Origin of the sequence: Thiomonas sp. OC7, assembly GCF_900634595.1 — a bacterium.
Classification (GTDB): Bacteria; Pseudomonadota; Gammaproteobacteria; order Burkholderiales; family Burkholderiaceae_C; genus Thiomonas; species Thiomonas arsenitoxydans.
Window position 1 is genome coordinate 3,192,089 of record NZ_LR131953.1, and the last position, 55,868, is coordinate 3,247,956.

The window sequence follows — 55,868 nt, forward strand, 5'->3', positions numbered from 1 at the left end:
GCAATGTCGGCGATGATGCTGTCTTCGGTTTCGCCGGAGCGGTGCGACACCACGGCGGTCCAGCCTGCGCGCTTGGCCATTTCGATGGCGGCGAAGGTCTCGGTCAGGGTACCGATTTGGTTCACCTTGATCAGAATGGAGTTGGCCAGCTTGTCGGCAATGCCGTTTTTCAGGATGGAGGTGTTGGTGACAAAAATGTCATCGCCCACCAACTGCACCTTCTTGCCCAGACGGGAGTTGAGCAGCTTCCATCCGTCCCAGTCTTGTTCGGCCAGGCCGTCTTCGATGGACACGATGGGATATTTGCCCAGCCAGTTGTCGTAGAAATCGACCATTTCCTCGGTGGATAGCACCAGGCCTTCGCCTTCGAGGTGGTACTTGCCGTCCTTGTAGAACTCGCTCGAAGCCGGGTCGAGGGCGATGGCGATCTGCTCGCCCGGGCGGTAGCCCGCCTTCTCGATGGCTTCGACGATGAGTTGCAGCGCCGCCTCATGGTTGGCCACGTTGGGCGCAAAGCCGCCTTCGTCGCCCACGGTGGTCGGCAGGCTGCGATCATTCAGGATGCCCTTGAGCGCGTGGAACACTTCGGCGCCGTAGCGCAGCGCCTCGTGGAAGTTGGGCGCGCCCACCGGCATGATCATGAACTCTTGCATGTCCAGGCTGTTGTTGGCGTGGGCACCGCCGTTAATGACGTTCATCATCGGCACCGGCAGCTCGCGCGCCGAAAAGCCGCCGAGATACTGGTAGATCGGCATGCCGGCTTCTTCGGCGGCCGCCTTGGCCACGGCCATGCTGACGGCCAGGATGGCATTGGCGCCCAGGCGTGACTTGTTGTGCGTGCCGTCGAGGTCGATCAGAGTCTGGTCGAGGAAGGTTTGCTCGGTGGCGTCCAGGCCCATCACCGCTTCGGTGATTTCGGTGTTGATGTGCTCGACTGCGCGCAGCACGCCTTTGCCGCCGAAGCGCGACTTGTCGCCGTCGCGCAGCTCCATGGCTTCGCGCGTGCCGGTGGATGCGCCCGACGGCACGGCGGCGCGGCCGATAAACCCAGTTTCCAGCACCACGTCGCATTCGACTGTGGGATTGCCGCGGCTATCGAGGATTTCGCGGGCGGTGAGGTCAACGATGGCACTCATGGAGACTCCTGTCAGGGAATGTGAGAAAAGATAGGAACAAAGATAGGTTTTAGACGCCTTGCACGGCGATCATGCGCATAGTGGCGGCGCCGGCGCGCGCCTGCCGCGCCAGCAGATACTCGGCGCTGTCGTAGAAACTGCGCGCCGCTGCAAGGTCTGGAAACTTCAGCAGCACGATGCGAGTAGGCGACCAGTCGCCTTCGAGCACCTCGACCGCGCCGCCACGGATGCAGACCTCTGCGCCGTGCGCCGCGATGGCCTGGGACGACAACACCTTGTATTGCTCGTATTGCTGGGGGTCGGTCACATCGACGTCGGCGATGATGTAGGCGCTCATGGGGATTAGTTGAAGTGGGTTTCGAGGAAGCCGCGGCGCTTGACTGCGGCGTCGATGTCTTTGAGGCTTTCGAGCAGGGCACGCATGTGGTGCAGCGGCACCGCGTTGGGGCCGTCGCTCAGCGCATGGGCCGGATCGGGGTGGGTCTCCATGAAAACGCCCGCGACACCCGCGGCAATGGCCGCGCGGGCGAGCACCGGCACGAATTCGCGCTGTCCGCCGGAACTCGTGCCTTGGCCGCCGGGCAGTTGCACCGAATGGGTGGCGTCGAAGACGACGGGGCTCTGCGTTTCGCGCATGATGGCCAGCGAGCGCATGTCGGAGACCAGATTGTTGTAGCCAAAGCTCACACCACGTTCACAGGCCATGAACAAGGTGTCAGGATGCCCCGCCTGTGCGGCGGCGGCGCGCGCCTTGGCGATGACGTTTTTCATGTCGCCCGGCGCGAGAAACTGGCCTTTTTTGATGTTCACCGGCTTGCCCAGGCTGCTGACCGCATGAATGAAATCGGTCTGGCGGCAGAGGAAGGCCGGGGTCTGCAGCACATCGACGATCTCGGCCACACGCGGGGCCTCTTCGGCGGTATGCACGTCGGTGAGAACGGGCACGCCGATGTCGCGCCGCACCTTGGACAGAATTTCCAGACCCTGCTCCATGCCGGGGCCGCGAAACGACGCTCCGCTCGAACGATTGGCCTTGTCGTAGCTCGATTTGAAAATCAGCGGGATGTCGAGGGAACGGCAGATGTCGCGCAACTGCCCGGCCACATCCATTTGCAACTGCTCGGACTCGACTACGCAGGGGCCGCTGATGAGAAAGAACGGCTGATCGAGGCCGACGGGAAATCCGCAAAGAGTTTGTGGAGTGGGCATGGCGAGGCGTGCGGATCAGGCGTTTGCGGCGTGGCGTTGCAGGGCGGCCTGAATGAAGGCCGTGAACAGCGGGTGGCCGCCCCAGGGCGTCGATTTGAATTCCGGGTGGAACTGCACGCCGACGAACCACGGATGAACGGTTTGCGGCAACTCGATGATTTCGGTGAGGTGCTCGCGCTGCGTGATGGCCGAGATGACCAGCCCGGCTTTTTGCAGGGTGGCCAGATAGTGCTCGTTGGCCTCGTAGCGATGGCGATGACGTTCGGTCACCACATTGCCGTAGATGCTGTGAGCGAGGGTGCCCGGTTTCACATCGGAGCTTTGGGCGCCCAGCCGCATGGTGCCGCCGAGATCAGACCCGGCGTGACGCTTCTGCACGCTGCCGTCGCGGTCGAGCCACTCGTCGATCAGCGCGATCACGGGCTGCGGGGTGTCGGGCTCGAACTCGGTGCTGTTGGCTTGCGGCAGACCGGCGACGTGGCGGGCGAATTCGATGGTGGCCACCTGCATGCCCAGACAGATGCCCAGGTAGGGAATGCGGTGTTCGCGCGCATATTGCGCGGCAAGAATCTTGCCCTCGACGCCGCGCTTGCCGAATCCGCCGGGCACGAGCACGGCGTCATAGCCGTCGAGCTGGGCGATGTTGGTCGGCTCTAGGGTTTCCGAGTCGAGATAGCTGATCTCGACGCGCGAACTGGTCTTGATGCCGGCGTGGCGCAAGGCTTCGTTGAGCGACTTGTACGAGTCCGACAGATCGACGTACTTGCCCACCATGGCGATGCGCACGGTGTGCTGCGGATGTTCGAGCGCCTGCACCAGATCGTTCCAGACCTTGAGATTGGCAGGAGGCGCCGTGATGCCCAACTTTTCACAAATGATGTCGTCGAGATGCTGCTGGTGCAACATTTGCGGAATCTTGTAGATCGTGTCCACGTCCCACACCGAAATCACCGCGTCTTCGCGCACGTTCGAGAACATGGAAATCTTGGCACGCTCATCGTCGGGAATCGGGCGGTCGGCGCGGCACAGCAAGGCGTCGGGCGAGATGCCGATCTCGCGCAGTTTTTGCACGCTGTGCTGCGTGGGCTTGGTCTTGAGTTCGCCAGCGGCCGGAATGTAGGGCACAAGGGTGAGGTGAACAAAGGCACAGTCGCCCCGCTTCATGCGCAGACTCATCTGCCGCGCGGCTTCGAGAAAAGGCAGGGATTCGATGTCGCCCACCGTGCCGCCGATTTCCACTAAGGCGACATCCACCGCGTCAGCGGTGCCCTCGCCGGCGCCGCGGCGAACGAAATCCTGAATCTCGTTGGTGATGTGCGGAATCACCTGCACCGTCTTGCCAAGGTATTCGCCGCGACGTTCCTTGCGCAGCACGCTGTCGTAAATCTGGCCGGTGGTGAAATTGTTCACCCGCCGCATGCGGGTGGTGATGAAGCGCTCGTAATGCCCCAGATCGAGATCGGTCTCGGCGCCGTCTTCAGTGACGAAGACTTCGCCGTGCTGGAAGGGGCTCATGGTCCCTGGATCGACGTTGATGTAGGGATCGAGTTTGATGAGGGTGACTTTGAGGCCGCGCGATTCGAGAATCGCGGCGAGAGATGCAGATGAGATGCCCTTGCCTAAGCTGGACACCACTCCGCCGGTGACGAACACATATTTGGTCATAGCCGCGACGAATGCCGGTAAAAGTGCATTATAGGGAGCAGGTTTTGAGACCTGGATGACAGGCGTTGCTGGCGAGGTCGAAAGCCCGCTCGATTAGGCGTGCAGTCTGCTGCGGCGCCTCGAATGGGAACAGGTGCGAGCCATCGATCCACTGCAGGCGGTCTTGCGCCAGGCGCATCGTGGTCTGCATTCCGGCCATGCGGATTTCGCGCGATGATCGTCCACCGATGAAACTCACAGGCACGGGAAAGGGCTTGCGCGCCAGGGCGCCGAGCTGGTGCGGCAGGGTTTTGTAGATACGGTATTCGATGTCGCGCTCGAAGGCCAACGCCCGGCCCTGCGGATCGGCCCGGGTGCCGAACGCGCAGTAGTCGCCCAGCATTTCCGGGTCCCATTGCGCAAAGGCGGTTTTCGAGGAGAAATGGGTGCGCACGGCGTCAACGTCGGGCCAGCGCGTGCGCCGTCGTTTGGCCGCCGCAGCGGGCGAGAATCGCTCGCCCAGCCCGGTGCGTTTGGACAGCCAGAGTAGCCGCGCGCGCCAGCCAGACACCACGGGCGAGTCGAGCAGAATGACCTGCTGCGCCAGTTCGGGGCGGGCATGTGCGGCCATCAGACTCAAATAGCCCCCCAGCGAGTGCCCGACCAGTACCGCAGGCTCGCCGTGGCAATCGTGCTGCAGGTAATCGATCAGTTGCTGCGCCAGCGGCTTCCAGCCATCGCGCACGGGATACCGGGCGTCGTGACCGTAAATGGGCACGGCGCGCACCCGAAATGCCGGTTCGAGCGCCTGAAACAGCTTGCGATACACCGGAGCGGGAAAGCCGTTGGCGTGGGAGAACACCAACAAAGGGCGCGAACTGGCGTCGGAGCTTGGGTTCACGGCGCCGTACCCGGAATCAGGCGCCGCTGAGCAGGGCTTTGGCGCGGGCTGCAGCCAGGGCCATGTCGGCCCGACCGGCAAGCTGCGCCTTGAGCGGGCCCATGAGCTTGCCCAAGTCCTGCGGGCCGCTGGCACCGGTTTGTGCCATCAGCGCGCGGATCTCGGTGTCAATGGCGGCGGCATCCAGGCGCTGCGGGAGATAGCGCTCGAGAACGACGATCTCGGCGGCCTCTTTGTCCACCAGATCCTGGCGCCCGGCCGGGGTGAATTGCGCAATGGCGTCGCGGCGTTGCTTGATCATTTTGTCGATGATCGCCACGATGGCCGCGTCGTCCAACTCGATGCGTTCGTCGACTTCTTTCTGTTTCATCGCGGCCATCAGCAGGCGAATGGCGCCAAGCAGCGGCGCGTCTTTGGCGCGCATGGCGGCCTTCATGTCATCCTGAATACGGTCTTTGATTGTCATGGTGAGTCCAATGCAAAAAGCCCGCATCGATGGGCGGGCTATGAGGCGAGCTGCAGATGCGCGTTGCTGCCTTGCGCATTCCGTTGCGGGCGCCAGACAAAACAAAAGTCAGCGCGCGGAAACGAAAAAAATCAGCGGAAAATCAGGCGGGTGGAATCAGTATTTGCGCTCGGGCAGCGTTTGGCTGCGGATACGCTTGTAGTGGCGCTTGACCGCTGCGGCCTTCTTGCGCTTGCGCTCTGCGGTCGGCTTTTCATAGAACTCGCGAGCGCGCAGTTCGGTGAGCAGGCCGAGTTTTTCGATGGTGCGCTTGAAGCGACGCAGTGCGACGTCGAACGGCTCGTTTTCTTTAACGCGAATGGTGGTCATTGATGAGCTTCAATCCAATGTAGGCAGGCCAGGTGGGTTTGTCGTGCTGCCGCCGTCGTTGTCGTATTAGACGTTTCAACGACGCGGTTCAACTGCTTGGGTACTGGGCTGCGTGGGCCAAACTCGCAGCAGCCAAGCCTAGTGTGGCCTGCCGTGTCGAGGAGTAAAAACCTAAAGATTATATGCCCTAATTTTGAAGGCAACAAATACCCGGCCACAAGACGTTATCAGAGCGCCTGCGCGCAGGCGGCGGCGGAACTCCAGGCCCACTGGAAGTTGTAGCCGCCAAGCCAACCGGTGACGTCGACGACTTCGCCGATGAAATGCAGCCCCGGGACATCCATCGCCATGAGAGTCGATGACGAGAGTGCGCGGGTATCGATGCCTCCGGCGGTGACCTCGGCTTTGCGCCAGCCCAGCGTGCCGCTGGGCAGCACGGGCCAGGCGTGCCAGTGTTGCCAGAGGGTTCGCAGCGCTTTGTCGCTGAAATCAGCCATGCGACGGTCAGCGTCGCCAGTCTGTGCGCACAGGGCGTGGGCCAGGCGTTGCGGCAGGTGTTGGCTGAGTTCGCCTGCGAGGGTGCGCCGATTGCCCTGCTTGGATTGAATCCACGCCGCTTCGGCGACCTCGCCCATCAGGTTGATCCGCAGGGGTTTGCCCGCTTGCCAGTAACTCGAAGACTGCAGGATCGCCGGGCCGCTGAGTCCGCGGTGGGTAAACAACAGATCTTCGCGGAAACCGACGGTGCGATGCTCGTAGTCCGTCTGAATGTCCACCTCGAGCGAGACGCCGCTGAGGTCGGCAAACGGGGCCCACAATGCCGGATCGAATGCCAGGGGCACCAGGGCAGGGCGGGGCGGCACGATCGGCAGGCCGAATTGCTCGGCGAGTTGATAGCCAAACGGACTGGCGCCAATCTGCGGAATCGACAACCCTCCGGTGGCGACAACCAGGGCGCCAGTGCTCACCCAGCCTTTTGCGGTGCGCACGCGAAAGCCGGGGGCGGCGGCTTCGACCGCTTCCACCGCGCACGGTTGCCAGTGTGTTACCTGGCCTGCTGCGCATTCTTCAAGCAGTGCGGTGATGAGTTGCTCCGCCGAGTCATCGCAAAACAGCTGTCCCTTGTGCTTTTCGTGAAAGCCGATGCGGTGCTTGCGCAGCAACGCGATGATGTCTTGCGGCCCGTATCGGGAGAGCGCCGATTTGCAGAAATGCGGGTTGCCTGACAGGAAGTTTTCAGGACGCGTGTGCAGATTGGTGAAGTTGCAACGCCCGCCGCCGGAGATGCGGATTTTCTCGGCGACCTTGGGCCAATGGTCGAGCAACAGCACGCGCCGCCCACGTTGTCCGGCCAGTGCGGCGCAGAGCAGCCCAGCTGCACCCGCACCGATGATGACGGCGTCGAAGCGGGGCTGATGAGGTGCGGGGGAGCGGAAGGTGGTTGGGAAGGCTAGACTGCCGGGCATGCTGGTTCTTGGAATTGAAACGTCGTGCGATGAAACCGCCGCCGCACTGTACGACACCGATGCGGGTCTGCGCGGTCACGCGCTGCATTCGCAGGTCGATATGCATCAGGCCTATGGCGGGGTGGTGCCAGAGCTGGCCTCGCGCGACCATATTCGTCGCCTTCTGCCTTTGACCGACTTGGCTCTCAAGCAGGCCGGGGTGCGGCTGGATCAGGTGGACGCCATCGCCTACACCCGCGGGCCGGGGCTGGCGGGGGCGCTGCTGGTCGGCGCGGGCGTGGCCTCGGCTTTGGGCATGGCATTGGGCAAGCCGCTGATCGGGGTTCATCACCTCGAAGGACATCTGTTGTCTCCCCTGCTTTCGAAGCAGCCGCCCAGCTTCCCCTTCCTTGCGCTGCTGGTGTCTGGCGGGCACACCATGCTGCTCGACGTGCAGGCCTTCGGTCAGTACACCCTGCTGGGCGAGACGGTCGATGATGCGGCTGGCGAGGCTTTCGACAAATCGGCGAAATTGCTCGGGCTGGGTTATCCCGGCGGGCCGGAACTGGCCCGGCTCGCAGCCTTCGGCAATCCGGCCGCGTTCGATCTTCCGAGGCCGAAGATGCACAGCCCGGATCTCGACTTTTCGTTTGCTGGTTTGAAAACCGCCGTGCTCACGCGGGTGCGCGGCCTGGGCTCTAATCTGTGCGAACAGGCCCGGGCCGATCTGGCCGCGGCCGCGCAAGAAGCTATCACCGATGTGCTGGTGCACAAAACCGCGCGCGCGCAGCAAGCGACAAAAAGAAGGTCGGTGGTCGTCGCGGGCGGCGTGGGCGCGAACCGGCAATTGCGGGAGAAACTGGCTGCGACGCTATCGGCGCGCGGTGTGGCGTTATTTTTTCCCGAGTTGGAATGGTGCACCGACAACGGCGCGATGATTGCCCTGGCCGGCGCCCTGCGCTTGCAGGCGCACCCGGAAGCGGCCCGTGCGGCCGGGCCGTTCGATGTGCTGCCGCGCTGGGATTTGACGCAGATCGGGGCGGCCTAAGAGCCGTTTCGGGCTAGATTTCCCACACGCCTTGCGGCTGAAAGTCGCTGTCCTCGCCCTTGCTCGCCAGACCGCGGGCGTTGCACACCACTCGCGAAGCGCCCACCCGGTAGTCGTGCCGACAGTGCAGATGGCCGTGCAGCCACAGTGTGCTGTGTGGAATCAGATCGTCATAGGCGTTGCAGAAACTCGCCGTCGAGGCGTTGACGGGATAGCGCGCGTCGTTGCTGCGCAGGCTGGGCGCGAAATGGGTGATGACCAGAGTGGCATCGTCTGCGTCTGAGAGATGGGCGGGATTGGTCAGTTGATCGCGCAACCAGTCACGGCAAACCAGCCCTTCTTCGCGTAGCTCGGCCACGCCCATGGGTTTGCCGTGGCGTGTGGCGCATTGCACCTGTTCGGCAAAGTAGCGAGCTGCGCGCATGCAGCGCTCGATGCCCTCGGCGCCGAACAGCTCGAAATCATTCCACAGCGTGGTACCTAGCACCCGGATGGTGCGTCCCTGGTGTTCGATTCGAGTCTGCTCGCGGTGCAGCATAGTGAAGCCCAGACGGTCGCAGCGCTCGCGCAACGCGTCCAGGGCTTGATCAAAATCCTTGTGGTCATGCTCGTGGTTGCCAGGCACGTAAATGACCGGTACCGGCCAGTCGCGGAACAGGTCGATCTGGGTGTGATGGGCGTCGATATCGCCCGCAAGAACCAACAGATCGGCATCGGGCGCGGGTTGCGGCGCGAAGGTCTCGGTTTCCAGATGCAGATCGGACAGAAGTTGAATGCGCATGGCGCGGTGATCGGTGCGTTGTTGGGTTTGTTAATGCACTGTAAACCCGTTCGCGCCGTTTGCCCGCGCCGAAGCGCCACGAAAATACGCAGGCTGTGAACAAATCCACAGCCTGCGTGCTGGCGCTGCAAGCGCTTGACCGTTGGGAGCTGCGGTGCGCTGCCGTTCCCAACGGGTGACTTACTTCACCGCAATTTGCTGAATTACGGCTTGTGCTTTGCGCGGCAGCGTGAGGGTGAGCACGCCGTTTTCCAGCTTCGCTTCTGCAGCGGCGGCGTCTAGCTCGGCGGGCAGTTCAAAAGAGCGATAAAACTGGCTTGCGCTGCGTTCGCGGTAGATCACCTTGCCGCCCTCAGTCTTCTCGTCTTCCTTCTTCGACTCGGCCGAGATGGTGACGCGCGGGCCATCGATCTGGATTTTGACCGCGTCTTTTTCGATACCCGGAAGATCGGCGTGGACCGTATAGCCCTTGTCGGTCTCGGTCACATCCATGCTGAGTTTTTTCAAGGCCTGATCAGGACTGTCGCTCGCGGCGAAAAAGTCGCGGAATGCCTGATCGAACAGCCGACCAAAAACAGGCTCCAAACCGCTGCTATAGAGAGAAGAACGGCTGGATGGGGTAGTAATGGAATAAGCCATGAGGATTCTCCTTAAGAAATAGGGGATCGAAGCCCCGATAACCAGGATATGCCGCCAGTGTGACAGTTTTCAAGTTCTCCAATCGCGCCCCAGACCTGCCGCGTTCGCGTCAGGTCCCCCGAGGGGGATGAGACCTGCAGCTCCAAGCCGCCCTGTGGCAGCTTGGAGCCGAATCCGAGCGGTTTGCAAGCCGCGAGGTGGACAAGAAAACTTGGGGGCGGCCCTGCGTGTTCTCGTGAGTGCTGCGAGGTTGTGGGTCAGGCTGTGCGTCGATTCAAGTCGTGGCGATTTCAGTTCAGGTTAGAATCAGCGGCTTTTCATCTTCACGGCGCGGAATGGTTTCTTCTGCGTTCGCGTGTTCTCTACTAGGAAACTGACATGTCTGTTGCAGAAATCAACAAGGCGCAAATCGTCGCCGACAATGCCCGCGGTACGGGTGATACCGGATCTCCGGAAGTGCAGGTCGCTTTGCTGACCGCGCGCATCAATCATTTGACCGATCACTTCAAAACGCACGCCAAAGACCATCATGGTCGTCGTGGCCTGCTCAAGATGGTGAGCCGCCGTCGCAAGTTGCTCGACTACCTGAAAGACAAGGACGCTGATCGTTATCGCGCCCTGATCGCCAAGCTCAGTCTGCGTAAGTAAGTGCCTGCTTTGCAAGAACGCCTGTGTGAGTTTGTCGGCACAGGCGTTTTTTTGTATGGGCGTTGTGGTTTGCAAAGTTTGAAGCGTCGCGCCTCTGATGGGGTGCGGCGTGGGTTTCAAGGGGGCGGTGTGACCCGTGTCATTCCACCGACGCGCCGGATAGCCGGGCGTCGCTGGAATGGCATCACTCCGCCAGGTTTTTAACGGGCGCTGCTCGTGGCGATCTCAGTCCCTCAGGACGAAGATCGCAGTTGCGCCTTGATCAAGGAGTTAGCCATGTTCAACAAAGTCGTCAAAACCTTCCAGTGGGGACGCCATCAAGTCACGATGGAAACGGGCGAGATTGCGCGCCAGGCCAGCGGTGCGGTGCTGCTCAATATGGACGATACCGTGGTGCTCGCCACGGTGGTGGGCGCGCGTACGGCCAAGGCGGGGCAGGATTTTTTCCCCCTGACCGTCGATTACATCGAGAAGACCTATGCGGCGGGCCGCATTCCCGGTGGCTTTTTCAAGCGGGAGGGCCGCCCCAGCGAGAATGAAACGCTGACCTCGCGTTTGATCGATCGCCCGATCCGCCCCTTGTTTCCTGAGGGGTTTTTCAACGAGGTTCAGGTGGTGGTGCATGTGCTGTCCATCAACTCGGAGGTCGAAGCCGATATTCCGGCCCTGCTGGCTTCGAGCGCCGCGCTGGCGGTGTCGGGCTTGCCGTTCAATGGCCCGGTGGGCGCTGCCCGCGTGGGTTACGTCAACGGCAACTATGTGCTCAACCCCAGCCGCGCCGAACTGGCCGACAGTCGCCTCGAACTGGTGGTGGCGGGTACGGAATCGGCCGTGCTGATGGTCGAGAGCGAGGCCGATCAGTTGTCTGAAGAGGTCATGCTCGAAGCCGTGATGTTCGGCCACGCGCAGTTCCAGACGGCGATCAACGCCATCCACGAGCTGGTGCGCGATGGCGGCAAACCCGCCTGGGACTGGGCCGCGCCCGAGAAGGATCAGGCGCTGATCGACCGCATTCAGGCGCTGGCTGGTGACGATATCCGCGCCGCCTACAAAATCACCCAGAAGCAGGCGCGCACGCAGGCCTTGCGCGAAGCGACGGCCAAGGTGCATACCGGCTTGGCCGAGGCGGGCATCGCCGCTGATGCGGCCAAGGTCGACGGCATCCTGTTCGACATGGAAGCGCGCATCGTGCGTGACCAGATTCTCGCAGGCGAGCCGCGCATCGATGGTCGCGACACCCGCACCGTGCGTCCTTTGAGCATCCGTACTTCGGTGTTGCCGCGCACGCATGGCAGCGCGCTGTTTACCCGCGGTGAAACCCAGGCTTTGGCCGTGGCCACGCTGGGCACCGACCAGGATGCGCAGATCATCGATGCGCTGGGCGGCGAATACCGCGATCGCTTCCTGCTGCACTACAACATGCCGCCTTTCGCCACGGGCGAGACGGGCCGCGTGGGCACGCCCAAGCGCCGCGAAATCGGCCATGGTCGCCTGGCCAAGCGCGCGTTGCTGGCGGTGCTGCCGAAAAAAGAAGACTTCGCCTACACCATGCGCGTGGTGTCGGAAGTGACCGAGTCCAACGGCTCTTCGTCCATGGCCTCGGTCTGCGGCGGCTGCCTGGCACTGCTCGACGCCGGTGTGCCGCTGAAGGCGCATGTGGCCGGTATCGCCATGGGTCTGATCAAGGAAGGCAATCGCTTTGCGGTGCTGACCGACATTCTGGGCGATGAAGATCACCTCGGCGACATGGACTTCAAGGTGGCGGGTTCGGCTTCGGGCGTGACCGCGCTGCAGATGGACATCAAGATTCAGGGCATCACCCGCGAGATCATGCAGGTGGCGCTGGCACAAGCGCGCGAGGCCCGCATGCACATCCTGGGCGTCATGCAGCAGGCAGTCGGCGGTGCGCGTGAAGAGGTTTCGCAGTTCGCGCCGCGTCTCTACACCCTGAAGATCAATCCCGAGCGCATCCGCGATGTCATCGGCAAGGGCGGCGCCACCATCCGTGCGCTCACCGAAGAAACCGGCACGCAGATCAACATCGGCGAGGACGGCACCATCACCATCGCCTCAACCGACGCCGACAAGGCCACAATCGCCAAGCAGCGCATCATCGACCTCACTGCCGAAGTGGAAGTCGGTCAGGTGTATGACGGCGCCGTGGTCAAGATTCTCGATTTCGGCGCCCTGGTGAACGTGCTGCCGGGCAAGGACGGTCTGCTGCACATCTCGCAGATCGCCAACGAGCGCATCAACAAGGTGAGCGATTTCCTGCAGGAAGGCCAGAAGGTTCGCGTCAAGGTCATCGAAACCGATGACAAGGGCCGCTTCCGTCTGTCGATCAAGGCACTGCTGGGTGAGGATTCCTCCTCAGCGCCTGCGCAGCCGGTCGTGGCGCCCGCTGCCGCCGATGCCGACCTTGAGCCGGGCGTCTGATCGCTACGGGTTTCATGCGCGCCATCGAAATCTCCCAGCCCGGCGGACCTGAAGTCCTGCGTCTTTGCGAGCGGCCCATGCCGCAAGCCGGTGCAGGCGAGGTGTTGCTGCGCGTGCGAGCGTTCGGCGTCAACCGACCCGATGCCTTGCAGCGGCGCGGTCTGTACCCGCCGCCTGCGGGTGCACCCGACCTTCCGGGGCTGGAAGTCTGCGGCGAAATCGTCTCGGGCGATCTGGCGGGAACCGATTTGCACCAGGGCGATCTCGTCTGCGCGCTCGTCGCCGGGGGGGGCTACGCCGAATATTGCGTGGCGCCCACTGGCCAGTGCCTGCCCTTGCCGGACGGGCTGAGTGCGGAGGAGGGCGCTGCCCTGCCGGAAACCGCGTTCACCGTCTGGCACAACGTGTTCGAGCGTGGGCGCTTGCAAGCCGGTGAGATGCTGCTGGTGCAGGGGGGTAGCAGCGGGATTGGCACGATGGCCATTCAATTGGCTGTGGCCAGTGGCGCACGCGTCGTCGCCACGGCCGGCTCTGACGAAAAATGTGCCGCCTGCCTCCAACTCGGCGCCGAACTGGCCATCAACTATCGCACGCAGGATTTTGTCGAGGCCGTACAGGCGCACACAGCAGAGCGTGGCGCCGACGTCATTCTGGACATGGTGGCGGGCAGCTATCTCGCCCGTGAGCAGCGTTGCCTTGCAGAAGAGGGACGGCTCGTGGTCATCGCCGTGCAGGGGGGCGTGAAGGCCGAAATCGATGCCGGTCTGCTGATGCGCAGGCGTCAGACCCTCACCGGCTCGACTTTGCGCGCGCGCAGCGTGGCCTTCAAGAGCGCCGTTGCGCAGGCCTTGCACAAAACAGTTTGGCCCTGGATCGAGCAAGGTCGTGTGCGACCTGTGATCGACGCGGTATTCCCCGCCGAGGACATCGTGCAGGCGCACCAGCGCATGGAGCAAGGGCAACACATTGGCAAACTCGTGCTGCGCTGGTCTTGAACCGCGCGCCGTAAAACGACATCAGACAGGAGCAAAGCATGCGTCAGCAATTCGTCGCAGGAAACTGGAAAATGCATGGCAGCCTGGCGAGCAATGCCGCGCTGCTGGCCGAGGTTCTTGCCGGCGTAGGAACCGCGCGTTGTGAAGTGGCGATCTGCGTGCCCTATCCCTATCTCTCTCAAGTGCAACAACTGCTGCAGACCAGCCAGGTTGCGCTCGGGGCGCAGGATTGTTCGGTGCATCAAAGTGGCGCACACACGGGCGAAGTGTCCGTGAGCATGCTGCAGGATTTTGGCTGCCGCTATGTCATCGTCGGCCACTCCGAGCGCCGTGCCGATCATCATGAATCCGATGTGCTCGTCGCGGCCAAGGCCGAGCGTGCGCTCGAAGCGGGCATGACGCCCATCGTCTGCGTGGGAGAAACACTGGCTGAGCGGGAGTCGGGGCTGACCCGTGCCGTGGTGCTGCGTCAGTTGCTAGCGGTCACCCATCTTCTGCGAGAGCAGACATCGCGCATCGTCGTGGCTTACGAACCCGTCTGGGCGATCGGCACGGGCCGCACGGCGACCCCGGAGCAGGCGCAAGAAGTGCACGCTGTGCTGCGGGAGCATTTGCGCACGGTGAGCGAAGCCGCTGCGGGTGTGCGGATTCTGTACGGCGGCAGTGTGAAGCCCGACAATGCGGCGGTGTTGTTTTCGCAGGCCGACATCGATGGCGGCCTGATCGGTGGGGCGTCGCTCAAGGCGGCTGATTTTCTGGCGATCACCGCGGCAACGCGCCAAGACTGATTGATTCGCAGGTTCGTCCTGCTTTGTGAAGTGAAGTTGTAAATCGCGCCTGGCGCGGATGAGTGCACAAATGCAAATTCTTTTGACCTTGACTCTGGTGGTGCAGATACTGTCTGCGCTGGTGATGATCGTTCTGGTGTTGATGCAGCACGGCAAAGGCGCCGATATGGGCGCCTCTTTCGGCTCTGGTGCGTCGGGCAGCCTGTTCGGGGCAACGGGTTCGGCGAATTTTTTGAGCCGCAGCACAGCGGTTGCCGCCACACTGTTTTTCGTTACCACGCTGATGATGGCGTATTTCGGCAACCGCGCCAATTCCGGCGATGGCGGACTGATGGAAAAACTCGCTGCGCCCGTACCCGTGGCCTCGGTTGCGGCGCCCGCGAAACCAGCGGGTCCGATCAGCGAAATTCCTGGGGTGCCGAGCGCGGTGAGCAAGGCTTCGCAAGCCACCACGCAGCCCAAGACGGCCGCGTCTGCGGCGTCCGCGAGCCGGTAAATTCGCTTGTCATGCACCATCGCTCATCATTGATGGTGCATTGCAGCAAACACAGGCTCTGCGACTTGTCAATCTGATCTGTAGTTGAGCATTGCGCTAGAGCAATATCCGACTGTTGCGTGTTGCTTCGCTGTATTGGAAGCATGTAAGATTCTTTTGTTTTGCAAATCCGGTAACAAACAAGGTACGGGGCGGCAAGGGTAAGGTAAGCGCGCTTTACGAAGCGCTTTAAGCTGCCGCGCAGAAGATAGGCCACACAACGGCGATGATCCTCATGATCGCTGTGGACTGTCCTTAAAAAGTTTTGTTGCGCTGGGCCACTTTCGCCGTGCAGGTCAAGCGGTGGTGTTCAGGTGGTATCCGGTTTTGAGCCGACGTGGTGGAATTGGTAGACACGCTATCTTGAGGGGGTAGTGGCGAAAGCTGTGCGAGTTCGAGTCTCGCCGTCGGCACCAAAAGATTGAAGGGCGGGGTTTCAACCCGAGCCCCATAACAACAGGAGATGGAGTGCGATGAACCTTGAGCAGTATCTGCCGGTGTTGTTGTTCATCCTGGTGGGCATTGGTGTGGGCGTGGTGCCCCAACTGCTCGGTTACCTGATCGCTCCGCGTCATCCCGACGCCGAGAAAAACTCCCCCTATGAGTGCGGCTTCGAAGCGTTCGAAGACGCGCGGATGAAGTTCGACGTGCGCTACTACCTCGTCGCCATTCTCTTCATCCTGTTCGACCTTGAAATCGCCTTCCTGTTTCCCTGGGCCGTCGCCCTGAAAGACATTGGCCAGATTGGTTTCTGGGCGATGATGATTTTTCTCGCCATCCTCACGATAGGCTTCATTTACGAATGGAAAAAGGGAGCGCTCGATTGGGAATGAGTCCCTGCGACATAGACTCGTGGTTGGGCTTGCCCTGCAGCGCTAATCTGAATCGATGAGGAGTAAAGCATCATGAGCATTGAAGGCGTTCTGCAGGAAGGTTTCATCACGACTTCCGCAGACAAGCTGATCAACTGGACGCGCACCGGCTCGCTCTGGCCCATGACCTTCGGTCTGGCCTGCTGCGCGGTGGAAATGATGCATGCAGGTGCTGCGCGCTATGACCTGGACCGCTTTGGCATTGTGTTTCGCCCCAGCCCGCGTCAGTCCGACTTGATGATCGTGGCCGGTACGCTGTGCAACAAAATGGCGCCCGCGCTGCGCAAGGTCTACGACCAGATGGCCGAGCCGCGCTGGGTGCTCTCCATGGGCTCTTGTGCCAACGGCGGCGGCTATTACCACTACTCTTACTCGGTGGTGCGTGGGTGTGACCGCATCGTGCCGGTGGATGTGTATGTGCCGGGCTGCCCGCCGACTGCCGAAGCGCTTCTTTACGGACTGATCCAGTTGCAGAACAAGATCCGCAGAACCGAAACGATCGCGCGCTGAACTGCCTTCAAAAACGCGCCCTCATTCACTTCGCAAATCGATGCCATGACCAGCAAGCTCGAACAACTCGACACCGCGCTGCGCGCCGCATTGGGCGAGCGCATTGTGGCCTTGCAGGCCAGCGTGGGCGAACTCACCCTGGACGTTGCTCCGGCACATTACCGCGACGTTTGTCTGGCTCTGCGCGATGACGCCGAACTGCATTTCGAGCAACTCATCGATCTTTGCGGCGTCGATTACGCGCAATATGGCAATGCCGTGCGCGACGAGGCTGGCCGTTTCATGGTGGTCGTGCACCTGTTGTCGCTCAAGCACAACTGGCGATTGCGTGTGCGCGTGCGCTGTGCCGACGATGATCTGCCGCTGGTAGCCTCGATCAACGACATCTGGAACTCGGCCAACTGGTTCGAGCGCGAGGCCTTCGATCTCTACGGCATCATTTTTGAAGGCCACCCGGATTTGCGCCGCATCCTTACCGATTACGGCTTCATCGGTCATCCCTTCCGTAAAGACTTCCCGCTTTCCGGCACGGTGGAAATGCGCTACGACCCCGACAGCAAGCGCGTGATCTACCAGCCTGTCACCATTGAACCCCGCGAGATCACTCCGCGTGTCATTCGCGAGACGGGCTATGGGGGTCTGGGCGGTGTCAGTCGCGCAGGTCTGGGGCGCTGAGCTTGGGGCACTGCTTAGGGCACTGATATGGCTGACATCAAAAACTACACCCTTAACTTCGGCCCGCAGCATCCGGCTGCGCACGGCGTGCTGCGTCTGGTGCTTGAGCTCGACGGCGAGGTGGTGCAGCGGGCAGATCCGCACATTGGCCTGTTGCACCGGGCGACCGAAAAACTGGCGGAGCACAAGACCTACATCCAGGCGCTGCCGTATATGGATCGTCTGGACTATGTGTCCATGATGTGCAACGAGCATGCCTACTGCCTGGCGATTGAAAAGCTGCTGGGTGTCGAGGTTCCGCTGCGTGGGCAATACATCCGGGTGATGTTTGCCGAGATCACCCGCTTGCTCAACCACCTCATGTGGCTGGGCGCGCATGGGCTGGATTGCGGCGCGATGACCGTGTTCCTCTACGCCTTCCGCGAGCGCGAAGATTTGTTTGATATGTACGAGGCGGTGTCAGGTGCGCGGATGCATGCGGCCTATTTTCGCCCGGGCGGCGTTTACCGCGATCTGCCCGACCGCATGGCGCAATACGGTGAGTCGAAGATTCGCAATGCCCGAGCCGTCGAGGCCCGCAACGCCGGGCGCCAGGGCTCGCTGCTCGATTTCATCGACGACTTTACCCAGCGTTTCCCGGCCTATGTCGATGAATACGAAACCCTGCTGACTGACAACCGCATCTGGAAGCAGCGCACGGTGGGAATCGGCGTGGTCTCTCCGGAGCGGGCGATGAATCTGGGGATGACCGGCCCGATGCTGCGCGGCTCCGGAGTGGTGTGGGACCTGCGCAAGACTCAGCCCTACGACGTCTATGACCGCATGGATTTCGATATTCCTGTGGGCAAGAACGGCGACTGTTACGACCGCTATCTGGTGCGCATGGAAGAAATGCGCCAGTCCAATCGCATCATCAAGCAATGCGTGGACTGGCTGCGGGCCAACCCCGGCCCGGTGATTACCGACAACCATAAAGTTGCGGCCCCCGCGCGCGAGGAAATGAAGACTAGCATGGAAGCGCTGATCCATCATTTCAAACTGTTCAGCGAAGGCATGCGAGTGCCTGAAGGTCAGGCCTATGCCGCCGTCGAGCATCCCAAGGGCGAGTTTGGCATCTATCTCGTATCCGATGGGGCGAACAAGCCATATCGTCTCAAGATCCGCGCGCCGGGCTTCGCCCATCTGGCTGCGCTCGATGAAATGTCGCGCGGCCACATGATCGCCGACGTCGTCGCCATCATCGGCACGCTCGATATCGTTTTCGGGGAGATCGACCGCTGATGGACCGCTCGCCTATCACTTGTGAAATGCAACGCATGATGTTGTCCGAATCCACCCGCCAGCGCATCGACCTGGAAGTGGCCAAATATCCGCCCGAGCAGAAGCAGTCGGCGGTCATCGCGGCGCTGTCCATCGTCCAGCAGGAGCAGGGCTGGGTGTCGCCCGAGGCCGAGAAGGCGGTGGCCGACTACCTTGGCATGCCGCCGATCGCCGTCCATGAGGTGGTGACCTTCTACAACATGTTCAACACCCGGCCGGTCGGACGCTTCAAGCTCAACGTCTGCACCAATCTGCCGTGCGCCCTGAGCGGCGGCGGAGCGGCGGCTCAGTATTTGAGCGAGAAGTTGGGTGTGGCGCTGGGCGAAACCACGCCCGACGGAGTTTTCACCCTGCAAGAGTCCGAATGCCTGGGCGCCTGCGGCGATGCCCCGGCCATGCTGGTCAACGATCGTCGGCTGTGCAGCTTCATGCGCCCCGAGCGTCTGGATGCGCTGGTGGAAGAACTGCGTGCAGAGGCGGCCAAGGGAGAGTCGAAATGAGTCGGCCATTCGGACAAAGCACTGGGCAGGAAAGCTGTTTTCACGGCCGTCATCTGCAGCCGCAGATCCTCGCAGGGCTGAACGGCGAGAATTGGGATCTGCAGGGCTACCTGGCGCGCGATGGCTACCAGGCGCTGCGCAAAATCCTCACCGAGGGCTGGACGCCCGAACAAGTTATTGCGGAAGTCAAGGCCTCGGCCTTGCGTGGCAGAGGTGGCGCTGGTTTTCCCACCGGGCTGAAGTGGAGCTTCATGCCGCGTCAGTTTCCGGGGCAGAAGTATCTGGTGTGCAACTCCGACGAGGGCGAGCCGGGCACCTTCAAAGACCGTGACATCCTGCGCTTCAACCCGCATGCAGTGATCGAAGGCATGACCATTGCCGCCTTCGCCATGGGCATCACCGTGGGCTACAACTACATCCACGGCGAGATTTTCGAGGATTACGACCGGTTCGAAGAAGCGCTGCGACAAGCGCGCGATGCAGGCTATCTGGGCGACAACATCCTGGGCAGCAACTTCAGCTTCCAGTTGCATGCCGCGCATGGTTTTGGCGCCTACATTTGCGGCGAGGAAACCGCGCTGCTCGAATCGCTCGAAGGCAAGAAGGGCCAGCCACGCTTCAAGCCGCCTTTTCCCGCGAGCTTTGGCCTGTATGGCAAACCCACCACGATCAACAACACCGAGACCTTTGCCGCGGTGCCGTGGATCATCCGCCACGGCGGCCAGGCTTATCTCGAAGTGGGCAAACCCAACAACGGCGGCACCAAGATTTATTCGGTGTCGGGTGACGTCGCCAAACCGGGCAACTACGAAGTGCCCATGGGCACGCCGTTTGCCAAATTGCTCGAACTCGCCGGGGGCATGCGCGAAGGGCGCGAGCTCAAGGCTGTGATTCCCGGCGGATCATCGGCTCCGGTGCTGCCCGCCAGCATCATGATGGACTGCACCATGGATTACGACTCCATCGCCAAGGCAGGCTCCATGCTGGGTTCGGGCGCGGTGATTGTGCTCAACGATACCCGCTGCATGGTGAAGTCGCTGATGCGTCTGTCCTACTTCTACCAGCATGAGTCCTGCGGGCAGTGCACTCCGTGTCGCGAAGGCACGGGCTGGCTGTACCGCGTGGTGCACCGCATCGAAAACGGCCAGGGACGGATGGAAGACCTCGGCCTGCTCAACTCGGTGTCCGACAACATCGCCGGGCGCACCATTTGCGCGCTGGGCGATGCGGCGGCCATGCCGGTGAAGTCGTTCGTCAAGCACTTCCGGCCGGAGTTCGAGCATCACATCACCCACAAGACCTGCCTCGTGCCAGCCTATGTTTGAGCCGCTCTTTGTCCCGATTCTGCACAGGACGCACCATCATGGTTGAACTCGAAATCGACGGTCAAAAAGTCCAGGTGCCCGAGGGCGCTATGGTCATGGATGCGGCCACGCAACTCGGCATCTATGTGCCGCATTTTTGCTATCACCACAAGTTGACCATCGCAGCCAACTGCCGCATGTGTCTGGTCGATGTGGAAAAGGCGCCCAAGCCGCTGCCGGCCTGCGCCACCCCGGCCGCGCAGGGCATGGTCGTGCGCACCCATTCCGAGCGTGCGCTTCAGGCGCAGAAAGGGGTGATGGAGTTTCTGCTCATCAACCATCCGCTCGATTGCCCGATCTGCGACCAGGGCGGTGAGTGCCAATTGCAGGATCTGGCCGTGGGCTATGGCGGCTCGGCCTCGCGCTACACCGAGGAAAAGCGCGTCATCTTCCACAAGGACGCGGGCCCGCTCATCGCCATGGAAGAGATGAGCCGCTGCATCCAGTGCACGCGCTGCGTGCGCTTCGGCCAAGAAATTGCCGGCATCATGGAACTCGGCATGGCCAACCGCGGCGAGCATTCCGAGATCATGACCTTCGTCGGCAGCACGGTCGATTCCGAGCTGTCGGGAAATATGATCGACATCTGCCCGGTCGGCGCGCTCACCAGCAAGCCGTTCCGCTACAGCGCCCGCACCTGGGAACTGTCGCGCCGCGCTTCCATCAGCCCGCACGACAGCGTGGGCGCCAACCTCATCGTGCAGGTCAAGGGCGACCGCGTGATGCGCGTGGTGCCGCAAGAGAACGAAGCCGTCAACGAATGCTGGATCTCCGACCGCGATCGTTTCGCCTACGAAGGGCTCAACAGCGAAGAACGATTGACTGCGCCGCAGATCCGCGAAAACGGGCAGTGGAAGTCAGTCGACTGGCAAACCGCGCTCGAATTTACCGTGCAAGGTCTGCGTCGCGCCATGGGGCAAGAGGGCGGCGCCGCGCTGGCGGCCCTGGCCGTGCCCACCAGCACGGTGGAAGAGCTGTATTTGCTGAAAAAACTGCTGACCGCGCTGGGCAGCAACAGCCTGGACACCCGCCTGCGTCAGAGCGATTTTTCCGGTGACGCCAACGCAGCGGCCATTCCCTGGCTGGGCATGCCGATTGCTGAAATGGGACAGTTGCAGGCCGCTCTGTTCATCGGCAGCACCTTGCGCAAGGAGCAGCCGCTGCTGTCGGCTCGCGTGCGGCAAGCGGCCAAGGCCGGGGCCAAAATTTCCACCCTGCACGCGGCAAACGACGATTGGCTCATGCCCCTGCACGCACGCATTGCCGCTGCGCCCAGTCTATGGGTTGCCGAGTTGGCTGGGGTGGCGCGTGCCGTGGCTCAGGTCAAAGGCATCGAGGCGCCGGCCGGTCTACAGACCGTGGCGATGCCGAGTGCTCAGGCTCAGGCGATCGCGGCCAGCCTGCTCGGCGGCGAACACAAGGCCGTGTTCCTCGGCGACTCAGCCGTGCAACATCCGCAGGCTGCGACGCTGCGCGCCCTCGCGCAGTGGATCGCACGTGAGGTCGGCGGCATCTGCGGCGATCTGACTGAGGCGGGCAACACGGTGGGCGCCGCGCTGCTGGGGGTATCGCCCCTGGCTCCTGGCCGTGATGTCGCCAAAATCATCGCTCAGCCGCCGCGCGCCATGATGCTGTTCGGCGTCGAACCGGAGGAAGACAGCGCTGACCCGGTCGCCCTGCACAAAGCGCTGGAGCAGGCCGAGTTCATTGTCTCGTTTAGCCCCTTTGTTGACGCGGCTGAGGGCTACGCGCACGTCATGCTGCCGATCGCACCCTTTACCGAAACGGCGGGTAGCCTGGTCAATGCCGAAGGTCGGCTGCAGAGTTTCAATCCCGTCGTACAGCCTCTGGGTGAGACTCGTCCCGGATGGAAAGTGCTGCGCGTGCTGGGCAATTTGTTCGAGCTGCAGGGCTTCGACTACCAGAGTGCTGCGGAGGTTCGCACTGAGGCCTTCGCGGGCCTGGGTGGCGTTGATCAAGGCGGCGCCGACCAGATCGCCGCCCGTCTGGCGCAGTCCACGCCCCTGGACTTGCCATCTGAGTTGCCTGCCTCGGTGGCCCCTGCGATCGAGCGTTTTGCCCCGGTGCCGATCTATTCGAGCGACGCCATCGTGCGTCGCGCGCCTAGCCTGCAACGCACGCGCGATGCGCGCAACGCCCGCATGGTGGGCGTGTCCACCGCATTGTGGGAGCAACTCGGCCTGCAGAACGGCGATTCGGTGCGCGTGAAGGTTGATACGGTTGATGCGCAAAGCGTGGTGTTGCCCGCGCGCTGTGACGACGCGCTGGCCCCCACCGTGGTCAGCATTGCTGCGGCCTGGGCCGAGGCGGCGCCTTTGGGTTCGCTCGGAGCGATGTCTGGTGCGGTTCAGGTCGAGCGGGTGAGCGCCGTGGCTGCCGTTCCTGCCGCCGCAGTTCCCACCGCCCCTGCAAGCCCTGAAAGGGTCTGAGATGAAATACTCGTGGCCCTCACAATGTTCGCAAAGTTTTCCCTCTCCCAAGGGGAATGAAGCGCGCCTGGCGCGATCCTACGCATCCTGCTGACCATGCTCGAATCCTTCAACCAAGGCGGACTATCCCTGCTCGGGCCGATAGCCTGGCCGATCGTCTGGAACCTGATCAAGATCATCGTCATCGTCGCGCCGCTGATGGGAGCCGTCGCTTACCTAACGCTCTGGGAGCGCAAGCTGATCGGCTGGATTCAGATCCGCATCGGCCCCAACCGCGTCGGCCCGTTCGGCCTGCTGCAGCCCATCGCCGATGGCCTCAAGCTGCTGCTCAAGGAAATCGTCATCCCGTTTCGCTCGAACAAGCGTCTGTTCCTGCTGGGGCCGGTGATGACCATCATGCCGGCCTTGGCCGCCTGGGCGGTCATACCCTTCGGGCCGGACGTCGCCCTGGCCAATGTGAACGCCGGACTGCTCCTGCTGCTGGCGCTCACTTCTCTTGAGGTCTATGGCGTGATCATCGCCGGTTGGGCGTCGAACTCCAAATACGCCTTCCTGGGCGCCATGCGCGCTTCGGCACAGATGGTGAGCTACGAGATCGCGATGGGTTTCGCCATGGTCATCGTGCTCATGGTGTCCGGCAGTCTGAACATGACCGAAATCGTGATGGGGCAGACCCATGGCACTTTTGCCTCCATGGGCCTTAACTTCCTCTCCTGGAACTGGCTGCCGCTGCTGCCCATTTTTGTGGTCTATTTCATTGCCGGTGTGGCCGAGACCAATCGTGCGCCCTTTGACGTGGTGGAAGGCGAATCGGAAATCGTTGCCGGCCACATGGTCGAGTATTCGGGCATGGCCTTCGCCATGTTCTTCCTGGCCGAATACGCCAACATGATCCTGATCTCCATCCTCACCACGGTCATGTTCCTGGGCGGATGGGATGCGCCGGTGGCCTTCCTCGGTTTCATTCCGGGGTGGATCTGGCTGGGCATAAAGACTTTTGTCGTGGTCAGCATGTTTCTCTGGCTGCGGGCCACCTTCCCGCGCTATCGCTACGACCAGATCATGCGCCTGGGCTGGAAGATTTTCATTCCCGTCACCCTCATCTGGCTTGTCGTGGTGGCCGCCTGGATGCAAACCCCCTGGAATATCTGGAAGTGAGGCAGAACCATGGCCGCTTTGCGTGACACCTTCAACAGCTTTTTTCTGGTCGAACTCTTCAAGGGTCTGGCTCTGACGGGCAAATACGCCTTCAAGAGCAAGATCACGGTGCAGTATCCCGAAGAGAAGACGCCGCTGTCGCCGCGTTTTCGTGGCCTGCATGCGCTGCGCCGTTATCCCAATGGCGAAGAGCGTTGCATCGCCTGCAAGCTGTGCGAAGCGGTGTGCCCGGCGCTGGCCATCACCATCGAATCGGAGCAGCGTGACGATGGCACCCGCCGCACCACCCGCTACGACATCGATCTGACCAAGTGCATTTTCTGCGGGCTGTGCGAAGAAAGCTGCCCGGTCGACTCCATCGTCGAAACCTCGATTTTTGAATACCACGGTGAAAAGCGTGGCGATCTCTACTTCACCAAAGAGATGCTGCTGGCCGTGGGCGACCGCTATGAAAAAGACATCGCCGCCACCAAGGAGGCCGACGCCCCATACCGCTGATCGCTGAAGCCCGCCGCAAGTCATGGGCGGGCTCTGGCGATTGTCCCCACTGTTTCTAGGCCGACGGCTTGCGCTGCGGCAAGGCCCTTGTTGTGACCATGGACGTTCAAACCATCCTGTTCTACCTGTTCTCCGCCGTGCTGCTGTTTGCCGCGCTGCGAGTGATCACGGCGCGTAACCCGGTGCACTCCGCGCTTTATCTGGTGCTGGCGTTCTTCCAGATGTCGGCTATCTGGCTGCTGCTGCGCGCCGAGTTTCTCGCCATCGTGCTGGTGCTGGTGTACGTCGGCGCGGTGATGGTGCTGTTCCTCTTTGTGGTGATGATGCTCGACATCAACCTCGACAGCATTCGCAAGGGGTTCTGGCGTTACTTTCCAGTCGCAGCGCTCGTGGGCGTGCTCATCGTGCTGGAAATGGCCGCCGTGCTGATGCAGGGCTTCCAGATTGGCGGTATGACGCGCGCTGCGCAGGTCGGGGCAGCGACCTCTGCCGACAATCCGCTCACCGATCTGTCCAACACCCGCGCGCTGGGCGTGGTGCTGTATTCGCAATACCTGTTCGCGGTGGAAATTGCGGCGGTCATATTGCTCGTGGCCATCATCGCGGCCATCGCGCTCACGTTGCGCCGGCGCAAGGATGTGCGGCATATGCCGGCTTCCGAGCAGATCAAGGCCCGCCGTGCGGACCGCGTGCGGCTGGTATCCATGCCCGCCCAACCCAAGGAGTAAGCCATGCTCGGTTCACTCACCCTGGCGCATTACTTGGTGCTCGGCGCCATTCTGTTCGCTATCTCGGTCGTCGGCATTTTTCTCAATCGCCGCAATCTCATTGTCATCCTCATGGCCATTGAGCTCATGCTGCTGGCGGTGAACCTGAATTTCATCGCCTTCTCGCACTACCTGCAGGATTTTGGCGGACAGGTGTTCGTGTTCTTCATCCTCACCGTCGCTGCGGCGGAGTCGGCCATCGGTCTGGCCATTCTGGTGGTGCTGTTCCGCAACCTCAACACCATCGACGTCGAGGATCTCGACCAACTCAAGGGCTGATCGATGCAAGCCACGCTGAATCCCACCTTGCTGCTGGTCATCGCACTGGCGCCTCTCGTCTCGTCCATCATCGTCGGTCTGTTCGGCCGAAGCATCGGCCGATCGGCTTCGCACTGGCTGACCACGCTCTCGGTCGGATTGTCTTTCGTGCTGTCGCTCATCGTCCTCAACGACGTCATCAACGGCGCCCGCTTCAACGCCACGATTTATGAGTGGATGGTGGTGGGCAAGCTGCACATGGAAGTCGGTTTCATGATCGACGGCCTGTCGGCGCTGATGATGGCTGTCGTCACGTTCGTTTCGCTCGCGGTGCACATCTACACCATCGGCTACATGGCCGATGACGACGGCTACCAGCGCTTTTTCAGCTACATCTCGCTCTTCACCTTCTCCATGCTGATGCTGGTGATGAGCAACAACATGCTGCAGTTGTTCTTCGGCTGGGAGGCGGTGGGCCTGGTGTCGTATCTGCTGATCGGCTTCTGGTACACGCGGCCCACGGCGGTTTTCGCCAATATGAAGGCCTTCATCGTCAACCGCGTGGGCGACTTCGGCTTCATTCTGGGCATTGGTCTGCTGGCGGCCTACACCGGCAGCCTGAACTACACCGAAATTTTCGCCAAGGGGCCGGAGCTGGCGCTGTTGCATCTGCCGGGCACCGACTGGATGCTGATCACGGTGGCGTGCATCTCTCTGTTCATCGGCGCCATGGGCAAGAGCGCGCAGTTCCCGCTGCATGTCTGGCTGCCCGATTCGATGGAAGGCCCGACGCCGATCTCGGCGCTCATTCACGCGGCCACCATGGTGACGGCGGGTATTTTCATGGTGGCGCGCATGTCGCCGCTGTTCGAGTTGTCGAACACTGCGCTGTCCTTTATTTTGGTCATCGGCGCCATCACCGCGCTGTTCATGGGCATCCTGGGCGTGGTGCAAACCGACATCAAGCGGGTCATTGCCTACTCCACCCTATCGCAGCTCGGCTACATGACCGTGGCGCTGGGGGCTTCGGCCTACTCGGTAGCGATTTTCCACCTGATGACCCATGCGTTCTTCAAGGCTTTGCTGTTCCTCGCGGCGGGCTCGGTGATCATCGGCATGCACCATGACCAGGACATGCGCCATATGGGCGGTCTGCGCAAATACATGCCCATCACCTGGATCACCTTCCTGATCGGCGGTCTGGCGCTCAGCGGCATTCCGCCGTTCGCTGGCTTTTTCTCCAAAGACAGCATCATCGAGGCGGTGCATGCCAGCGATCTGCCGGGAGCGGGCTTTGCTTACTTCGCCGTGCTCTCCAGTGTGTTCGTCACCGCGCTCTACACCTTCCGCATGTATTTCATGGTGTTCCATGGCGAAGAGCGCTTCCGGCACGTGGCGCACGATGCGCATGGACATGATCATGCGCAGGATCACGGACACGATGGCGCTCACGAGCCGCACGAGTCGCCGTGGGTGGTGACGGTGCCGCTCATCATGCTGGCCATTCCGTCCGTCCTCGCAGGCTATCTCTTCATTCAGCCGCTGCTTTACGGGCACTTCTTCGGGAACTCGATTTTTGTCAACGCGGCGGCCCACCCGGCCATGAGCGATCTCGCTGAGCACTGGCACGGCCAGATTCAGATGATGATTCACGGCTTGTCGTCGATGCCGCTGTGGCTGGCGCTTGCCGGCATTGCCACGGCCTACTACGGCTATATGGTGAACCTGCGCTTCCCGCAGGCTGTGCGGCGCATGCTGGGGCCGATCTATACCGTGCTCGAAAACAATTACTTCTTCGACTGGTTCAACCAGAACGTGCTGGCTTCTGGCATGCGTCTGCTGGGCACGGGCCTGTGGAAAGGCGGGGATGTGGGTCTTATCGATGGTCTGCTGGTCAACGGTACGGCGCGCGTGGTCGGCTGGACGGCGCGGGTGGTGCGCCTGCTGCAGACCGGCTACATCTATTACTACGCCCTGGCGATGATTGCCGGTGTGGTGGTGTTCATGGGCTATTTTGTTCCGGGCAAGCTGTTGTCCGGCTGGTTCATCCGATAACAGCGAAGCGCGATACAAGCATGCAATCTCTCCCTTTGCTCAGTCTGTCCATCTGGATTCCCATCGCCTTCGGTGTCTTGCTGCTCTTTGTTCAGGGCGAGCAACGCGCTGCGGCGGCGCGCTGGCTGGCGCTGATCGGCTCGCTGATCTCCTTTCTCATCACCCTGCCGCTGATCACCGGCTTCGACAACGCCCAGGCGGGCATGCAGTTTGTCGAGTCCGTGCCCTGGATTCGGCCTTTCAACATCAATTACGCGCTGGGCATCGACGGCGTGTCGCTGTGGTTCGTGCCGCTGACCGCTTTGATGACCGTGATCGTGATCATCAGCGCCTGGGAGGTCATCAAAGATCGCGTCAGCCTTTATCTCGGCGCTTTCCTCATTCTGTCGGGCCTGATGATCGGCGTGTTTGCCGCGACCGATGCCCTGCTGTTCTATGTGTTCTTCGAGGCCACGCTCATTCCGATGTATCTGATCATCGGCATCTGGGGCGGGCCGCGGCGGGTATATGCCGCGTTCAAGTTCTTCCTCTACACCCTGGCTGGTTCGCTGCTCATGCTGGTGGCGCTGATCTATCTTTACCTGCAGTCGGGCGGAAGTTTCGACATCGCCAACTGGTACCACGTGCCGCTGTCGATGACGGCGCAGATTTTCATTTTCATCGCCTTTTTCTTCGCCTTCGCGGTGAAGATTCCGATGTGGCCGGTGCACACCTGGCTGCCGGATGCGCACGTTGAAGCGCCCACCGGCGGCTCGGTGATTCTGGCGGCCATCATGCTCAAGCTCGGCGCCTACGGTTTCATCCGCTTCTCTCTGCCCATGCTGCCTGATGCCAGCCATGCGCTCGCGCCGGTCATGATCGCCTTGTCGCTCATTGCGGTGATTTACATCGGTTTTGTCGCTCTGGTGCAGGCCGACATGAAAAAGCTGGTGGCGTATTCATCCATCGCGCACATGGGGTTTGTCACTCTGGGCTTTTTCCTGTTCTCCGACCTGGGTGTGCAGGGCGGGTTGGTGCAGATGATCTCGCACGGCTTCATTTCCGGCGCCATGTTTCTGACCATCGGGGTGCTGTATGACCGCATGCACACCCGCGAGATTGCCGATTACGGCGGAGTGACCAACACCATGCCCAAGTTCGCCGCGCTGGCCGTGCTGTTCGGCATGGCCAACGCCGGCTTGCCGGGCACCAGCGGTTTTGTCGGCGAGTGGATGGTGATTCTGGCTGCGGTGAAATTCAATTTCTGGATCGGCCTGCTGGCCGCGACCACGCTCATTCTGGCTGCGAGCTATACCTTGTGGATGATCAAGCGGGTGTATTTCGGGCCGGTGGGCAATGACCATGTAGCCGCGCTCAAGGACATCGGCGCCCGTGAATTCTTTATGCTCGCCGTGCTGGTCGGCGCGGTGCTGTGGATGGGCGTGTATCCCAAATTCTTCACCGATCCGATGCAGGCCTCGGTGCAACATCTGCTGCAGTTTGCGGCGTCTTCCAAATTGCAGTGACAACAACCGCCATGAACTGGATCGCCATTTATCCGGAAATTCTCCTGCTCGTGCTGGCCTGCGTGGTCATGCTCGTCGACCTGTTCGTCAAAGATGCGCAGCACCGAGTGAGCTATTGGCTGACGCTGCTGGGACTGGTGGGCATCGGCGCGCTTTGCGGGCTTTACTACGCCTCGGGCATGCAGCAGTTCGCCATGGCGCGTGCGCTCATCGTCGATCCGATGGCTATGCTGCTCAAGCTTTTCACGGTCATCGCCACCATCGTCACCTTGGTTTACTCTCGGCGCTACGCCCTGGATCGCGGCATGTGGGGCGGCGAGTTGTTCAGCCTGGTGCTGCTGTCGCTGCTCGGGCAGTTCATCATGATCTCGGGAAACAACCTGCTGACCATCTATCTGGGGCTGGAACTGCTCTCGCTCGCGCTCTACGCCCTGGTTGCGCTGCGCCGCGATCACACGCAGTCCACCGAGGCGGCGATGAAATATTTCATCCTCGGCGCATTGGCTTCGGGTTTCCTGCTCTACGGCATGTCGATGCTGTATGGCGCCACCGGTTCGCTTGATCTGGTCACCATCTTCCGCATGATCGCGGTCGAGCCGATCAACCGCGCCGTGCTCGTGCTCGGGGTGGTGTTCATCGTTGCAGGTCTGGCGTTCAAGCTCGGAGCCGTGCCCTTCCACATGTGGATTCCCGACGTCTATCAGGGCGCGCCCACGGCTGTGGTGCTGATGGTGGGCGCGGCGCCCAAACTGGCGGCCTTCGCCATGGCGATTCGCCTGCTGGTGGAAGGCATGTTCCCGCTGGCGATGGACTGGCAGGGCATGCTGGTGGTGCTGGCGGTGCTGTCCATCGGTCTGGGCAATCTGGCGGCCATTGCGCAGACCAACCTCAAGCGCATGCTGGCGTATTCCACCATCGCCCAGATCGGCTTCGTGCTCCTCGCGCTGCTCTCAGGCATGCTCAACGGCAATGGGCTCTCCGCCTCCACCGCCTACAGCGGCGCGATGTTCTACATGGTCATTTACGTGCTCACCACGCTGGGCACCTTCGGCGTGATTCTGCTGCTGGCGCGCGAAGGTTTCGAGGCCGAAGACATCCGCGATTTTGCCGGTCTGGCCAAAACTGACCCCTGGATGGCAGGTGTCATGACGTTTCTTTTATTCTCTTTGGCTGGCATACCGCCGTTCGCTGGTTTTTATGCCAAGCTCGAAGTGCTCACCATTCTGCTCAATACCGGGCGGGTCTGGCTGGTGGTGTACTCGGTCATCCTCTCGGTCATCGGTGCGTATTACTACATTCGTGTGATCAAGGTGATGTATTTTGATGCACCCACGGCGCTTTCGGCCTCGCGCGCAAGTGGAGTGGGCGGAGCGCGTGCTCTGCTGTCGCTCAATGGTCTGGCGGTTTTATTTCTTGGGTTGATGCCCGGTGGTTTGATGACCTTGTGTTATCAGGCCATCGCCAACACCCTGCACTGAAAGTGTTTCCCTATGCAGAATTCCGCAATCTGGTTGGTTATCGTTCTGGCGTTCGTCGCCGCCAACCTACCGTTTGTTTCCAACCGCTTCTTCCTAGTCATTCCGCTCAAGAAAACCCCCAAGTCGATCTGGCTACGTCTGCTTGAGCTGCTGATTCTGTTCTTTGTCGTCGGCTTTATTGGCATGGCGCTCGAAGCGCGGATCGGCCAGAACTATCCACAGCATTGGGAGTTCTATGCCGTCTCTGTCGCCATGTTCCTAGTGCTGGCCTTTCCGGGTTATGTGCTGCGTTACATGGTCAAGCGTCATCCGGCCCCGAGTCGCACATGAGCGGCGATCCGGCGCGCGTGCCGCAGGCAGCGGCCTTGCGCGAACACACGCTCGACAGCGAGATGGTGTTTCGCGGCACCTTCCTCAATATTTCGCGCGATCTGGTGCGGCTGGCCAACGGCGCGCAGGTGACCCGCGAATACATCCGCCACTCCGGCGCGGTGATGATCATTCCCCTGCTCGATAACGGCAAGGTACTGATGGAGCGCCAGTTCCGCACGCCGATGCAGCGGGTCATGGTGGAGTTTCCCGCGGGCAAACTCGACGCGGGTGAGAGCTGGCTGGCTTGTGCCCAGCGCGAACTGCGCGAGGAAACCGGCTACAGCGCGAAGCAGTGGGCCTATATCGGACCGATCAACAACGCGATTTCCTACTCCGACGAAACCATTCATCTCGCTTTCGCGCGCGGCCTGGTCGCAGGTCGCCAATCGCTCGACGACAACGAACTGCTCGATGTTTTCGAGGCCAGCCCGCAAGACACCCTCGACTGGGTGCGCAATGGTCAGATCACCGACGTCAAGACCGTGATCGGCGCGTTCTGGCTGGAAAAATTGCTGCAAAACACCTGGAACTTCGACTGGCAGGACGTGGCCTGACGCTGTAGCTCAGATGCGGCGCTGAACCAGCAGGCGATAGGCCAGCAGATAGAGGGTAACGAAGCCCACACAGCAGGCCATGAGCAGGGGGGTGCTGCCCCACCACAGCATGGCCGGGCCCACGCTGAAAGCCGCGACGGCCCAGAGATAAGGCGAGGTGGCCGCATTGCGGCGCTGCCGCGGATCAGGATGATCGTCCTCGTCGATCAGACGGGTGAGCCGCCAGTACACCAGGTGATGCAGATGCAGCGTATCGGGCGCCGTGCCCGCGCGTTGGCGAAACTTGCGCCGCCACAGCGAATACAGCAACTCCCACACCGGGTAGGCCAGCACCATAAGGGCGAACCAGGGTGAGACGGCTGGGTTGCGCGCCACCAGCAATACGCTGAGCAGCGCCATCCAGAAGCCGAGCAGATAAGCGCCGGTATCGCCCAGGAAGATCTGGCCGCGCGGCCAGTTCCAGAACAGAAAACCCAGCAGCGCGCCGATGGCGGCGAGGCTGAGCGCCATGATCAGCGGGTCGCTGACCTTGAACGCCACATAGCCGATGGCGCCGAAAATCATGAAGCTCACCATGCCGGCCAGGCCGTTGTAGCCGTCGATCATATTGACCGCATGCGGCAGGGCGCTGATGGCGACGAGCGCGATGAGCCAACCCAGCACTGGCCAGGCGTGTATCCAAGCGTCCAGCGGCCACAGCCCCAGACGGGTGACGCTGGCCTCAAGCAGCCAGACCGCTAGCCCCGCGGCGAGCACCGTGGCCAGCGCCCGCCACAAGGGGGGCACATGGCGGCGCAGGTCTTCCACCACCCCGGCGAGCAGCACCGGCGCAATGGCGACGGCCAATCGGATTGTGACGGGCTCGCTGACATAGGTGAGGTGCATGAGCCATAGCAGGCCCACCAATATGCCCAGCGCCAGGGCGAAGCCGCCGGTGCGCGGCGTGGGGTGGCGATGCCATTTCTGCACGCCCTGGGTTTCGTCCAGGCCGAAATGCCTGCGCCGACCCAGCACGATGAGGGCGGCGCATCCCAGCCAGCAGAGCAGGGCGGACAGGGCGGTGGCGTGCAACATGGGGTGCGGTAGAGAAACGCGATAAACCGACATTGTGCCTTTGCCCGTCATCACGAATCCACATGTCCCGCGCGCCGCCTTGCCTGCGGCCGTCGCCTACACTGCGCAGTTATGTCTGCATCCTTCTCCTGGCCTTTTGAGCTGCTTATCGGTTGGCGCTATACCCGCAGCGGGCGGCGCAGTCGGCGCAACGGCTTCATCTCCTTTATTTCTGCGGTTTCCGTTGGCGGCATCGCCCTCGGGGTCGCCGCGCTGATTGTGGTCATCTCGGTGATGAACGGGTTTCAGAAGGAGGTGCGAGACCGCATGCTCAACGTCATTCCGCACATCCAGATTCTCAATGTCAATGGTCAGGCCTTGCCCGACTGGCGCGGCGTGGCGCAGCAGGTCAAAAGCAATCCGGCAGTGACCGGGGTGGCGCCGTTTGTGCAAGGTCAGGCGCTGGTGGCGCAGGGCAGTCAGTTGCAGGGCGTGCTGGTCTGGGGGGTGGAGCCGAGCGAAGAAACCCAGGTGTCGCAGATCCCCGAGCACATGGTGGCTGGCAGTCTGGCCGCGCTCAAGCCGGGCGACTTCGGTGTGGTACTGGGCAACGAGCTGGCCAATGCGCTGGGTGTTGGCGTGGGCGACCAGATCACCATGGTGGTGCCCAGCGGCTCCATCACCCCGGCGGGCATGATTCCCCGTCTGCGCACCCTGCGGGTGGTGGGCATTTTCAATGTCGGGCACTACGAGTACGACAGCACTCTGGCGCTGGTGAATCTGCAAGACGCATCGGCGCTGTTCCGCACCGGAGGCCCCACCGGGCTGCGCGTGCAGACGCGAAATATGAATGACGCCCCGCAGATTGCGCAAGACTTGCAGCGCGTGCTGCCGCCCGAACTCGTGGCCCAACCCTGGACCGAGCAGAACCGCACCTGGTTCGAGGCCGTGGTGATCGAGAAGCGCATGATGTTCATCATCCTCACCATGATTGTGGCGGTGGCGGCGTTCAACCTCGTCTCTACCCTGGTCATGACGGTGACCGACAAGCTGGCCGATATCGCTATTCTGCGCACGCAGGGTGCGAGCCCCGGCTCCATCATGTCCATCTTTCTGCTGCAGGGCGCGGTGACGGGTTTTCTCGGTACCTTCGCCGGTGTCGCGCTGGGTTGTCTGATTGCGTTCAATCTCGACCCCATTGTCTCGTTCCTCGAAACCGTGCTGCACACCCAGTTCCTGCCACGCAGCGTGTACCTGATCCACACCATGCCCAGCGATCCGCGCTTTTTAGACATCGCCACCATCACCGTGGCGTCGCTGGTCTTATCTCTGCTGGCCACGCTTTATCCCAGTTGGAGCGCCTCGCGGGTGCAACCGGCGCAGGCTTTGCGGTATGAGTGAACATCTGCTGCTGTCCGATCTGCCCTCGACCTCACCGGCGCTTGCGCAACTGCTGGCGCAGCCCGGCTTGCCTGCAACCGCCGCTCTTTGCCGCCAGGCCGTGGTGCTGGAGCAGGAGCCACCGCGAGAAGATGCCCAAGCCGCCTGGCTGACGCCCGCCGAGCGCTGGCTGCTGCACGCCCTGCGTCTGGATGGCACAGAGGCCGAGCAGGCGCCTTGGGCACGTCTGGCCGCGCTGGCCGATGGCGTGGCCGACGCTTTTCCCGCAGATCAGGCGCTGTGCCTGCTCACCCCGGCGCATCTGCGGCTGGGACGCGACAGCCTGTCGCTCACCGATCCTGCCACGCTCGATCTCAGGGCGGATGAAGCTCAGCCGCTCTTCGCCGCCGCCGAGCCCTTGTTTGCCAGCGCGGGATGGACGCTGCGCCGAGTCACGCCGATGCGCTGGTATGCCGCCCACTCCAGTCTGACCGAGGTTGTGACGGCGGGCGTGGCGCGCGCTCTTGGCCGCAGCGTCGCAGCCTGGATGCCCGGCGGCCCGGCGGCCCGACCCTGGCGGCAACTGCTCACCGAAGTGCAGATGACCTGGCAGCACCATGCCGTCAACGAAGCGCGCGAACAGCGCGGCCTGCCCGACATCAATACCCTCTGGATACACGGTTGCGGCCCCCTGGCGGCCGATTGGCGCAGCCCGGTGCGCCTTGCCGAATATGAGGGAGATGGCGATGCGGTGAGCGATCCGGCCCTCGCCGCCGCGCTGCGCGGCCTTGCTTTGCGCCCGCGCAACGGGCCGCTCGACACCCTGCGTATTTTCGACGCCCGCGCGCTGCTGGCAGGCGACCCCGCCGCCGGTCTGCGTCGGCTCGATGCCAGCCTCTGCGCCGCCATTGCGCAGGCGCTGCAGCAGTCGGGCGGCGTGCGTCTCACCCTCGCGGGCGAGCTGCGCTGGCGCACCCTGCAGATCCGCCGTCCGCAAGGCTGGAAATTCTGGCAACGGGCCGACTTTCCCGCGCAGTTTCACGGTTTGTAGCCAACCAAGTTGTCACTTTTTGTCATTCTTATCGCATATAAAAACAACTTTGCAGGTGATGAGGGTGAGAGATGGATTACGAACGCTGGTGGGCCGCATTTAGCCTGTTTCTGGGATTGATGCCAGGCGCTCCCAAGCGCGATGACGCCGGCGCTGCGCTCGTCTGGGCTGCGGTGATGCGGGCTCTGCACGCCAAAACGCCAAGCCGCCAACAGACGCCGCCGAGCGGTCTGCCGCGCGTTGGGCCGACCGCCGCTTCCACGGCCGATGCGCGCTGGCAAGTCAATGGTCGCCCTCTTGTCCGTGGCGCGCGCTTGCCCTGGTTTCCCCCGCCCGGTCGGCACCAGATCGCCCTGGTCGATGCGCGCGGCTCCGGGCTTCGCACCCGGCGCTGAACGGGGGCTGGCAATCAGCCCCCTGCCGCAAGCTCAGAACAGTACGGCTGCCTTCTGTAGGGCGATATAGACGCCGATAAAGAAGGGAATACCGACCGCAGCCCAGGCCAGCACGCCAACAATGCCGAAGCTGCCGCGTGCCGCGTGCTCGGCGTCACCGGCGATGCGGTCCTCGTGCTTGAGGGCGCGTTCGCGGGCGAGTTCTTCTGGCGTCATGCGGTACTTGGCCGCCACAGGGCGCACCAGCAGGTTGAGGATGAAGCCCACCAGCAGCAGTCCGGCCAGGATATAGAGCGTGCGGTCATAGACCAGGTTCTTCGCCACACCAGCGTCGATCTGGGTCTGGCGGATGGCGGCGATGAGGAAGGGCCCGGCCACACCGGCAACCGACCACGCGGTGAGCAGACGGCCGTGAATCGCGCCCACCATCTGCGTGCCGAACAAGTCGGCCAGATAGGCCGGCACAGTGGCAAAGCCGCCGCCGTACATGGTCATGATGACGCAGACCACCAGAATGAACAGGCCTGCTGCGCCGCTATGGCCCAGCGCGGGGAGGCTGGCGTAGAGCGCCACGCCCAGCGCAAAGAACACCGCATAAGTCGCCTTGCGGCCGATGTAGTCAGACAGCGCGGCCCAGAACAGACGACCGCCGCTGTTGAACAGGCTGATCAAACCGACCAGGCCACCGGCTGCCGCGACCAGCGCGGCCTTCTGCGCCGCATCGAGCGCTGCGCCGCTGTCGAGGCCGATGAGACGGCCGCCGAACACGTCCTGCAGCATCGGGCTGGCCATGGCGATCACGCCGATGCCGGCCGTCACGTTCAGGCACAGAATCCACCAGACCAGCCAGAACTGCGGCGTTTTCATCGCCTTGTTCAGATGCACTTCATGGTCGGTGATCATGGCATTGCCGCCCTTGGCCTTGGGCGTCCATCCCCGCGGCTTCCAGCCAGTGGGCGGCACCCGGAAGCCGAACGCCCCCGCCGACATCACCACGAAATAGAGCACGCCCATGATGATCAGCGTTTGAGCGACGCCCAGGGTGCCCGAGGCGCTGAAATTCTTCATCAGCGCCACAGCTAGCGGTGCGCCGATCATCGCGCCACCGCCAAATCCCATGATGGCAAAGCCGGTGGCCAGACCGCGACGATCCGGGAACCATTTGATGAGGGTCGAGACGGGCGTGATATAGCCCAGCCCCAGACCAATGCCTCCCAGTACGCCGGCCCCGAGAATCACCAGCCAGAGCTGATGGATGTAAATGCCGATGCCGCCGAGCACCAGGCCGCCGCCCCAGCACAGCGCGGCGATGAAACCGGCCTTGCGCGGGCCCGCATGTTCCAGCCAGGCGCCCCAGATGGCGGCCGAAATACCCAGAAAGGCGATGAATACTTCAAAGATGTGCGTCACCGACGGCACCGTCCAGTTGCAAGTCGTGGTGGTGAGATGGCCCCAGAAACCCATCGAGCCGCATACGGCAGGATCGGTGCCTCCAAGCAGCTTGCTCATCGGCAGCCAGAACACGGAGAAGCCATAGGCCATGCCGATACACAGGTGAATCGCAAGCGCGGCGGTAGGCACCAGCCAGCGGTTGAAATTGGGACCTGCAACCGTGCTTTCGCGGTCGAGCAAGCCCGGTTTAGAGAGGGGTGTGCTAAGAGAAGATGCCATTCATGACTCCAAGTTTGTCGTTGTTCCCCGGGATGCGGCGGCAGGAACTTTTGCCGCTGCAGGCCGCTTTATAGTGAAGTTCCGTGACTTTGTTGGCAAAGTTTGTCTGACATGTTGCGTTTTGTGCATATTAAAAAAAGCCGACAAGCGTCGGCTTTTGGTGGAGGTCTGCCCTCACAGGCAGACTACCCTGAAATTACTGATTGAACGCCGCGATCGTGGCCTGGTCGAGCACGCCCGATTCAGGCAGGCCGCGCGAATTCTGGAAGCGCTTGAGCTCAGCGCGGGTTCGCGGTCCCATGACGCCGTCGGGCGTACCGACCGGAAAGCCCTGCGCGTTGAGCTTTTCCTGCGCCTGTTTGAGCGTCATGGTGGCGGGGGCGGTCTGCGTTGCGGCCACAGGCTGTGCGGCCGGGGTCGATCCGCCCTGCACGCCGAGCTGGCCGCCGGTGCCCAGTCCGCCTTTGACTTCCTGCGCTTTGTAGTTCTCGACGGCCTTGACGACACCGTTATACGAATCCATGAACGCCGCCACAATGACTTTGCCCTGCGCCGTGTTGGCATAACCGCCGCCGATGCCGCCCGCTGCGCCGCCAAACAAGCCGCCAATGGCGCCAAAATCCCAATTTTTCGCACTACCCTCGGCAGCAGCAAGCTGCACGCCTGAACGGTTGTCCACCAGCGTGAGCAGGGTGCTGGCTTCCTTGGCGCTGACGCTGCCGCCCACAATGGCCCCAACCGGGCCGAGCAGACCGCCCACTAAGCCGCCAATGCCGCCAGCGTTATTGTTCGAGAAGGTGATGGTCGGGCTAAGGGTGTAGTCCGCCGAAACCATTTGCCCCTTGCCGAAGTTCGAGTTCTGCCGCAACTCGCCCGATTGAGCCAGCGCGCGCTCTTGCATCATGTTGTTCATGGCGCGGCCACGATCGACCACCACAAAGCAGTTCGACTGCTGGATCATGAGCTTGAGCACCGGCGTGGTCGGGCCGAGCTGGTATTGGCTGGTGAGAATGCCGTACCAAGGTGTGTTGGTGTCTTCCACCACGGCAATCGTGCCCAGCGGCGCGTTGCAGCGAGCGAGTTTGCTGTTCGCGTTCTGGCTGTTGGCGCCGCCAGCCGATCCTGTGGCTTCGGTTTTTGCAGCTTTTGATCCCATGTCCATGCTGGAACATGCGGCGAGGGAAAGAACCGCAGCTAGGGCTGTTAGGCGCTTGAATGGATGCATCATTGATCTGGACTCCAAGTTGTTATCGATGAAAAAGCGGGCCTGCCCGACTATCAGACGGCGCAGCCGCCAGATACTAGAAGTTTTTTATGGTGTTTTTCGGTCATAAACGCTTTCTGAGTGCGCAATCTTGACGAATTGTGGCTTTTTAAGCATTTTGCTAGGCCGATATGCAAGGTTTGAGCCTGAAGCGACGCTATCGCATGAACGATGCGCATCAGGTTTCGGTGTCGCGCGCACAATAGAGGTTTAGCCGTCTTCAAGGCCCACAATCCATGACTTCACAACAAATCTCCCCCTTTGCCGAACTCGGCTTGCCCGAACCGTTGCTGCAAGCCCTGCGCGATGTGGGATATGAAACCCCGTCGCCCATTCAGGCGGCCACCATTCCGCCGCTGCTGGCTGGGCGCGATGTGCTCGGCCAGGCGCAGACCGGCACGGGCAAGACGGCGGCGTTTGCGCTGCCCATCCTGGCCAAGATCGATTGCAATGCACGCCACACCCAGGCGTTGGTGCTGGCGCCTACGCGCGAGCTGGCCATTCAGGTGGCCGAGGCGTTTGCGCGCTATGCCGCGCATCTGCCGGGTTTCAATGTGCTGCCGATCTATGGCGGGCAAAGCTACGTGCCGCAGCTCGCCTCGCTCAAGCGGGGCGCGCATGTCGTGGTGGGCACCCCGGGGCGCATCATCGATCACCTGGAGCGCGGCACGCTCAAGCTCGACCAACTCGCGCACATGGTGCTCGACGAGGCGGATGAGATGCTGCGCATGGGCTTCATCGACGATGTCGAGTCCATCCTGAAAAAGACCCCGCCGCAGCGTCAGGTGGCGCTGTTTTCGGCCACCATGCCCTCGGCCATCCGCCGAATTGCACAAACCTATTTACGCGATCCGCAGGAGATCACCATCAAGGCGGCCACGACCACCGCCACGCACATTCAGCAGCGCTACTGGATGGTCAGCGGTCTGCACAAGCTCGATGCGCTCACCCGCATTCTGGAGGTCGAGCCGTTCGAGGGCATGATCATCTTCGCCCGCACCAAGCAGGCCACCGAGGAATTGGCCGAGAAGCTGGCAGCGCGTGGATTCACCGCGGCGGCGCTCAATGGCGACGTGCCGCAGGCGCTGCGCGAGCGCATGGTGCAGCGGCTCAAGGACGGGCAGCTCGACATCCTTGTCGCCACCGATGTGGCGGCGCGCGGGCTGGATGTGGAGCGCATCAGCCATGTGGTGAACTACGACATTCCGACGGATACCGAAAGCTACGTACACCGCATCGGCCGCACCGGTCGTGCGGGGCGCACTGGCGACGCCATTCTGTTCGTTACCCCGCGCGAGCGGCATTTGCTGCGCGCCATCGAGCGGGCCACGCGCCAGCCCATCACGCAGATGCAGTTGCCCAGCACCGAAGCGGTGAATGACAGCCGCATCAGCCGCTTCATGGAGCGCATCACCGAGGCACGCGAGCAGGAAGGGTTGGAGGATTACCAGCGCCTGGTCGAGCGCTACGAGCAGGAATTCGACATTCCAGCCATCGAGATTGCCGCGGCGCTGGCGCGTATGGTGCAAGGCAACAAGCCGCTGCTCATGCGCCCGGGCAGCGAACCGTCCTACAACGCTGATACCCGCGAGGAGAGCCGCGCGCCACGCCGCGAGCGCGAACCGCGTGAGGGCCGCGAACCGCGCGCGCCACGCCCCGCGCGGGCCACACGCGAGGAGGGGCCTGCGGCGCGTGCGCCGCGTGAGCGCGCCAAGCCCCGCGATCTCGACGATTTCACCCAAACCCTGATGCAGGCGCGTGAAGCGGCCGATGCGGCGCCGCATTCGGCGCCGCGCGAGGTCGCGTCTGCCGAACATCCGGCGCACAGCGAGCGCACCGCGCGAGGCCCGCATACTGCCAGCGATGTGCGCTTCGAGACCTACCGGGTGGAAGTCGGACGCGATCATGGCGTGGAAGTGCGCAATCTGGTCGGCGCCATCGCCAACGAGGCCGGGCTTGAAAACAAGCACATCGGCAATATCGCCATTCGCGGCGACCACAGCTTTGTCGAGCTGCCCGAAGGCATGCCCAAAGATGTATTCCGCACCCTGCAAAAAACCTGGGTGAGTGGGCGTCAACTGCAGCTCACCAAAGCCGAGCCGGTGCGCGATACCGCCCGGGAACGTCCGGCGACCCGAGCGCCCGCACGACGTTTCGATTCGGGCGACGCGTCGCCCGCGCCCAAGCGCCGCGCCGCGCCGATGCCCGGTAGCAAGTCGTTCAAGCGCAAACCTTGACGCGGCGGGACGAAGCAGGGGCCTGAAAGCGCGGCGTCGGCAAAACGGATGCTCAACCGACTCTGGCTCGGCTTCTTTCTGGTGGCCGCCGTTGCGGCTCTGACGCGCTGGGCACTGGGCGATGCGGCGGTGTTCGCCGCGATCACCGACAGCCTGTTCGCCATGGCCAAGCTCTCGGTCGAGGTGATGGTGCTGTTGTTCGGCACCCTCACCTTGTGGCTGGGGCTGCTGCGCATCGCCGAGCGCGCGGGGCTGGTGGAGGTGCTGGCGCGGGCACTGGGCCCGCTGTTCCGGCGGCTGATGCCGGAAGTGCCGCAAGGCCATCCGGCCATCGGCCTGATCACCCTGAACTTCGCCGCCAATGTGCTGGGGCTGGACAACGCCGCCACGCCCATTGGCCTGCGCGCCATGCGCGAGTTGCAAACGCTCAACCCCAGTCCGGACACGGCGAGCAATGCGCAGATCCTGTTCCTGGTGCTCAATGCGTCGTCGCTGACGCTGCTGCCGGTGAGCATTTTCATGTACCGCGCGCAGCAGGGCGCGCCCGACCCGACGCTGGTGTTTCTGCCCATTCTCATCGCCACCAGCGCGTCCACGCTGACGGGGCTGCTCAGCGTGGCGTGGATGCAGCGGCTCAAACTCTGGGACCCGGTGGCGCTGGCCTATCTGGGCGGCGGCGCGCTGCTGCTGGGCGCGCTGCTCGCGGGGCTGACGACGCTCAGCGCGGCGGCGCTGGCCAGCGTTTCGGCGCTGGTTGGCAACCTGGTGTTATTCGGCGTCATCCTCGCCTTCCTGTTGGCGGGCGCGTTCAAACGGGTGCCGGTGTACGAGGCCTTCATCGAAGGCGCCAAGGACGGCTTTGGCGTGGCGCGCGACCTGCTGCCCTATCTGGTGGCCATGCTGTGCGCGGTGGGGGTGTTGCGCGCCTCGGGCGCGCTGGGCTATGCGCTGGAGGGCATCCGCTGGGTGGTGCACGCGCTGGGCATGAACACCGACTTCGTCGCCGCGCTGCCCACGGCGCTGGTCAAGCCGTTTTCCGGCAGTGCCGCGCGCGCCATGCTGATCGAGACCATGCAGCATTACGGCGTGGACAGCTACCCGGCGCTGCTGGCCGCGACGATGCAGGGCAGCACCGAGACGACGTTCTACGTGGTGGCGGTGTATTTCGGCGCGGTGGGCATCAAACGCGTGCGCCACACCGTGGGTTGCGCACTGGCGGCCGATCTGGCCGGAGTAGTGGCCTCGATCGCGGTGTGCGCGTGGTTCTTCGCTCCGCATTGAGCGCTTGCAGCGCTACCGTCCGAGTTGGCGCAGCAGGTTAACAGGCCCTATTTCGAGGGCGAGCAGTTGCTCCAGCGCGTCTTCGGGAGCGGAGATGGCCTGCATCAACTCCCGCAGGGTTTTTACGTTGCGTTTGCCGTCCACCAGAAGCAGCACATTGCGCAACACACGCGATTGCAGAACCGCCCGCTTGGCGATCTCGTCCTGGCCCTTTTCGGTTTTGAATAACACGCTGTCTTGGCGCATGGCGGCGTCCTTCAGGCGAATACGAAACTACGCGGACTATATAGGGCTTGGCGTCGATTCGGTCGCCTGCGGCAGGCAGACTCAGTGCAGCAGATCGAACAAGGTGCGCGCTACCACTTTGGTCGCGCGGCGCAGGTCTTCGAGCACGATGTGTTCGTCGGCGCGCTTGGCATTGCTCTCGCGCACGGTGCGCGGGCCCGCGCCGTAGATCACGGCGGGAATGCCGTGTTCGGCGTAAAGCCGCACATCGGTGTAGAGCGGGGTGCCGATGATCGGGACGGGTTCGCCGAACAGGGTTTGCGCATGGCGCTGCAGCGGCGTGGCCAGGCGCTCGAAACCGGGAATGGGTTTGAGCGCACGCGCCAGAAGCATGCGGCGAATGTTCACGGTGATGCCGGAAACCGTGGTGGCGGCCTGTTCGATCACGCGCCGCAACTCGGCTTCGACCGTGGCCGGGTCTTCTTCGGGAATCATGCGGCGGTCAAGCTTGAGCACCACCTTGCCCGGCACCACGTTGGTGTTGGTGCCTCCTTCGATCAGCCCGACGTTGAGATACGGGTGGTCGATGCCTTGCACCTGCGAATGCATCTTGCGGTAGATCGTGTTCTGGGCATAGAGGGCGTTCAGAATGGCGACGGCGCCCTGCAGTGCGTCCACGCCGGTATGCGGAATGGCGGCGTGCGCCATGACGCCGTGTACCGTCACTTCGAGTTGCAGGCAGCCGTTGTGCGCATTGACCACCTGATAGCTGAAACCGGCGGCGATTTCCAGGTCGGGCTTGGTGAGGCCATGCTCCAGCAGCCAGCCGGGGCCGAGCGCGCCGCCGAATTCTTCGTCGTAAGTGAAGTGCAGTTCGACGCCGCCCTTGAGCGGCACGCCCAGCGCTTCAAGGGCGCGCACGGCGAAGGTGTAGGTGGTGAAGTCGCATTTGCTTACGGCGGAGGCGCGGCCGTAGAGCTTGCCGTCTTCGATCTCGCCGCCGTAGGGGGCATGCGTCCAGCCTTCACCCGGTGGCACCACGTCGCCGTGGGCGTTGAGCGCGATGACCGGGCCGCCCGCGCCATAGTTGCGCCGCACGATGAGGTTGGTGATGGACTCCAGGCCCTGTTCCTTGCAGGCCTGGGCGGGAATGGCGATTTTTTCGGCCGTCAGGCCGAAGTTGGCCAGCAGTTGCGCGGTGCGCTCGGCATGCGGGGCGTTGTTGCCCGGCGGGGTGTCGGTGGGCACGCGCACCAGTTCCTGCAGCATGCGGGTCTGTTCGTCGAAGTGGGTATCGACCCATCGGTCGAGGGCGGCGTAGGTCGGTGAGTCGCGAGTGGTGTCGGTCATGATGCGGCGAGGGTGTCGAGGAGATGTTGGAAGGCGGCGCAGGCGAGGTCGAGATCGTCGGCCGTGCTGGATTCGAGCGGGTTGTGGCTGATGCCGGCGTTTTCGCCGCGCACGAACAGCATGGCCTGCGGCATGACGGTGTGCAGCATCATGGCGTCGTGTCCGGCGCCGCTGGGCAGGTGATGCAGCGGCAGGCCGAGTGCGGCGACTGCGCGTTCCCAGCGTTGTTGCAGTGCCGGGTCGCTGGTGGCGGCTTGCTCGCGCATGGTTTGTTCGAGGGTGAAGCGCAGCTTGCGGCGGGCGCAAATGGCGGCCAGCTCGGTGCGGGTGTCGGCCAGCACGGCGTCGCGCTGGGCATTGTTGGGCGCGCGGATGTCGAGGCTGAAGCGGCAGCGCCCGGGCACCACATTGATCGACCCGCCGGGCACTTCAAGCAGGCCGACGGTGCCGACGCTGTCGCCATCGGCGGCGGCGCGGCGCTCGAGAAACAGCGCCAGTTCGGCGGCGGCGCAGGCGGCATCGCGGCGCGCGTTCATCGGCGTGGTGCCGGCGTGGCTGGCCATGCCGATGATCTCGCCGACGCAGCGTACGCTGGCGTTGATCGAGGTGACGATGCCCAGCGGCAGATCGAGCGCATTCAGCACTGGTCCCTGTTCGATGTGTACTTCGACGAAGCCGAGGTAACGCGCCGGATCGCGGCGCAACGCTGCAATGGCGGGCAAGTCTGCGGGCAGCCCGGCGTGTCGCATGGCGTCGCGCATGGAAATGCCGTCGCGGTCTTGCTGGTCGAGCCAGGCCGGATTGAAAGCGCCGGTGAGCGCGCCCGAGCCGAGGAAGGTGGCCTTGTAGCGCTGGCCTTCCTCTTCGGCGAAGGCCACGACTTCGAGGCCGAAGGGCAGGCGCCGACCCGCGCGGTGCATGGCGCGCACGCAGGCCATGGGAATGAAATGACCGATGCGGCCGTCGTACTTGCCGGCGTTGCGCACGGTATCGTAATGGCTGCCGGTGAGCAGGCGCGGGGCTGCGGGGTTGCTGCCTGGGTAGACGCCGACCACATTGCCGACGGCGTCGATGTTCACGGTGTCGAAGCCGCATTCGCGCATGGTGGCGGCAATCTCGGCGGCCGCGGCGCGGTGTGCGTCGGTGAGGTAGGTGGTGGTGAGTTCGCCGCGTTCTTTCCACGCCGGTTCGCTGTGCGTGGCGAGGTGCTCACACCAGTCCCACACGCGGTTGCCTTGTTCCGGCACGAAGCCGAATTTGTCGTTCAGCCGCAGTTCGGCAATGCGGTGGATCTGGCGCAGGGCTTCGGCAAACTCGAAGTCCGGCGGGTTGTCGGTGCGGCGCTCCAGCGTGGCGATGATCTGTGCCCGGCTCAACCCGGCGCCGCGCGGACCGCGCACTGCGAGGATGAAGGGCCAGCCAAAGCGCGCGGTGTACTCGGCGTTGAGCGCGGAGATTCGGGCGAACTCATCGGGAGTGCAGTGCGACAGGCCGGCGCGCGATTGTTCATCCGTGGATTCGGCTGTGAGCTGGCCCGCTACGGCCGCCTTGCCCGCCAGCTCGGGGTGAGCGCGAATCAGCCCGAGCTGTTCATCGCGGCTGGCCTGGCGCACCGTCTGCACCAGCGCCGCCTTGAGGGCGGCCAGGGTGGCAAAGGGGCGGGCCGCCCAGGTGCGCGCGGCAATCCAGCGCGAGTGTTCATAGACGCCGTCGAGCAGGTCGGTGAAAGCCGGCGCCGACGCGGCGTTGAGTTCAGCCAGAGTGGGCATGATCACTCCCAGATAAAAGCGGTGGCCGCATCGAAGGGATGCTCGGTGCGCCAGTGGTGTGCAATGTCGATGCGGCGCGCGATCCACACCCGGTCGTGGCGTTGCACATGGTCGAGAAAGCGCTGCAGCGCGCGGATGCGGCCGGGCCTGCCCAGCAGGCGCGCGTGCATGCCGATGCTGAGCATCTTCGGCTGCTCTTCACCTTCGGCGTAGAGCGCGTCGAAACTGTCGCGCAGGTAGATGTAGAAGTCTTCGGCCTGCGCAAAGCCCTGGGGCAGAGCGAAGCGCATGTCGTTGCTGTCGAGGGTGTAGGGCACGACCAGATGGGGCGCAAGGCTGCCGTCGGTCTTGCGCACCTGCAGCCAGAAGGGCAGGTCGTCGCCGTAATAGTCGCTGTCGTAGGCGAAGCCGCCGAAGTCAGCCACCAGGCGGCGGGTGTTGGGGCTGTCGCGGCCGGTGTACCAGCCCAGCGGGCGCACGCCGCAGAGGGCTTCAATTGCCTCCATGCCCAGCCGCATGTGCTCGCGCTCGGTGGCTTCGTCGAGGTTTTGATAGTGAATCCAGCGCCAGCCGTGACAGGCGATTTCATGACCCAGATCCACGCAGGTGCGGGCCAGATCGGGTGTGCGTTGCAAGGCCATGCCCACGCCGAAGACCGTAAGCGGCAAGCCGCGGCGCTCGAACTCGCGCAGGATGCGCCACACGCCGGCGCGCGAGCCGTATTCATAAATGCTCTCCATGCTGAGGTGCCGCGCCGGGTAGGCGGCGGGATTGAACAGTTCGGAGAGGAACTGCTCGCTGCCCGCGTCGCCATGCAGCACGCAGTTCTCGCCGCCTTCTTCGACATTGAGCACGAACTGCAGCGCCACGCGGGCCTTTCCCGGCAAGTTGGCCTGAGGCGGGTTGCGGCCGTAGCCGACGAGGTCGCGGGGATAGGGATGGGTCGACATAGTTAACTCTCAGGCCGCGTAGCTGCCCAACGCCTGCGCGAGATCGGCGCTGCTGGTTCTCGGGTGATAGAGCAGACTGTTTTCGGTGGCCAGAAGATGGGCCTCCATCAAAGCCTTGGCCTTGGCAACGTCGCGTGCTTCCAGGGCTTTGAGGATGTCGACGTGTTCGTCTGACGAATGCTGCGCCGCGCGCGACGACTGATACATCAGCGTAATGAGTGCGCAGCGCGAGATCAGCTCCGACAGAATCTGCGCCAGCACATGGTTGCCGATGCGCTCGGCCATCAGCACATGAAAATCGCCCAAGAGCCGCGTGCGACCCGTCACATCCACACGGTTTACCACGGCCTGCTCCTGCTTGAGGTGGGCACGCAGGGCGCGGAAATCGCTCGCCACGGCCTTTTCGCAAAACTCCTCGACCAGATGCTGTTCGAGCATTCGTCGCACCGCGAACACCTGCTGCGCTTCCTCGACTGAAGGTTGCGAGACAAAGGCGCCCCGGGCGGGCTCCAGCGTAACCAAATGATCGCGCGCGAGCTGGAACAAGGCTTGCCGCACGATGGTGCGCGACACCCCGTAGATCGCCGCAATCTTTTGCTCGGTGAGCTTGGCGCCGGGCGCCAGACGGTGTTCGATGATGGCTGCGGTGATGGCTGCGACGATGATCTGCGTCGAGTCAGGCAGCGAGCTTTCGGCAGCGGCCACCGCACTCACGATCGTTCCAGCTGGGGTTTGTTGGGCCTTCGAGGTTTTTTTGCGGCTTGCTGTCATGGTTTCACTCCTTGCGATGTTTTCCGGGACGGTGTTTGCTGTCTCCAGGGCGTGTTCACTTGCAGCGTCTGCATTGTTGTGATTCCGTTTGACATGCAATAGCATACAACTTAAATTGCGATTGTATGCAAAAAATGTAGACCGAAATCAACGAATGGATCGATGACCACAATGGGCGCCTTGACCACACACATTCTCGACACCGCGCATGGACGGCCGGCCGCTGCCGTGCAGATCGATCTGTATGCCGAGCAAGGCGCAGAGTGGGTGCTGTTGCGTTCGGTGCAGACCAATGCCGACGGTCGTTGCGATGGGCCGCTGCTGCAAGGTGCCGATCTGCAGCCCGGAAGATACCGGCTGGTGTTCCAGATCGGCGCCTATTTCAGGGCGCTCGGGCTGACCCTGCTAGAGCCGCCTTTTCTCGATCAGATTCCCCTGGAGTTCGGCGTGGCCGATGCGCAGCAGCACTATCACGTGCCCTTGCTGGTGTCGCCCTGGAGTTATTCGACTTATCGCGGCAGTTGAGACAGCTTGCCGCTTGAACCAGGATCGCCGCAGCGCGGTGCGCCATTGCAGATGGCACGCGATCCGACAGACTTTCGCAGAGCCTGCCGTGGCGGAAGTCGACTTCATATGACCTTTTAGGAGACGTCATGATGAGCGACTTGATGACCACCATCCTGCCCTACGCCATGAACTGGGCCGATCTGCTGCTGCGTTGGCTGCACGTCATTGTGGCGATTGCTTGGATTGGTTCTTCGTTTTATTTCGTCTGGCTCGACAACAGCCTTGAAAAACCTACCGACCCGGAGTTGAAGGCCAGGGGAGTGGATGGGGAACTGTGGGCGGTGCATGGCGGGGGTTTCTACAACCCGCAGAAATACAGGGTCGCGCCGAAGAACCTGCCGCAGCATCTGCACTGGTTTTATTGGGAGAGCTATTCCACCTGGCTGTCGGGATTTGCTCTGCTCTGCGTGCTGTACTTCTATCACGCTGGCATTTTCATCGTCGATCCGCGGGTGTTTGCCTGGAGTTCGCCGGGGTACGCGGTGGCGGCCATGCTGGGCTTTCTCGTCGTCGGCTGGTTGGTCTATGACGGCATCTGCCGCGTGTTCGGCCAAGGCAAGAAGGGCGACCTCACCGTGGGCATTCTGGTCGCGGTGTATGTGCTCATTGCGGCCTGGCTGGCCTGCCATTTGTTTGCCGGGCGGGCGGCGTTTCTGATCATCGGCGCCATGCTCGGTTCCTCGATGAGTGCCAATGTGTTTTTCTGGATCATCCCCGGTCAGCGCCGGGTAGTGGCGGCCATGCGCGCTGGCCAAACGCCCGACCCGATGGATGGCAAGCGCGGCAAGCAGCGCAGTGTGCACAACACCTACTTCACCCTGCCGGTGCTGTTCGCCATGCTGTCCAACCATTACAGCTTCGTGTATGACGCGCCGAACAACTGGCTGGTGCTGGTGCTGATGATGTTGGCCGGCGCGCTTATCCGCCAGTTCTTCGTGCTCAAACAAAAAGGCGCCTGGAAGTGGCAATACTGGATCGTGGGTGGCGGCCTCATTCTGGCCGTGGCCGTAGCGCTCGCGCCCAAGCCGCAGCCGGTTTTGGCATCGAGCAAACCCGTGACGTTCGCGCAGGTGCAGCACATCGTGCAGGAACGCTGCTTGCTCTGCCATGCCGGAGCCGCAGCTAGCAAAGGCGTGCGTCTGGATTCGGCGCCAGACATCGTCAGCCACGTGCAGGCGATTTATCAGCAGGTGGTGGTGCTCAAGGCCATGCCGCTGAACAACGCTACGCAGATGACCGATCTGGAGCGCGCCGAAATCGGGCAGTGGATCAAAGACGGCGCCAAGCCCTGATCGCTGGATGCGCATGGGACATACGCCCCGCCCAGGCGCCTGTCTGACTTGGCAAGCCTGCGAGGCAAAAAGACAGTGCGCAGCGCTCTTGCCAGGCCGGTCTGTTATGGTTCCCAGCCGATCAATCCATGACGTGAAACTCGCATGCCCCTTCTCGTTCTCGACGTTGGCAATACCCGGCTGAAATGGGGCCTCTATGCGCGCCCGCAACGCAACGCGGAGTTGCTCGCCGGCGGGGCCATGCTGCTGGAAGAGGTCGATCAACTCAGCCGTGTGCTGGCCGCACAGCCTCGTGCCGAGCGGGTGATCGGTTGTGCCGTGGCCGGTGCGGTGGTCACCGCGCGAGTGTGTGCCGAACTCGATGCGCTTGGGCTGCGCTGCAACTGGATCAGCGCGCAGGCCGCGCAATGCGGGCTGCGCAACAGCTATGCCGTGCCCTCATTGCTGGGTGCGGATCGATGGGCGGCGCAACTGGGCGCGCGTCAGCGCGTGCCCGATCAGGCAGCGATGGTCATCAGCGTGGGGACGGCCGTCACTGTCGATTGCCTCAGCCGCGAAGGGGTGTTCATCGGCGGCATCATCCTGCCCGGCTTTGGGTTGATGCTCAAGGCGCTGGAGATGGGCACGGCCGGGCTGCGCGTGCCCGAAGGCGACATCGCGGAATTTCCCACCAATACCAGCGATGCCTTGATGACCGGAGGCGCCTTGGCCATTGCGGGCGCGGCGCGGCAGATGCATGCGCGTCTGCAGGCGAAGGAAGCGGGCGAGGTGGTTGTGCTGCTGACCGGCGGCGCGGCGCCCAAGCTGCGCGACGCTCTGGGGCTGCCGCATCAGCATGTCGAACATCTGGTGTTCGAAGGCCTGCTGTGCATTGCGGGGAACGCGCAGCCGCAGACGGATCAAAGCACGTAGCGCGACAGGTCTTCGTCGCGGGCGATGTCGCCCAGACGTTCGTTGACCATCGCCGCATCGACTTTCACGGTGCTGTGCTGCGCGCCATCGGCATGAAACGACACCTCTTCGAGCAGCCGCTCCATCACCGTGTGCAGCCGCCGCGCGCCGATGTTCTCGGTCTTTTCGTTGACCTGAAAGGCCACTTCTGCCATGCGGCGAATACCGTCTGCGGTGAATTCGACTTGCACGCCGTCGGTGGCGAGCAACGCGGCGTACTGCTTGGTGAGGCTGGCGTCGGTGCTGGTGAGAATGGCCTCGAAATCCGCGACCGAGAGCGACTCCAGTTCCACCCGGATGGGAAAGCGCCCCTGTAGCTCGGGAATCAGGTCGGAAGGCTTGGCGACGTGAAACGCGCCGCTGGCGATGAACAGAATGTGATCGGTGCGCACCATGCCGTATTTGGTGCTGACCGTGGTGCCTTCCACCAGCGGCAGCAGATCGCGCTGCACGCCCTGGCGCGACACATCGGCGCCCTGGGTGTCGCTGCGCGAGGCGACCTTGTCGATCTCGTCGAGGAACACAATGCCGTTTTGCTCCACCGCGCGCAGCGCGCCGGCCTTGATCTCGTCTTCGTTCACCAGTTTGGCGGCCTCTTCGTCGATCAGCAGCTTCTGCGCTTCGCGCACCGTCACCTTGCGCGTCTTGCGGCGCGTTTGGCCCATATTGGCGAACATTGAGCGGATCTGCTCGGTCATGTCCTCCATACCGGGCGGGCCCATGATGTCCACGCTGGCCGGATGCACGGCGAGGTCGATCTCGATTTCCTTGTCATCGAGCTGGCCCTCGCGCAAGCGCTTGCGCAGCATTTGGCGCGTGGGATTGGTCTCGGTGACCGATGGGGTATGCCCGCTGGAGTCTGCCGGCGCGGGCAGCAGCACGTCGAGAATGCGGTCTTCCGCGCGGTCTTCGGCGCGGGTGCGTTGCTGGCGCATGGCGGTTTCGCGCGCCAGCTTCACGGCAGCCTCCATCAGGTCGCGGATGATGGTGTCCACATCGCGGCCGACGTAGCCCACTTCGGTGAACTTGGTGGCCTCGACCTTGATGAACGGCGCGTCGGCCAGCTTGGCCAGTCGGCGCGCAATCTCTGTTTTGCCCACGCCGGTGGGGCCGATCATCAGAATGTTTTTTGGGGTGATTTCGTGCCGCAGCGGCTCGGCGACCTGCTGACGGCGCCAGCGGTTGCGCAGGGCGATGGCCACCGCCTGCTTGGCCTTGGCCTGGCCGATGACAAAGCGGTCGAGCTCGGAGACGATTTCTCGGGGAGTCATATTCATGGTCTTACTCACCCAGGGTTTCGATGGTGTGCGACTGGTTGGTGTAGATGCAGATGTCGCCCGCAATCTTCAGCGATTGGGCGACGATCTCGCGCGGGCTCAGCGCGGTGTGTTCCAGCAGGGCTCGAGCGGCCGACTGGGCGTAGGCCCCGCCGGAGCCAATGGCGACGATGCCGTACTCGGGTTCGAGTACATCGCCATTGCCGGTGATGATGAGCGAGTGCTCGGCATCGGCCACCGAGAGCATCGCTTCCAGGCGGCGCAGCATGCGGTCGGTGCGCCAGTCCTTGGCCAGTTCGACCGCGCTGCGCAACAACTGTCCCTGGTGCTTCTCCAGCTTGGCTTCGAAGCGCTCGAACAGCGTAAAGGCATCGGCCGTTCCCCCGGCGAAGCCAGCCAGAATCTGGTTGTTGTAGAGCCTGCGCACCTTGCGCGCAGTGGATTTGACGACGATATTGCCAAGCGTCACTTGCCCGTCGCCGCCCAGGGCCACGGTAGCGCCGCGGCGCACGCTGAGGATGGTGGTGCCGTGATATTGATCCATGCCGGGATGTAAGGGTGGGAGTAGAAAACTCAAGAGGCGGCAGTGTGGCAACCCGGCAGTACAACCGCCGCTTTGCCGCAGCCGATCGGCGCCGAGCAGAACCTCAGTCGCGACGCAGCTGAATGAGGGCGTGCTCGTGCAGGCCGAGGATGCTGAACAGACCGGCGATCAGCCGGTGTACGCCGGTGAACTGCAGGGTCTTGCCCTGATCGTGTTGCATCATGGCCCAGTTGAGCAGGGCGCCTGCGCTCGAAAAATCGATACGGCGCAACTGACGCAGGGAAATGCTCATCTGTTCATGCGTTTTGGCCGCCTGCTCCAGCGGGTTCAGAAAGTCGCTTGAACTGCCGAGAATCTCGCCGCTGAGATGCAACTGTGCCGAGCGCGAGCCGCCATTGCCCAAAACGGAATTCGGGCTGATCCCCGAGTTCTGAAACGCAACTGGCTGTGTGGATGCCTCAGGCGCCGCGTTGCCGTCCACGCCGACGAGTTCGACTCTGGCGCGGCTGGCCTCCCAGGTCGGAGGCGAGATTTCGTAGGTCACGCAGTAGTCGAGCGCGATGGCGTCGAAATCGTCCTGCTGGTTGACCAAGCGCAGCAACTCCAGACGCAAGGCCCACCATTGCGGATCGGCCTCGCGCTGCATGGCGGGCGCCTGCACTTGGCAAAGGGACAGCAGGGTATTCGCGCCGTTCAGGGTGACGGTGCAGGCGGTGTTGTTGATCTTTTTCAGCGACTCAACCAGTGCGGACAAGGCGGTTGGCGTGATGGTGCGCACCTCCTCGAAGCTCAATTCAAGCGCCGACGGCGCATTGAGCAGCAGCTTGCGCAAACGCTCGGTCTGGGCGGCATCGACCGATGCAGAAAAAACCAGCGAGGGCTTGAAGTGGTTTGACGCTGGCGCGGGCGCCGCAGCGGGCGCAGGCAGGCCGTCTTCGGCCATCGGCGCCGAGGTCTGGAAGCGGCTGACGAAATCGGTCACCAGGGCTTCGAACTTGTCGATCTGCGCCGAGGCGCGGAACAAGTCAAACAGCGCCAGCCAGAGCTCTTTCTCGGAATCCAGATCCTGCGAGTTGGAAATCGCGTCGCGCAAGGCCGACTCGGCGGCGACATCATCGCCATTGGCGAAGTCCATCACCGCCTGATCGAACAAGGGATTGGAGCTCAAAGCCTCGTGCACTTCCACGGCGAAGAAGGCGCTGGGCATGAAGTCATTACTCGATCGCAGCCAACTGTCGCCCGAGGGCGCCGAGGTGTGCGGCGGTAGAGCGTCGGCGCTCAGGCGGGTGGCTGCCGCCAGCGTAGGCTGCTCGTCGAACGACACGGCAGCCGGTTGCGACTTGCGCACCTGCGCTGGCGGCGCGCTGGGCACGAAGGGGACGGTGGGGGCGTAGCCTACAGGCGGCAGCGTAGGCGGCTCACCCGGCGCCGTGGTCGGGCCGGACTGCGACGGCACACCGGTTGCGGGTTGCGTTGTCAGGCCGCCCGGCTTGGTGATCAGAGTGGTATCGGCATAGGCCGTATCCACCTTGAAGTGCATCGTTCCAGTCGTCTGCGACTCGGGCGATAGCGTCCCCGCCGTCAGGGATGGGGGCGCGAAGCTGAGTGGCGGTTTGGCCTGTGATGGCTGGTTGCTTTGGGTTGGCAGACTTTGGGGAAGAGATCGGGTCGTGGGCGCAGGCATCTGCCGCGTGACCGGCGCGCGACTGCGGGTTGCGGCAGAGGCGTGATCGCCCGCCATCGATTTTTCGATCTCGTTGATTTTTCGCAGGGTTTCGTCCCGGTCGTGCACCGGGGTGGGCTGGGACGTCAGATCCGGAACATTGGTCTGCAGGCTGTCATCCATGCCCAGATCGGTGGCCTCGCGTCTGCGTAGCTTGCGCAGGCCGTCGAGTTCGCGCTTGCGGATGAAATCGTCCTGACGCTTCTGGTCCTCGCGGGCCTTGACCCGGGCGAGGTTTTCATGCTCCTGAAGGGCCTGTTCGTCGGTTAGCGACCAGTCGCGGGTCGGGTTCTTGACAAAAGAACCCACTCGCTTCCAGAAACCGCCTGAATCAGAACTGCTCATGCCTGAGTTGCCCGCAAATCGCGCCTGCCGCAGGGAGGCGACAGGTCTTCAATCAATCGTTGAACATTTTCTGCTTGAGCTCGCGGCGTTGCTGCGCTTCGAGCGACAGGGTGGCCGTCGGCCGGGCCAGCAGACGGCCGATGCCGATGGGCTCGCCTGTTTCTTCGCACCAGCCATATTCGCCGCTTTCGATACGCTGCAGCGACTGGTCAATTTTTTTCAGCAGCTTGCGCTCACGGTCGCGGGTGCGCAACTCCAGCGCGTGCTCTTCTTCAATGGTGGCGCGATCGGCCGGGTCGGGGACCAGCAGCGTGTCTTCGCGCAGATGCTCGGTAGTTTCGCCCGCGCTCTTGATCAGATCGTCGCGCATGGTGCTGAGCAGACGCTTGAAGTAGTCGAGCTGGACTTCGTTCATGTATTCCGACTCGGGCATGGCCAGCAATTCTTGCTCGGTCAGTTCGGAGGCAGTCTTGTGCTTCCAGGCATTGGCATGCTTGGGATCGGATTTTCTGGGGGTGGGTTCGATGGTTGTGCTGCTCATGGAACTTCTGTCGAGTCGGATAGGTTCCGGCGACCCCATGGCCGCCGACAAGGGTTTTGAGGCGTGGAGTTTACTCACGCCAGACGAAGATGAGCGCCGAAGCGCCGGGGAAGCTGTGACTTTTTTGGCAGGTGCGGCAGAGACGGCTGGCGCGGTTTGCGCCGCTGTAGCTTTAGCGGCTGACTTGGCGGGCACAACTTTGTCGGGCACTACTGGCGTCGCCTGAACGGCTGGCTCGACCTTGGTCTTGGCTGCAACTGGTTTGACTGCGGGTTTTTTGTCTGCCGCCGCAGGCTTGCTCTTGCCTGGGGCTGCGACCGCTTTTTGAGACGACTTGACCACGAAAATCCTCCCGAACTTTCCCATCCGACGGCCCATTGCCGCCTGATTTGCTGCGTAGCCCGGCACGTACGAAGTGAATTCGTCGTGCGCTGACCGCGCGCTGATTTGAACGTGTGGAGCCGCCCATCGCTGGACTCGCCCCCGGACTTTCCACCCCTCGACTTTCCACCCCTCTTGACCGTGCTCTTTGCCGTACTCTTGGCATCATGCCTTTGCTGTGCCGGGGTGCAGGTCAGCCCCACTGCAACCCAACCCAACGCAACCCAACCGCTCCTCAATTCCACCATGACTGCGGTTTGTCGGGCGAGCTGTCATTCAGGTTAGCCACTGCCCGGGCTGGCCACTGCCAAAACCGCCCGATTCTATTCATTTCGGGTGGCAAGGCAAATGCATCATCCGATCAAGCATTGCTGCAGGCCTTTTTCGAGGATGTCGCGCGGCAGATCGATGCCGATGAACACCATCTTGCTTTGCCGCTGTTCCTGCGCCCCCCAGGGGGCGGCGAGATCGCTGCCCATGAGCTGGTGTACGCCCTGGAACACCACTTTGCGGTCGATGCCCTGCATGTTCAGCACGCCCTTGTAGCGCAGCATGCGCGGGCCGTAGACCTGCACGATGGCGCCGAGAAAGTCTTCGAGCTTGGCCGGATCGAAGGGTTTGTCGGCGCGGTAAACGAAGGATTTCACATCATCGTCGTGGTGGTGATGGTGCGGGTGATTGCAGTGTTCGCCATGCTCGTGATCATGGTCATGGTGGTCGTGATCATGGTCGTGGTCGTGATGATCGTGATCATCGGCCTTGAGGAAGTCGGGGTCGATGTCGAGCTTGGCGTTGAGGTTGAAACCCTTGAGGTCGAGCACCTGCGACAGCGGCACCTCGCCGAAATGCACCACGCTTTGCTTGGCGCGCGGATTCATGTGGGCGAGTCGGTGTTGCAGGGCGGCGAGTTCGTCGGCGCTGACCAGATCGGCCTTGCTGATGAAAATCTGGTCGGCGAAACCCACCTGGCGGCGCGCTTCCTGCCGACTGTCGAGCTGCTGGTTGGCGTGTTTGGCATCGACCAGGGTGAGGATGGCGTCGAGCATGTACTGGCTGGCGACCTCGTCGTCCATGAAAAAGGTCTGCGCCACCGGGCCAGGGTCGGCGATGCCGGTGGTCTCGATGACCACGCGGTCGAACACCAGCTCGCCCTTGCGGCGCTTGGCGGCCAGATCGGCCAGCGTGGCGCGCAGATCGTCGCGAATGGTGCAGCAGATGCAGCCATTCGACATCTGCACGATCTGCTCGCCCGCTTCCTGCACCAGGATGTCGCTGTCGATGTTCTCTTCGCCGAACTCGTTTTCGATCACGGCAATTTTGGAGCCATGCGCTTCGTGCAGCACGCGCTTGAGCAAGGTGGTTTTGCCGCTGCCGAGAAAGCCGGTAACGATGGTGGCGGGAATGAGGGAGGCCATGGTGGGATTCCTTGAAAGAAGCAACTCCCCTTCAGATCGGGGCGATCAACGAAAAATCA

53 protein-coding genes and 1 tRNA gene (1 of these 54 cut by a window edge) are annotated in these 55,868 nt (G+C 62.7%); 31 read left to right on the forward strand and 23 right to left on the reverse strand.

The genetic code is table 11. The features are described from left to right. The 8 genes from eno to BIO17B3_RS15340 all read right to left on the reverse strand — a co-directional run. Nucleotides 1-1,136: the 5' portion of a phosphopyruvate hydratase gene (gene eno, locus BIO17B3_RS15305; protein ID WP_156054681.1), read on the reverse strand. 148 nt of this gene lie to the left of the window's left edge; the window shows 1,136 of its 1,284 coding nt (coding positions 1-1,136); it begins with the start codon at nt 1,134-1,136; its stop codon lies off the left edge, out of view. Nucleotides 1,137-1,185: 49 nt separating this feature from the next. Further along, complete coding sequence (locus BIO17B3_RS15310) at nt 1,186-1,473, reverse strand: DUF1330 domain-containing protein (RefSeq protein ID WP_013123823.1); 288 nt, start codon at nt 1,471-1,473, stop codon at nt 1,186-1,188. Nucleotides 1,474-1,478: 5 nt separating this feature from the next. Then, nucleotides 1,479-2,345 (reverse strand): 3-deoxy-8-phosphooctulonate synthase, encoded by an 867-nt coding sequence (gene kdsA / locus BIO17B3_RS15315; protein WP_156054682.1) that lies wholly within the window; start codon nt 2,343-2,345, stop codon nt 1,479-1,481. A gap of 15 nt (nt 2,346-2,360) precedes the next feature. Next, nucleotides 2,361-4,010, reverse strand: coding sequence for a CTP synthase (locus BIO17B3_RS15320; RefSeq protein ID WP_013106555.1), 1,650 nt, complete (start codon nt 4,008-4,010; stop codon nt 2,361-2,363). A 28-nt stretch (nt 4,011-4,038) separates the two neighbouring features. After that, a complete protein-coding gene (locus BIO17B3_RS15325; RefSeq protein ID WP_156054683.1) occupies nt 4,039-4,890 on the reverse strand; it encodes an alpha/beta fold hydrolase in 852 nt (283 codons plus the stop codon). A 16-nt stretch (nt 4,891-4,906) separates the two neighbouring features. Continuing rightward, entirely contained in the window at nt 4,907-5,356 is a 450-nt protein-coding gene (locus BIO17B3_RS15330; protein ID WP_156054684.1) for a GatB/YqeY domain-containing protein, read from the reverse strand. A 156-nt stretch (nt 5,357-5,512) separates the two neighbouring features. Continuing rightward, on the reverse strand, nt 5,513-5,725 hold the full coding sequence (rpsU, locus tag BIO17B3_RS15335; protein ID WP_013106552.1) for a 30S ribosomal protein S21: 213 nt from the start codon (nt 5,723-5,725) through the stop codon (nt 5,513-5,515). Between the two features lie 227 nt (nt 5,726-5,952). Further along, complete coding sequence (locus tag BIO17B3_RS15340) at nt 5,953-7,191, reverse strand: aminoacetone oxidase family FAD-binding enzyme (protein ID WP_156054685.1); 1,239 nt, start codon at nt 7,189-7,191, stop codon at nt 5,953-5,955. Between BIO17B3_RS15340 and tsaD the strand changes: the two genes are divergently transcribed. Next, the gene (tsaD, locus tag BIO17B3_RS15345) at nt 7,190-8,218 is read left to right on the forward strand and encodes a tRNA (adenosine(37)-N6)-threonylcarbamoyltransferase complex transferase subunit TsaD (protein ID WP_156054686.1); all 1,029 of its coding nucleotides are present in this window, start codon (nt 7,190-7,192) and stop codon (nt 8,216-8,218) included. The genes BIO17B3_RS15340 and tsaD overlap by 2 nt on opposite strands. 13 nt (nt 8,219-8,231) lie before the next feature. Here the strand turns inward: tsaD and BIO17B3_RS15350 are convergent, their stop codons facing one another. Together BIO17B3_RS15350 and BIO17B3_RS15355 are read right to left on the reverse strand one after the other, a co-directional pair. Next, the gene (locus BIO17B3_RS15350; RefSeq protein WP_156054687.1) at nt 8,232-8,999 is read right to left on the reverse strand and encodes a metallophosphoesterase; all 768 of its coding nucleotides are present in this window, start codon (nt 8,997-8,999) and stop codon (nt 8,232-8,234) included. Between the two features lie 180 nt (nt 9,000-9,179). Further along, nucleotides 9,180-9,638, reverse strand: coding sequence for an Hsp20/alpha crystallin family protein (locus tag BIO17B3_RS15355; RefSeq protein ID WP_013106548.1), 459 nt, complete (start codon nt 9,636-9,638; stop codon nt 9,180-9,182). Between the two features lie 378 nt (nt 9,639-10,016). On the opposite strand from BIO17B3_RS15355, the gene rpsO reads away from it, so the two are divergent. The 22 genes from rpsO to BIO17B3_RS15465 all read left to right on the forward strand — a co-directional run bounded on the left by rpsO (nt 10,017) and on the right by BIO17B3_RS15465 (nt 31,376). After that, the gene (gene rpsO, locus BIO17B3_RS15360; RefSeq protein WP_013106546.1) at nt 10,017-10,286 is read left to right on the forward strand and encodes a 30S ribosomal protein S15; all 270 of its coding nucleotides are present in this window, start codon (nt 10,017-10,019) and stop codon (nt 10,284-10,286) included. A gap of 276 nt (nt 10,287-10,562) precedes the next feature. Continuing rightward, entirely contained in the window at nt 10,563-12,722 is a 2,160-nt protein-coding gene (gene pnp, locus BIO17B3_RS15365) for a polyribonucleotide nucleotidyltransferase (protein ID WP_156054688.1), read from the forward strand. Nucleotides 12,723-12,736: 14 nt separating this feature from the next. Next, nucleotides 12,737-13,717 (forward strand): NAD(P)H-quinone oxidoreductase, encoded by a 981-nt coding sequence (locus BIO17B3_RS15370; RefSeq protein WP_156054689.1) that lies wholly within the window; start codon nt 12,737-12,739, stop codon nt 13,715-13,717. Between the two features lie 38 nt (nt 13,718-13,755). Further along, nucleotides 13,756-14,505 (forward strand): triose-phosphate isomerase, encoded by a 750-nt coding sequence (gene tpiA / locus BIO17B3_RS15375; protein WP_013123814.1) that lies wholly within the window; start codon nt 13,756-13,758, stop codon nt 14,503-14,505. A gap of 70 nt (nt 14,506-14,575) precedes the next feature. After that, the gene (gene secG, locus BIO17B3_RS15380) at nt 14,576-15,001 is read left to right on the forward strand and encodes a preprotein translocase subunit SecG (protein WP_156054690.1); all 426 of its coding nucleotides are present in this window, start codon (nt 14,576-14,578) and stop codon (nt 14,999-15,001) included. Nucleotides 15,002-15,371: 370 nt separating this feature from the next. Then, nucleotides 15,372-15,456: transfer RNA gene (locus tag BIO17B3_RS15385), tRNA-Leu, on the forward strand. A 57-nt stretch (nt 15,457-15,513) separates the two neighbouring features. Next, a complete protein-coding gene (locus BIO17B3_RS15390; RefSeq protein ID WP_013106541.1) occupies nt 15,514-15,873 on the forward strand; it encodes an NADH-quinone oxidoreductase subunit A in 360 nt (119 codons plus the stop codon). Between the two features lie 72 nt (nt 15,874-15,945). Further along, nucleotides 15,946-16,422, forward strand: coding sequence for an NADH-quinone oxidoreductase subunit B family protein (locus BIO17B3_RS15395; protein WP_013106540.1), 477 nt, complete (start codon nt 15,946-15,948; stop codon nt 16,420-16,422). A gap of 45 nt (nt 16,423-16,467) precedes the next feature. Further along, a complete protein-coding gene (locus tag BIO17B3_RS15400; protein WP_013106539.1) occupies nt 16,468-17,097 on the forward strand; it encodes an NADH-quinone oxidoreductase subunit C in 630 nt (209 codons plus the stop codon). Nucleotides 17,098-17,124: 27 nt separating this feature from the next. Further along, on the forward strand, nt 17,125-18,378 hold the full coding sequence (locus tag BIO17B3_RS15405; RefSeq protein ID WP_013123811.1) for an NADH-quinone oxidoreductase subunit D: 1,254 nt from the start codon (nt 17,125-17,127) through the stop codon (nt 18,376-18,378). Between the two features lie 38 nt (nt 18,379-18,416). Then, nucleotides 18,417-18,917, forward strand: coding sequence for an NADH-quinone oxidoreductase subunit NuoE (gene nuoE / locus BIO17B3_RS15410; protein ID WP_156055309.1), 501 nt, complete (start codon nt 18,417-18,419; stop codon nt 18,915-18,917). Continuing rightward, nucleotides 18,914-20,242, forward strand: a complete 1,329-nt coding sequence (gene nuoF, locus BIO17B3_RS15415; RefSeq protein ID WP_156054691.1) for an NADH-quinone oxidoreductase subunit NuoF — start codon at nt 18,914-18,916, stop codon at nt 20,240-20,242. Before nuoE ends, nuoF begins: the two co-directional genes overlap by 4 nt. Nucleotides 20,243-20,280: 38 nt before the next feature. Continuing rightward, nucleotides 20,281-22,731, forward strand: coding sequence for an NADH-quinone oxidoreductase subunit NuoG (gene nuoG, locus BIO17B3_RS15420; RefSeq protein WP_156054692.1), 2,451 nt, complete (start codon nt 20,281-20,283; stop codon nt 22,729-22,731). A gap of 96 nt (nt 22,732-22,827) precedes the next feature. Continuing rightward, complete coding sequence (nuoH, locus tag BIO17B3_RS15425; protein WP_013106534.1) at nt 22,828-23,889, forward strand: NADH-quinone oxidoreductase subunit NuoH; 1,062 nt, start codon at nt 22,828-22,830, stop codon at nt 23,887-23,889. Between the two features lie 9 nt (nt 23,890-23,898). After that, entirely contained in the window at nt 23,899-24,387 is a 489-nt protein-coding gene (nuoI, locus tag BIO17B3_RS15430; RefSeq protein ID WP_013106533.1) for an NADH-quinone oxidoreductase subunit NuoI, read from the forward strand. Between the two features lie 98 nt (nt 24,388-24,485). Then, complete coding sequence (locus BIO17B3_RS15435; protein ID WP_156054693.1) at nt 24,486-25,115, forward strand: NADH-quinone oxidoreductase subunit J; 630 nt, start codon at nt 24,486-24,488, stop codon at nt 25,113-25,115. A 3-nt stretch (nt 25,116-25,118) separates the two neighbouring features. Beyond that, complete coding sequence (gene nuoK / locus BIO17B3_RS15440) at nt 25,119-25,433, forward strand: NADH-quinone oxidoreductase subunit NuoK (RefSeq protein ID WP_013106531.1); 315 nt, start codon at nt 25,119-25,121, stop codon at nt 25,431-25,433. 3 nt (nt 25,434-25,436) lie between these two features. Further along, nucleotides 25,437-27,467, forward strand: a complete 2,031-nt coding sequence (gene nuoL, locus BIO17B3_RS15445) for an NADH-quinone oxidoreductase subunit L (RefSeq protein WP_156054694.1) — start codon at nt 25,437-25,439, stop codon at nt 27,465-27,467. A 20-nt stretch (nt 27,468-27,487) separates the two neighbouring features. Continuing rightward, nucleotides 27,488-28,972 carry an NADH-quinone oxidoreductase subunit M gene (locus tag BIO17B3_RS15450; protein WP_156054695.1) on the forward strand — a complete coding sequence of 495 codons (1,485 nt, stop codon included), beginning with the start codon at nt 27,488-27,490 and terminating at the stop codon, nt 28,970-28,972. An 11-nt stretch (nt 28,973-28,983) separates the two neighbouring features. Continuing rightward, complete coding sequence (gene nuoN / locus BIO17B3_RS15455; RefSeq protein ID WP_013106528.1) at nt 28,984-30,450, forward strand: NADH-quinone oxidoreductase subunit NuoN; 1,467 nt, start codon at nt 28,984-28,986, stop codon at nt 30,448-30,450. Between the two features lie 12 nt (nt 30,451-30,462). Then, complete coding sequence (locus BIO17B3_RS15460) at nt 30,463-30,780, forward strand: DUF2818 family protein (protein ID WP_013106527.1); 318 nt, start codon at nt 30,463-30,465, stop codon at nt 30,778-30,780. Beyond that, nucleotides 30,777-31,376: an NUDIX domain-containing protein gene (locus BIO17B3_RS15465; RefSeq protein WP_013106526.1), complete on the forward strand. Its 600-nt coding sequence runs from the start codon at nt 30,777-30,779 to the stop codon at nt 31,374-31,376. Before BIO17B3_RS15460 ends, BIO17B3_RS15465 begins: the two co-directional genes overlap by 4 nt. Before the next feature lie 9 nt (nt 31,377-31,385). Here BIO17B3_RS15465 and BIO17B3_RS15470 read toward each other — a convergent pair whose 3' ends face one another. After that, entirely contained in the window at nt 31,386-32,450 is a 1,065-nt protein-coding gene (locus BIO17B3_RS15470) for a glycosyltransferase family 4 protein (RefSeq protein ID WP_156054696.1), read from the reverse strand. Nucleotides 32,451-32,561: 111 nt separating this feature from the next. Here BIO17B3_RS15470 and BIO17B3_RS15475 point away from each other — a divergent pair, with 111 nt between their 5' ends. The 3 genes from BIO17B3_RS15475 to BIO17B3_RS15485 all read left to right on the forward strand — a co-directional run bounded on the left by BIO17B3_RS15475 (nt 32,562) and on the right by BIO17B3_RS15485 (nt 35,255). Next, a complete protein-coding gene (locus BIO17B3_RS15475) occupies nt 32,562-33,830 on the forward strand; it encodes a lipoprotein-releasing ABC transporter permease subunit (RefSeq protein WP_156054697.1) in 1,269 nt (422 codons plus the stop codon). Continuing rightward, a complete protein-coding gene (locus BIO17B3_RS15480; RefSeq protein ID WP_156054698.1) occupies nt 33,823-34,860 on the forward strand; it encodes a hypothetical protein in 1,038 nt (345 codons plus the stop codon). Before BIO17B3_RS15475 ends, BIO17B3_RS15480 begins: the two co-directional genes overlap by 8 nt. 71 nt (nt 34,861-34,931) lie before the next feature. Next, on the forward strand, nt 34,932-35,255 hold the full coding sequence (locus BIO17B3_RS15485) for a hypothetical protein (protein ID WP_156054699.1): 324 nt from the start codon (nt 34,932-34,934) through the stop codon (nt 35,253-35,255). A gap of 33 nt (nt 35,256-35,288) precedes the next feature. Here the strand turns inward: BIO17B3_RS15485 and BIO17B3_RS15490 are convergent, their stop codons facing one another. Then, complete coding sequence (locus tag BIO17B3_RS15490; protein WP_156054700.1) at nt 35,289-36,926, reverse strand: OFA family MFS transporter; 1,638 nt, start codon at nt 36,924-36,926, stop codon at nt 35,289-35,291. A 196-nt stretch (nt 36,927-37,122) separates the two neighbouring features. Further along, the gene (locus BIO17B3_RS15495; RefSeq protein ID WP_041608707.1) at nt 37,123-38,151 is read right to left on the reverse strand and encodes a peptidoglycan-binding protein; all 1,029 of its coding nucleotides are present in this window, start codon (nt 38,149-38,151) and stop codon (nt 37,123-37,125) included. Between the two features lie 275 nt (nt 38,152-38,426). Between BIO17B3_RS15495 and BIO17B3_RS15500 the strand changes: the two genes are divergently transcribed. Continuing rightward, complete coding sequence (locus BIO17B3_RS15500; RefSeq protein ID WP_156054701.1) at nt 38,427-40,427, forward strand: DEAD/DEAH box helicase; 2,001 nt, start codon at nt 38,427-38,429, stop codon at nt 40,425-40,427. A gap of 48 nt (nt 40,428-40,475) precedes the next feature. Then, nucleotides 40,476-41,708 (forward strand): nucleoside recognition domain-containing protein, encoded by a 1,233-nt coding sequence (locus BIO17B3_RS15505; RefSeq protein WP_156054702.1) that lies wholly within the window; start codon nt 40,476-40,478, stop codon nt 41,706-41,708. 12 nt (nt 41,709-41,720) lie between these two features. On the opposite strand, the gene BIO17B3_RS15510 is transcribed toward BIO17B3_RS15505, so the two are convergent. From BIO17B3_RS15510 to BIO17B3_RS15530, 5 genes are all read right to left on the reverse strand, one after another. Continuing rightward, the gene (locus BIO17B3_RS15510; RefSeq protein WP_232054312.1) at nt 41,721-41,954 is read right to left on the reverse strand and encodes a hypothetical protein; all 234 of its coding nucleotides are present in this window, start codon (nt 41,952-41,954) and stop codon (nt 41,721-41,723) included. Nucleotides 41,955-42,035: 81 nt separating this feature from the next. Then, nucleotides 42,036-43,283, reverse strand: a complete 1,248-nt coding sequence (locus BIO17B3_RS15515; RefSeq protein ID WP_156054703.1) for a M20/M25/M40 family metallo-hydrolase — start codon at nt 43,281-43,283, stop codon at nt 42,036-42,038. Then, on the reverse strand, nt 43,280-45,052 hold the full coding sequence (uraD, locus tag BIO17B3_RS15520; protein ID WP_156054704.1) for a 2-oxo-4-hydroxy-4-carboxy-5-ureidoimidazoline decarboxylase: 1,773 nt from the start codon (nt 45,050-45,052) through the stop codon (nt 43,280-43,282). Before uraD ends, BIO17B3_RS15515 begins: the two co-directional genes overlap by 4 nt. Nucleotides 45,053-45,054: 2 nt before the next feature. Next, entirely contained in the window at nt 45,055-46,002 is a 948-nt protein-coding gene (puuE, locus tag BIO17B3_RS15525) for an allantoinase PuuE (protein ID WP_156054705.1), read from the reverse strand. Between the two features lie 9 nt (nt 46,003-46,011). Beyond that, a complete protein-coding gene (locus BIO17B3_RS15530) occupies nt 46,012-46,773 on the reverse strand; it encodes a GntR family transcriptional regulator (RefSeq protein WP_232054313.1) in 762 nt (253 codons plus the stop codon). Between the two features lie 171 nt (nt 46,774-46,944). Here BIO17B3_RS15530 and uraH point away from each other — a divergent pair, with 171 nt between their 5' ends. The 3 genes from uraH (at nt 46,945) to BIO17B3_RS15545 (ending at nt 49,544) form a co-directional block, all read left to right on the forward strand. Continuing rightward, a complete protein-coding gene (gene uraH / locus BIO17B3_RS15535; RefSeq protein WP_156055311.1) occupies nt 46,945-47,298 on the forward strand; it encodes a hydroxyisourate hydrolase in 354 nt (117 codons plus the stop codon). A 128-nt stretch (nt 47,299-47,426) separates the two neighbouring features. Beyond that, nucleotides 47,427-48,632 carry a urate hydroxylase PuuD gene (locus BIO17B3_RS15540; RefSeq protein ID WP_156054706.1) on the forward strand — a complete coding sequence of 402 codons (1,206 nt, stop codon included), beginning with the start codon at nt 47,427-47,429 and terminating at the stop codon, nt 48,630-48,632. Nucleotides 48,633-48,776: 144 nt separating this feature from the next. Next, nucleotides 48,777-49,544 carry a type III pantothenate kinase gene (locus BIO17B3_RS15545; protein ID WP_156054707.1) on the forward strand — a complete coding sequence of 256 codons (768 nt, stop codon included), beginning with the start codon at nt 48,777-48,779 and terminating at the stop codon, nt 49,542-49,544. On the opposite strand, the gene hslU is transcribed toward BIO17B3_RS15545, so the two are convergent. From hslU to BIO17B3_RS15570, 5 genes are all read right to left on the reverse strand, one after another. Continuing rightward, the gene (gene hslU, locus BIO17B3_RS15550) at nt 49,532-50,860 is read right to left on the reverse strand and encodes an ATP-dependent protease ATPase subunit HslU (protein ID WP_172979004.1); all 1,329 of its coding nucleotides are present in this window, start codon (nt 50,858-50,860) and stop codon (nt 49,532-49,534) included. The genes BIO17B3_RS15545 and hslU overlap by 13 nt on opposite strands. 4 nt (nt 50,861-50,864) lie before the next feature. Continuing rightward, on the reverse strand, nt 50,865-51,404 hold the full coding sequence (hslV, locus tag BIO17B3_RS15555) for an ATP-dependent protease subunit HslV (protein WP_013106488.1): 540 nt from the start codon (nt 51,402-51,404) through the stop codon (nt 50,865-50,867). Nucleotides 51,405-51,507: 103 nt separating this feature from the next. Beyond that, nucleotides 51,508-53,472 (reverse strand): STAS domain-containing protein, encoded by a 1,965-nt coding sequence (locus BIO17B3_RS15560; RefSeq protein ID WP_156054708.1) that lies wholly within the window; start codon nt 53,470-53,472, stop codon nt 51,508-51,510. 52 nt (nt 53,473-53,524) lie between these two features. Continuing rightward, the gene (dksA, locus tag BIO17B3_RS15565; protein WP_013106486.1) at nt 53,525-54,013 is read right to left on the reverse strand and encodes an RNA polymerase-binding protein DksA; all 489 of its coding nucleotides are present in this window, start codon (nt 54,011-54,013) and stop codon (nt 53,525-53,527) included. Nucleotides 54,014-54,747: 734 nt separating this feature from the next. Continuing rightward, complete coding sequence (locus tag BIO17B3_RS15570; RefSeq protein WP_156054709.1) at nt 54,748-55,809, reverse strand: GTP-binding protein; 1,062 nt, start codon at nt 55,807-55,809, stop codon at nt 54,748-54,750. Nucleotides 55,810-55,868: the final 59 nt, after the last annotated feature.

Bases quoted from the DNA above. Each gene is read 5' to 3' on its own strand.
- BIO17B3_RS15505 (WP_156054702.1), top strand. From the start codon at position 40,476: ATGCTCAACCGACTCTGGCTCGGCTTCTTTCTGGTGGCCGCCGTTGCG.
- BIO17B3_RS15310 (WP_013123823.1), bottom strand. From the start codon at position 1,473: ATGAGCGCCTACATCATCGCCGACGTCGATGTGACCGACCCCCAGCAA.
- BIO17B3_RS15395 (WP_013106540.1), top strand. From the start codon at position 15,946: ATGAGCATTGAAGGCGTTCTGCAGGAAGGTTTCATCACGACTTCCGCA.
- uraH (WP_156055311.1), top strand. From the start codon at position 46,945: ATGGGCGCCTTGACCACACACATTCTCGACACCGCGCATGGACGGCCG.
- BIO17B3_RS15495 (WP_041608707.1), bottom strand. From the start codon at position 38,151: ATGCATCCATTCAAGCGCCTAACAGCCCTAGCTGCGGTTCTTTCCCTC.
- nuoF (WP_156054691.1), top strand. From the start codon at position 18,914: ATGAGTCGGCCATTCGGACAAAGCACTGGGCAGGAAAGCTGTTTTCAC.
- BIO17B3_RS15560 (WP_156054708.1), bottom strand. From the start codon at position 53,472: ATGAGCAGTTCTGATTCAGGCGGTTTCTGGAAGCGAGTGGGTTCTTTT.
- rpsU (WP_013106552.1), bottom strand. From the start codon at position 5,725: ATGACCACCATTCGCGTTAAAGAAAACGAGCCGTTCGACGTCGCACTG.
- secG (WP_156054690.1), top strand. From the start codon at position 14,576: ATGCAAATTCTTTTGACCTTGACTCTGGTGGTGCAGATACTGTCTGCG.
- BIO17B3_RS15370 (WP_156054689.1), top strand. From the start codon at position 12,737: ATGCGCGCCATCGAAATCTCCCAGCCCGGCGGACCTGAAGTCCTGCGT.
- BIO17B3_RS15330 (WP_156054684.1), bottom strand. From the start codon at position 5,356: ATGACAATCAAAGACCGTATTCAGGATGACATGAAGGCCGCCATGCGC.
- BIO17B3_RS15340 (WP_156054685.1), bottom strand. From the start codon at position 7,191: ATGCCCGGCAGTCTAGCCTTCCCAACCACCTTCCGCTCCCCCGCACCT.
- BIO17B3_RS15320 (WP_013106555.1), bottom strand. From the start codon at position 4,010: ATGACCAAATATGTGTTCGTCACCGGCGGAGTGGTGTCCAGCTTAGGC.
- BIO17B3_RS15400 (WP_013106539.1), top strand. From the start codon at position 16,468: ATGACCAGCAAGCTCGAACAACTCGACACCGCGCTGCGCGCCGCATTG.
- tpiA (WP_013123814.1), top strand. From the start codon at position 13,756: ATGCGTCAGCAATTCGTCGCAGGAAACTGGAAAATGCATGGCAGCCTG.
- hslV (WP_013106488.1), bottom strand. From the start codon at position 51,404: ATGGATCAATATCACGGCACCACCATCCTCAGCGTGCGCCGCGGCGCT.
- BIO17B3_RS15435 (WP_156054693.1), top strand. From the start codon at position 24,486: ATGGACGTTCAAACCATCCTGTTCTACCTGTTCTCCGCCGTGCTGCTG.
- BIO17B3_RS15500 (WP_156054701.1), top strand. From the start codon at position 38,427: ATGACTTCACAACAAATCTCCCCCTTTGCCGAACTCGGCTTGCCCGAA.
- tsaD (WP_156054686.1), top strand. From the start codon at position 7,190: ATGCTGGTTCTTGGAATTGAAACGTCGTGCGATGAAACCGCCGCCGCA.
- BIO17B3_RS15485 (WP_156054699.1), top strand. From the start codon at position 34,932: ATGGATTACGAACGCTGGTGGGCCGCATTTAGCCTGTTTCTGGGATTG.
- BIO17B3_RS15460 (WP_013106527.1), top strand. From the start codon at position 30,463: ATGCAGAATTCCGCAATCTGGTTGGTTATCGTTCTGGCGTTCGTCGCC.
- nuoK (WP_013106531.1), top strand. From the start codon at position 25,119: ATGCTCGGTTCACTCACCCTGGCGCATTACTTGGTGCTCGGCGCCATT.
- puuE (WP_156054705.1), bottom strand. From the start codon at position 46,002: ATGTCGACCCATCCCTATCCCCGCGACCTCGTCGGCTACGGCCGCAAC.
- uraD (WP_156054704.1), bottom strand. From the start codon at position 45,052: ATGCCCACTCTGGCTGAACTCAACGCCGCGTCGGCGCCGGCTTTCACC.
- BIO17B3_RS15480 (WP_156054698.1), top strand. From the start codon at position 33,823: ATGAGTGAACATCTGCTGCTGTCCGATCTGCCCTCGACCTCACCGGCG.
- BIO17B3_RS15475 (WP_156054697.1), top strand. From the start codon at position 32,562: ATGTCTGCATCCTTCTCCTGGCCTTTTGAGCTGCTTATCGGTTGGCGC.
- nuoN (WP_013106528.1), top strand. From the start codon at position 28,984: ATGAACTGGATCGCCATTTATCCGGAAATTCTCCTGCTCGTGCTGGCC.
- nuoL (WP_156054694.1), top strand. From the start codon at position 25,437: ATGCAAGCCACGCTGAATCCCACCTTGCTGCTGGTCATCGCACTGGCG.
- BIO17B3_RS15405 (WP_013123811.1), top strand. From the start codon at position 17,125: ATGGCTGACATCAAAAACTACACCCTTAACTTCGGCCCGCAGCATCCG.
- kdsA (WP_156054682.1), bottom strand. From the start codon at position 2,345: ATGCCCACTCCACAAACTCTTTGCGGATTTCCCGTCGGCCTCGATCAG.
- rpsO (WP_013106546.1), top strand. From the start codon at position 10,017: ATGTCTGTTGCAGAAATCAACAAGGCGCAAATCGTCGCCGACAATGCC.
- BIO17B3_RS15540 (WP_156054706.1), top strand. From the start codon at position 47,427: ATGATGAGCGACTTGATGACCACCATCCTGCCCTACGCCATGAACTGG.
- pnp (WP_156054688.1), top strand. From the start codon at position 10,563: ATGTTCAACAAAGTCGTCAAAACCTTCCAGTGGGGACGCCATCAAGTC.
- BIO17B3_RS15355 (WP_013106548.1), bottom strand. From the start codon at position 9,638: ATGGCTTATTCCATTACTACCCCATCCAGCCGTTCTTCTCTCTATAGC.
- nuoG (WP_156054692.1), top strand. From the start codon at position 20,281: ATGGTTGAACTCGAAATCGACGGTCAAAAAGTCCAGGTGCCCGAGGGC.
- BIO17B3_RS15545 (WP_156054707.1), top strand. From the start codon at position 48,777: ATGCCCCTTCTCGTTCTCGACGTTGGCAATACCCGGCTGAAATGGGGC.
- nuoE (WP_156055309.1), top strand. From the start codon at position 18,417: ATGTTGTCCGAATCCACCCGCCAGCGCATCGACCTGGAAGTGGCCAAA.
- nuoH (WP_013106534.1), top strand. From the start codon at position 22,828: ATGCTCGAATCCTTCAACCAAGGCGGACTATCCCTGCTCGGGCCGATA.
- BIO17B3_RS15530 (WP_232054313.1), bottom strand. From the start codon at position 46,773: ATGACAGCAAGCCGCAAAAAAACCTCGAAGGCCCAACAAACCCCAGCT.
- BIO17B3_RS15470 (WP_156054696.1), bottom strand. From the start codon at position 32,450: ATGTTGCACGCCACCGCCCTGTCCGCCCTGCTCTGCTGGCTGGGATGC.
- BIO17B3_RS15390 (WP_013106541.1), top strand. From the start codon at position 15,514: ATGAACCTTGAGCAGTATCTGCCGGTGTTGTTGTTCATCCTGGTGGGC.
- BIO17B3_RS15515 (WP_156054703.1), bottom strand. From the start codon at position 43,283: ATGACCGACACCACTCGCGACTCACCGACCTACGCCGCCCTCGACCGA.
- BIO17B3_RS15570 (WP_156054709.1), bottom strand. From the start codon at position 55,809: ATGGCCTCCCTCATTCCCGCCACCATCGTTACCGGCTTTCTCGGCAGC.
- dksA (WP_013106486.1), bottom strand. From the start codon at position 54,013: ATGAGCAGCACAACCATCGAACCCACCCCCAGAAAATCCGATCCCAAG.
- BIO17B3_RS15510 (WP_232054312.1), bottom strand. From the start codon at position 41,954: ATGCGCCAAGACAGCGTGTTATTCAAAACCGAAAAGGGCCAGGACGAG.
- BIO17B3_RS15490 (WP_156054700.1), bottom strand. From the start codon at position 36,926: ATGGCATCTTCTCTTAGCACACCCCTCTCTAAACCGGGCTTGCTCGAC.
- nuoI (WP_013106533.1), top strand. From the start codon at position 23,899: ATGGCCGCTTTGCGTGACACCTTCAACAGCTTTTTTCTGGTCGAACTC.
- hslU (WP_172979004.1), bottom strand. From the start codon at position 50,860: ATGAATATGACTCCCCGAGAAATCGTCTCCGAGCTCGACCGCTTTGTC.
- BIO17B3_RS15465 (WP_013106526.1), top strand. From the start codon at position 30,777: ATGAGCGGCGATCCGGCGCGCGTGCCGCAGGCAGCGGCCTTGCGCGAA.
- BIO17B3_RS15450 (WP_156054695.1), top strand. From the start codon at position 27,488: ATGCAATCTCTCCCTTTGCTCAGTCTGTCCATCTGGATTCCCATCGCC.
- BIO17B3_RS15350 (WP_156054687.1), bottom strand. From the start codon at position 8,999: ATGCGCATTCAACTTCTGTCCGATCTGCATCTGGAAACCGAGACCTTC.